A 55,267-nucleotide genomic window follows, 5' to 3' on the forward strand; every position below is an offset into this window, starting at 1 on the left:
TGCGCAACCCGGTGAGTATGCGGCGCTGATCCGGTTTTCCAACGGTACCGAACGGCGCGACGATCCCAAGGGTGGCGATGCCCATGGCATGGCGATCAAGCTTTTCGGCGTGCCGGGCAGTCGCGTCGAAGGGGCGGCGGATGCCAAGGGCACGCTCGATTTCGTGCTGGTGGATAACGAGACCTTTTTCGAGGGCGATCTGAACGAGTATTCCGCCTTCAACGATCTCGTCTCCGAGGTTCTGAATTTCAAGCGTAACGGGGACGAGGCACTTGCCGCAATCGTGAACGGGATCTACCTGAAATTCCTCAAGAAGTATTTCAGTCACGATATCTATGCGGTGGCCCAGAAATTTGGCGATCAGCATCCGACCTCGCCCCTGCGCGCAATCTATTGGAGCACGACACCGTTTCTGCATGGCGATATCGCGGTGAAACATCGCGTGGTGCCCGATCCGGCGCCTGCGCCCGGAGAGTTGCGAGACGGGGTCGAGGGCGCGGATGGGCTGACCGATCAACTGCTTGACGGGTTGAACGGCAAGGCGGCGGCCTTTGATTTCTATATCCAGCCGCAAGAGGACGTGGCAGCGCATCCGATCGAGGATCCAAACGTGAACTGGACCGAGAATGGGGCGGGCTGGGTGAAACTGGCACGGATCGAGATCCCGGCGCTTGATGCGGGGGACGCGGTGGCGCGCGCGGCTCGCATTGCGGCAGGGGATCGGATGGCCTTCAACCCGTGGAACACGCTGCCCGAGCATCGCCCGCTGGGCGCTGTGAACCGGGTGCGCAACAAGGTCTACAAGGAACTTGCCCGCGCCCGCAACGCCGAAGGGGTATAGGCCAGAAAGCAGAAGGTCGCGCCCGTCCTCTGCGTTCGGGCGCGACCCAGCCTTACTCGTCCCCGTAGCCGGTCATCTCCAGATAACCACGTCCTGCGTGGCTGCCGCTGACGCGCACCGGCCCTTCCCAATAGGCAAAAGACGTGCCCATCCAGGCCTGCGGGTATAGCGCCTTGACCGTCACATCCAGCCCCCGTGCCGGGATCGCCAGCCGCCAGCGCACCGGCACCTCGGGGCCTGCTCCGCTGGGCGCGGTGGCCAATGGCTCGGCGTGGATGCTGCCATCGGGCAGGGCGGTCGCGCGCCCATCGGGTCCGATCCATGTTCCAGATGCAAAATCCGTGTCGCCGCGCAGGCGAAAGGCCATCACCCGGCTACCATCGTCCAGCACCAGCGAGAACCAGTCCCAGCCGCTCTGATCCTCGGCCAGCGGTTGCGAGGACCATTCCCGGTCGATCCAGGCCTGGCCGGTCACCGGCATCTCTCCCTCGGGCAGGGTCAGGCTGCCTGAGACCTCCAGAAACGGTTGCGAATAGTAATAGCTGGCCTGACCGGCGGCGGATTTGACCGAATAGCCCCCTTCGCCATGCAGGACCAGCGGCCCTTTGGCGTGCATGGTCAGATGATAGGCGAAATCGCTTCCCCCGGCGCGCAGCACCATGTCGCCCCCCATGTCGCCCGCCATCTCCCATTCGTCGATCCAGGCGCGAAAGGGGGTGGCCTGGGCGCCTGCCTGTCCGATGCCGCCGCGCGACAGTCGCTCGGCAAAGAGGTGGCTGTCGGGCGTGGTTACGGCGGCATGTCCCATCCACAGTTGCGGGCTTTGCCAGCCCTGGGCATCGCCCGGTTTCAGGGCCGAGCGGAACAGGGTCCATTGCAGGCCATAATCGCGCCCGTCGGCCCCGGTCAGCGTGGCAGTCAGATACCACCATTCGATGCGGAAATCGGGATGTGGCCCGTGATCGGCGGGAAAGGCGGGGCTTTGCCCGCGCTCTGGCACCGCAAAGCCATCAGCCTCGGTTCCCAGTCCGGCAAAGCCCTGCGCCAGCGCCGCCCAGGGCCAGAGCAGCAGAAAGACAAGCAGCCTAGCGTTCATTGGCAAAGACCCTCAGCAGGTGGGCAGGCGGCAGGCGGTATAGGCGTAGCGCGGGCAGGGCGGCGGCCAGCGCCCCGGTGGCCAGCGCCAGCCCGATCAGCCGCAGCCAGTCGAGCGGGAACAGATACATCGGCAGCCGCCAGCCAAAGGCCGCCACGTTTATCACCGCCAAGAGCAGCCAGGCCAGCACCAACCCCAGCGGCAGTGCCAGCAGAGCCGTCATCGCCGCCAGCGCCACCGCGCGCGCCAGTTCCAGCCGCGCCAGCCGGGCCCGCGTCAGCCCCAGCGCCCAGACCGGCGCAAGTTGCGGCAATCGTTGTGTCCACAGCGTCAGCAGGCTGGTGAGGATGGCAAACCCCGCTACCCCCAGCGTCAGAATGTTGAGCGCGCCGGTTACCAGGAAGGTCTTTTCAAAGATCGCCCGCGATCGCGCCTTGAGCGTCTCCTGACGGATCACCGAGCCGGCGGGAAGGTCGAAGGTGGCGGTGATCTCATCGGCCAACGCATCGGCTTGCCCAGGCGCCAGATGCACGCCGAACCTTGTGTCGGGCGTGCCGGGATAGCGGTCCAATAACTGCTCCAGCGCCACGATGGCCTGTCCGGTCGGGTTGCCGTAATCGGAATAGACTGCGGCCACCGGCAGGGTCCAGCCAGGGGCCAGTTCGACCCTGTCACCGGGCCAAAGCCCGTCGCGCCGCGCCATCTGTTCGTTGATCAGAGCCGCCTCTCCGCGCATCACCCGATCCCAGTCCTGCGGGCTGCGCGCGATCAGCGGCCAGTGGCTGCGATAGCTGGGGTGATCGACGATGCCATAGACGAACAGCGGCGTGCCTGCGCGGTCGATCTCGACCGAACGGATCGGCAGCACCGCATCGCTGCGCGGTTCCAGCCAGTCCGCCAATGCGGCGCCCTGCGCATCGTCGCGGGCAGTGACGTAAAGGGTCGAGGTCAGCCGCTGGTCAAGCCAGCCGTCGAAGGTGAGGCGAAAGCTCGCTACCATGGTGCCGACGCCGATATTTGCGGCCAGTGCCAGCAGCAGCGCCATCAGCGCAAGTGACAGGCCGGGCAGCTGTGCCCGCATGTCGGACCACAGCCATTCTGCAACCGGGCCGCGCGCCCGCGTAGTGCCGATCGTCAGCAGAACCGAAAGGGTCGGCGGCAGCGCCAGCGCGGCGGCCATCAGCACCGCGCCCAAAAGGACAAACCCGCCGATCAGCCCGCCACTCAGCGCAAATCCCGCCAGTCCGGTAAGCAATAGCGCCAACGCCAGCAGCAGCTGGGTCCGCGCGTTCAGGCGCCCGCTGCCCCAGGCGCGCTGTCCGGGCGCGGCCAGGATCGGCATGCGGGCCAGCCGCCACAGCGCCTGTGCACTGGCCAGCAGGGTGCCCGCCACCGCCATGCCAAGGCCCGACAGCAGCCAGACCGGCCTGAGTTCCAGCACGCCCGAGACCGGCGCCCCGTAAAGCCCGCGCAGGGTTGCGGCCACATCTGGCAGCAAGGCGGCGGCGACCAGATAGCCCAGCACCAGCCCCGCCGCACCGCCCAGCAGCGCCAGCAGGCACAGCTCTGCCAGCAAGAGCCGGGTCAACAGCCGCAGCGGCAGGCCCAACGCCCGCAGGGTGCGAATAAGGCCGCGTCGCTGCTCGAACGCCAGTCCGACCGCGCCATGTACGATGAACAGGCCCACCACGAAGGAGAGCAGCCCAAAGGCGGTGAGGTTGAGGTGAAAGCTGTCCGTCAGCCGCGCGATGTCCTGGGCTCCGGAAGCGGGCTGGCGGATCAGTTCGGGGGCGATCTCGGTCAGAGGGGCACGGCGCAGCGGCTGCTTGGGCAGGACCAGCAGATGCGAGATATGGCCGGGACGGTTCAGCAGCGTCTCGGCGGTGCCGATATCGGTCAGCATCGTGTCGGGGGGCAGGGCGGTGGTTTCGACCACCGGCGGCAGGCCGGGTTCGCCCTGCAAGGCCAGCGCCAATGCGGGCGCGGCAAACAGGCGTCCGGGCGCGGTCAGCGCCTCGACCGGGGCGATTTCGGCAGCGGCGGCGCTTTCGGCGATGGCAGGCAGGTCGGGATAGGCCAAGAGGTCTATGCCGGTCACCGCCACCGTGCGCGGACCCAGCCGCATCTCGCCCTCGAGCACGGCGGCCACCTGCCAGCCCGCCTCGCGCAGGGCAAGATAGTCATCAAGCGTCAGAGCCGCCCCATCCGCGCGGCGCAGGCGGTCCAGCCCGTCGGCGCCGATCTGGCTGGCCGCGCGCGCATAAGAGGCGCGCGCCTCGCCATTGATGGCCTGCACCGCCGACCAGAGGCCGGTGGCCAGCGCCACGCCCAAGAGCAGCGTCACCAGCTGAATCGGATGGCGCCGCCAATGCGACCCCAGCGCCAGAAGCGCGGCGCCGATCACGCCGCCACCCGCCCGCCGGTCAGATGCGCGCGCCAATCCAGCCGGGCGGCGATGGCCTGCGAATGGGTCACCAACAGCAGCGCCGTGCCGCTGTCGCGCACCAGGTCCAGCATCAGGTCCAGCACGGTGCCGGCGGCGGTCTCGTCGAGGTTGCCGGTCGGCTCGTCCGCCAGCAACAGCTTCGGACGACCGGCCATCGCCCGACCGATGGCGACCCTCTGTTGCTGACCACCCGACAGCTGCTCGGGATAGCGTTCGGTCAGATCCTCCAACCCCAGCCGCGCGGTGATCTCATTCAGCCAATCGGCATCCAGCCGCCCGGCCAGCCGCGCCTGGAACGAGAGGTTCTGTGCCACGGTCAGCGCCGGGATCAGGTTGAACTGCTGGAATACCAGCGCCACTTGGTCGCGCCGCAGCGCCGCCCGGCCCGCATCGTCAAGTCGCGACAGCGCCACCCCGTCCAGCGTGATCTCGCCGCTGTCGAACCCGTCCAGCGCACCGGTCAAGTTCAACAGCGTGCTCTTGCCGCTGCCGCTTTCGCCGGTCAGCGCCAAGCTCTGCCCTCGATCCAGCGTGATCGAGGCCCCGCGCAGCACCGGGCGCCCCCCCGGATAGGTCTTGGTCACGGTATCGACGGTCAGAAGCATGGGCGCGCGGCCTCCGGGCAGTTATGGGTCAGAGAATGGTCCGTCCTCTGCCGCTGTCCAGCCCCAAGCCGCGATTGTCCCCATTCGCCGCAGGGCAGCGATTGCAATCGGTCGGGCGCGCTCCCATGTGCAGGGGGATAGGAGCCGCCTTATGTTCAGATTGTCCATTCTTCTTTTTGCCCTTTTCGCCGTGCCCGCGCTGGCGCAGGATCGCGCTGCCCTGTGCCACGAACGGGCGCTGAAACAGGCCGGCATCCGCGACACCGAATGGTCGCAGGGGCGCACCACGCTGCGCCTTGGCGGCTCGGTCGGGGTAGGGGTATCGCGCTCCTCGGGGCCCGCGACCCAGGGAGCACCGGCCTATGCCGGGTCGGCTGCGTCGGAGCGATTCGAGGAAAAGCGGCGGAAGAAAATCTACACCCGAACCTATAATGACTGCATGGCGCAGACACGCTGAGCGTGACCCCGCGGCCCAAGGGCGCGGCGGGGTTGCACCCACCGGCCTGCACCGTCATCCTGCGCCCAGAACGAAAAGGGGCAAAGGCGGGCGACGATGACACTCTTGCAACAGATCATGTGGGGCAGCCTGTATCTGGGCCTGTGTTTCGTGGTCGAGGTGCTGCTGCTGGTCTGGTGCACCCTGGTGATCGTGCACCTGTCGATCCGGCTGCGACATCTGTCGCGCGCCATGCGCACGGCGGCGGTGATCAGTGTTTCGCTGGCCTTCATCGTGCTGGCCCATACTTTGCAGGTCTGGCTCTGGGCCGGGGTCTGGATCTGGAGCGACGTTCTGACCGACTGGAACGAGGCGCTGTATTTCTCGCTCGTCACCTATACCACGCTGGGCTATGGCGACATCGTGCTGGGGCCGGGCCTGCGTATCTTTGCTGCCTTTGCCGCGGTGGCGGGGCTGTTGGCCTTTGGCCTGTCCACGGCCTATCTGGTGGCGCTGATCGGCAGGATTTTCGAAGGCCGCCTGCCGCGCTAAAGGATTTGTCTACAGGATCGGGGCAAACAGCCGTGCCAGCGGCGCGCCGTAGCGGATGAACATGGGCTGCGCGGCCAGGCTGCGTGTCAGCTCGGTGCTGCTGGCAAAATCATGTTCCAGCATTGCCGCCACCTGCGCGGCCACGGTTGCGTCAAAGAACAGCGCCATCGCCTCGAAATTCAGCCGGAACGAGCGGTTGTCCAGGTTGGTTGTGCCAACGGCGGCGATGGTATCATCGACGACGAATACCTTTTGGTGCAGAAAGCCGTCGGTATAGCGCATCACGCGTACCCCGGCCTCGCGCACCTCGTCGAAATAGGCGAAGGCCGCCAGCCAGGGAATGGTGTGATCGGCCTCGTCGGGTACCAGAAGGCGCACATCCACCCCGCGCAGCGCGGCGTGCTTCAGCGCCGCCAGAATGTCGAGATCGGGCACGAAATACGGCGAGGCGATCCAGAACCGGCGCTGTGCCGCTGTAATCGCGGCAAAGAACATCATCGCGCCGCTTTCGGTTCGGTCACCGGGCCCTGTGGCGACGATCAGGGCATTTGCATCCTGCGGGGCCAGTCTGGTCTCCCAAATGAGAAGATCGAGCAGATCCTCGCCCCGCGCCCAATGCCAGTCCTCGGCAAAGACCAGCTGGAGTTGCAGGACCGTGGGACCGGTGATTTCCAAATGAGTATCGCGCCAACGGCCCATCGCCGCGTCCTGGCCCAGATATTCGACGCCCACATTGTGGCCGCCGATATAGCCGGTATGCCCATCCACCACGACCGTCTTGCGATGGTTGCGATAATTGACCTGAAACCGGGTGTTGGGGCCGCGTTGCTTGCGCGGGTCGGCGATGTCGATTCCGGCGGCGCGCAGATCCTCGACATAGCTGTCCGACAAACGGTAGCTGCCGATGGCATCGGTCAGGAACCGCACCTTGACCCCGCGCCGGGACGCTGCGATCAGCCGGTCGCGCAGCTCCAGCCCCAGATCGTCGTCGCGCACGATATAGAACTGGATCAGCACATAGTGGCGTGCGGCATCGATGGCGGCAAAGAGCGCGGCAAATGTGGCCTCGCCATCGACCAGCAGCCGGGCGCCATTGCCCCGGCTGACCGCCATATGGGCGATCTTTTCAAAGGGGCGGGTGTTGACCATCACGCGGTCGGGATCGGGGGCGGTGGCATCAGCATGGGCGCGCAGCCCGGCCACCACCCGCTCACTCTCGCGCCGCGCTATACGGTAGCCGCGAAATCGGTGATGCCCCAGAAACATGTAAAGCGGCACCGAGGCCCAGGGCAGGGTGAGCAGGAACACCACCCAGCCGACCGCGCCCTGCGGCGTGCGCGCGGTGCGCGCCGCCTGCACCGCGCAGACGATCGACGCCCCGTAGAGGCAGAAGACGATCAGCGACAGAAGAGCGGTCCACATGTCAAAGCCTTAGCAGGCGCACGCGCGATGGCATAGCCCCGGATGCCGGTTCAGTCCTCGGCCCGCATCCTCTGTTCCAGCCGGGACAGGTCCGCGCGCAGCTCGGGCCGGATCGGGCCGGGGCGCGGCGTGTCGGCCAGCGTGGTGAACCAGGTCTCGGGGCGGGGCGCGTGGCGCTGTCGCTGCCACGTGAGGTCGCGCAGCACCGCCTCGACCTCGGGGGGCAGGCGGTCGGGGATCTCGGCGCCGCTGAGCGTGGCCCAGACCCCGGTCCAGGCGCGCGCCACGCTCCACGGGTTGTAGCCGCCGCCGCCCAGCACCAGCAGGCGCGGGCAGAGTGCCGCCAGTGCCCGCACCGTGTCCCGGTGCGCGCAGTTGGACAGCGCCAGCCGCGACAGCGGGTCCTCGGCCACCGCATCGGCGCCGCATTGCAACACCACCGCGTCGGGGCGGAAACCGGAGACCGCAGGCAGGATCAGCCGGTCGAGGATCAGCGCGAACTCGCTGTCATTCAGCCCGCGCCCCACCGGCAGGTTCAGCGCCGCGCCGCCGGCGTCCTCCTCGAGCGCGCCGGTAAAGGGCCAGCGCCGCGCCTCGTGGACCGAGACCATGCGCACCGTCTGCGACCCCTGAAAGGCCGAAGCGACCCCGTCGCAATGATGCGCGTCGATATCGACATAGGCGACGCGGGTGCAGCCCAGCCGTTGCAGCGCCAGGATCGCCAGCACCGGGTCATTGAGATAGCAGAAGCCGCCCGCGCGGTCGGCAAAGCCGTGATGGGTGCCGCCGCCGGGGTTGAACACGCGATGGCCCTGCGCCACCAGTTCGGCCCCCAAGAGCGAGCCGCCCGCCGCCGTGGCCGGGCGTCGGAACATCTCGGCAAAGACCGGGTTGGGCAGGGTGCCCAAACCGTGGCGGGTGCGGGTCTCCTCGCTCACCGCCTGTTCGGCCTCGGCCCGTTGCAGCGCGGCGATATAGTCGGGTGTGTGAAACGCGGTGAGCGCGGCCGGACGCGCGCGCGGGCTGGTGCGGTATTGGCCGGGTGCGAACCAGCCCAGCGCCCGGCATAGATCGATCACGGTGGACACGCGCGGGATCGCCAGCGGATGCACCGCGCCATAGGTCGAGCGACGATAGATCTCGGAACCGATGAACAGGGCCTCGGGCAGGGGGGCTGTCACGCGTTTGGGCCCTGCGCCTCGGGGTGGCCGTCCTTGGACATCAGCACCGCCACCGGGCGCAGCGCGGGGACATGGCGGAACACGATCAGCATGCAGACCGTGAGCGGCACGCTGAGAAAGGCACCGATCAGCCCCCAGACCGCCGTCCAGAAGGTCAGCGCCAGGATCACCATGAAGGTGGACATGTTCAGCGACCGCCCCAACAGCGCCGGGTCGAGGAAATTGCCGATCAGGAATTGCACCGTGCCGCAAAAGAAAACGATGACCAGAAAGGGCGTGATGGTGTCGAACTGCACCAGCGAGGCAAGCGCCGGAAAGATCACCGCCACGATGGACCCGATCGAGGGAATGAAGTTCAGCGCGAATGTCAGCACCGCCCAGGTCTCGGCAAACTCCAGCCCCAGCAGAGTGAACACGACATAGCTGATGCCGGCGGTCAGCAGGCTGACGAATGTCTTGACCCCTAGGTAACTTTGCAGATTGTGCGAGATCGCCTCCATCACCTGACTCATGTCCCGGCCCAGTTGAGGGTCACGGGCGGCCAGCAGCAGCTTGATGCCAAGCACCCGCCGCTCGGCCAGTAGGAACGCCACATAAAGCGAGACCAGCAGGAAGGTGTTGAGAAGCGAGGTGGCGCTGCCCAGCGCCGTCCGGGTCAGGGCAGACAGGTCAATGCGGATCAGGTTGTCGCGCACGAAACCGGTAACCTCTTCGCCCAAGAGTGCCGCAACCCGGGTCACCGCCTCGTCAAAGGCATTCTCGTAACTTGCGATGGCACGGGCGAATTGCGTGGCCTGCCCCCCAATCACCGCGATCATGACGAAGAGACCGGCAAGAACCACCGTGATCCCCGCCAGCGTGGTCAGCCAGACCGGCGCGCCGGTCGCGGCATGGACCCGGTCGCTGATCGCGGTGACCAGAACATAGACCAGAAAGGCCAGCGCCAGCGGGATCAGAAATCCCGCTCCGGCATAAAGCGCCAATACGGCGAGCGCCAGCAGGATGGCAATGTCGCGCAACTGGGCCAGCTGCGGGCGCGTCGGGGTGGGGGCGGGATCGGGCTGTGGCATGTCGCAGCCATGTTGCACGGACCTGCTCCCGGCTGCAATCGCGGACACCATTGCGGACAGGCAGGGCCGACTGTGCTGAGCGATGCGTCAGGTGCGCCGCCGGGACCTTCTGTTCCCGCGCGATCGTGGCACGGCTGGAACCCGGTACCACCAGCGGCTAGATTGACCCCATGACGCGTCCGGCGAATCCCTCCCTTCCCCTGCCGCTGCGCGCGGTCTGGCTGGCGTTGAGCCGGTTTCAGGCCAAAAGCGGTTTTGTCATGAGCAGCCATGTTGCGATGTCGATGATGATGGCGCTGTTTCCTTTCATCCTCTTTACCGTGGCGCTGGCGGGCAGTCTCAGCCAAAATCTGGTGACCGACGACCTGATCCAACTGATCTTTGGCACCTGGCCCGAACAGGTTGCCACCCCCATCGTGGCGGAGCTGAATGCGGTGCTGGAGGGAGCGAATTCGCGCGTCATGACGGTGGGCGGCGTGCTGGCGGTCTATTTTGCCTCGAACGGGGTGGATGCGGTGCGCGAGGCGATCTCGCGGGCCTATCACGACGCGGATACGCGGCCCTTCTGGAAGACCCGGCTGCTGTGCATCGGGATCGTGGTGGGGGGCGGTGCCATCGTGCTGGCGGTGGCCGCGTTCGAGGTGGCGATGCCGATCTATACCCGGCTGGTCACCGAGGCCCTGCCGGGAGAGGCGCCCGACTGGTTGTCGGTCGAGCGGCTGAGCTGGATTTTCGTGGTCGCGATGCCGGCGGGCGCGGTGCTGGCCTGCCATGCCCTCTTGCCCGCGCGGCGGCATCCGCTCAGGCGGATCCTTCCGGGGGTGGTGCTGACGCTGGTGCTCTGGGCCGGTTGCGGCTGGGGATTCTCTCTCTACATCGCGAATTTCGCCAGTTATTCAGCGACCTATGCCGGACTGGCTGGGGCGATGGCGGCGCTGATCTTTCTGTATCTGAATGCCGCGATCCTGATTCTGGGCGCCGAGTTCAACGGCGCCTTGATGGACTTGGCGGGCGAATAGGCTGAGAGCCGACTGCCTAGAAGCGGCCTTGATTGTGCCATCGGATCGGCAGAACCGCGTGGCAGGTTGACGGTTCATGGGCCAGAAGGCCCCTGCTGCAGGAGAAATCAGATGCCAGCTCTTTGCGATGGGGGCAGACATGCCCGCCTGTTCATGTTCCTGGATCAGCAAAGCCGGGCCGAGGCGATGGGCGCGCGGCTATTCGCGCAATCGCTGAACGCCGGCGATGCGCTGTGCCTGCTGTCGCGTGCTGCGGCGTCGTTTCAGCCACAACGGCTGAATTCTGGGTATTTGCCTGCGGCAGGAGCCGGAAAACAGATGTTTTCCGGGCCGTTTTCCGCGACGGAAAACGGCGCCCGCCTAGCCGCGAAAGCCGGTGGCCACCACAAACTTTTCGGAACTGTCCGAACGTGAGGCGGGCGGTTTCACGTTGGCGACCTTGGTGAATTTCTGCTTGAGCAGTTTTTGCAGATCACCCTCCGCCCCCCCGGCCAGTACCTTGGCCACGAACGTGCCACCTTCTTCGAGCACGTCAAAGGCCAGATAGGCCGCGGCCTCGCACAGTGCGATGATCCGCAGGTGATCGGTCTGCTTGTGGCCCGAAGACGAGGCCGCCATGTCCGACATCACCACATCCGCCTTGCCGCCCAGCCACTCCTTGATCCGGTCATCGGCACCGTCGTCGAGGAAATCGAGCTGATGGATCTCGGCCCCCGCGATCGGTTCGACCTCTTGCAGGTCGATGCCCAGCACCCGGCCCACGCGCTTGTCGCTGCGCTCGCCCAGCGCGTTGACGCGCTTGACCGCGACCTGGCACCAGCCGCCGGGGGCGCAACCGAGATCGACCACCCGGGCACCGGGCACCAGAAAGCGGAACTTGTCGTCCAGTTCTAGGATCTTGAACGCCGCGCGCCCGCGATAGCCTTCGGCCTGCGCCCGCTTGACATAGGGGTCGTTCAACTGGCGTTGCAGCCAGCGGGTCGAGCTGAGCTTGCGCCCGCGGGCGGTCTTGACCTTGACCTTCAGGTCACGCTGTCCGCGTCCGGATGTGTTCTTTGCCATGTCGTCTGGCCTCTCTTTCGCTCTGGGCGATACGGCGATTGGCCGCCGGATTCAAGCCGGACACGCCTAGAACGGTCCATCCTCCAGTACCCCGTCGGCGCTCATCTGCGCGTAGAGCAAGCCTTCGCGCAGGCCCCGGTCGGCCACCGACAGCCGGTTGGTGGGCCAGCATCGGAGCAGCGCCTGAAGAATGGCCGAACCCGACATGATCAGCGCATGGCGGTCCTCGCCGATACGCGGGTCGCGGCGGCGACCCTGCGGACCCAGGTCCAGATAACCCCGGATCACCTTGTCGATCTGCTCGCTGGTCATGCGAAGCCCGTCGACCTTGGTCCGGTCATACCGCTTCAGCCCCAGATGGCTGGCCGCCACCGTGGTGACGGTGCCGCTGGTGCCGACGATCTGGAACCGGTCACGGCCCAGTTGACTGCTATAGGGCACGAAATCGGCCAGCTGTTCTTCGAAGAACCAGCTCATCAGCGCAAAGCGCGCAGAATCGTCCTCGACATCGTTGAACTGGTCGCGCAGGGTCGCGACCCCCAGCGGCACGCTGATCCAGTCCACCACCTTTGCGGCGGGAAAGGGGCTCTCGGGCGGGTGAAACCCCGCATGCAGCCGCATGATGGCCGAGGGGCGGTCGCGGCGCGGCACCGATGTCAGGTCGATCCAGACAAGCTCGGTCGAGCCACCGCCGATATCCACCACCAGCAGTTGCTCCGAGCGGGTCGAGACCAGTGGCGCGCAGGAGATCACGGCCAGCCGGGCCTCTTCCTCGGGCTGGATGATCTCCAGTGTCAGACCGGTCTCGCGCTTTACATCGCGGATGAATTCACGCGCGTTCTTGGCGCGGCGGCAGGCTTCGGTCGCGACCAGCCTCATCCGGTGCACCTTGTTGCGCTTGATCTTCTGCTGGCAGATACGCAGCGCCTGTATGGTGCGCGCCATCGACGAGCGCGACAGACGACCTGTCCGTTCCAGCCCAGCTCCGAGTTGGACGGATTTAGAGAAGCTGTCCACCACATGGAAACCGCTGCCCTTGGGCTGGGCGATCAGCATGCGGCAACTGTTTGTGCCGAGATCGAGCGCCGCATAGAGGGCGTCCGGATCCGGCCGGTTCGGCGCGGGGCTTTCGACCGCTTTCGGGAACGCGCCCGCACCTTTGGGACGCTTGGGCGCCATGTTTCACGCCCTCCGATTTCGTGTTAGCTTGAACCTAGGATCCGTTCCCGCGCGGCGCAAGAGATTTCCCGGGGGCAGAGGGCAGAACCGTCATACAGGTTTAACAAAGCCGTGCGACTGCATCTGCTATCGCCGGCTGCCGTGCCGGCAGGGATTCTGCTGGCAAGCCATGGAGCACGCTATGAAAAACGACCGCAGCCTGACATTTGACGAGTTTGACGAGGCGATGAACCCGCGCCCCGAGGATTGCGATTTCGACCATGTCGTTGAAGAGGCGCTGTCGCGTCGTGGCTTCCTGGGCGGGGTGCTGGCAATGGGCGGGTTTGCGGCCCTTGGCGGTGCGGTTCTGCCGCGCGGGGCCGAGGCCGCGACCAACCGCTTTGCCTTTGAGGCTGTGGCAGCCTCGACCGCGGACGAGATCGTGGTGCCAAAAGGGTTCAAGGCCGAGGTTCTGGTGCGCTGGGCCGACCCGCTGTGGTCGGATGGGGTGGCCTTCGATCAGGCCACGCGCGGCACCGCCGCCAGCCAGGCGCGCGCCTTTGGCGACAATACCGACGGGATGGAGGTGTTCCATCATCAGGGTCGCACCCTGCTGGTGGTGAACAACGAATACACCAACCGCGAGATCATCTGGGGCAACCGCGCCGAGGGCAAGGCCGAGACCGATGACGACGTGGAAAAGGGTCTACTGGCCCATGGCGTAACCGTGGTCGAACTGGCCCATGACGGCAGCCATTGGCAGGTGGTCACCGACAGCCCCTATAACCGCCGCATCACGCCGCGTACCGAGATGTCCCTGACCGGCCCCGCCGCAGGCCACGACCTGATGAAAACCGCCGCTGATCCGACCGGCACGGTCACCTTCGGCACCTGGAACAACTGCGGCTCGGGCACCACCCCCTGGGGCACCTATCTGGCCTGCGAAGAGAACTTCAACGGCTACTTCTCCGCCGCTGACGAGGCGCATGAGGTTTCGGCGGAATTGGCGCGCTATGGTGTCTCGTCCAAGGACTGGGGCTATGGCTGGGCGCGCGTGGACGACCGCTTTGACGTTGCAAAGAATCCCAACGAACCCAACCGTGCCGGTTACGTGGTCGAGATCGACCCGCGCGACCCGAATTCGACACCCAAGAAGCGCACCGCGCTGGGCCGCTTCAAGCACGAGAATGCCGAATGTGTCGTAAATCGCGACGGGCGTCTGGTGATCTATATGGGCGATGACGAGCGGGGTGAATTCCTCTACCGCTATGTCTCGGACGGGGTCTATGCTGCCGGTGTCGATACCGACGAGCTGATGGAAAATGGCACGCTTTACGCGGCCAAGTTCGACGCGTCGGGCAGGGGTATGTGGCTGGCGCTGACGCCCGAGGCCACCGGCATGAGCCAGGCCGAAATCTGCATCCATACCCGGATCGCGGCCTCGAAAATGGGTGCCACCACCATGGACCGCCCCGAATGGGTCACCGCCAATCCGAACGCGGACGAGGTCTATTGCGCGCTGACCAACAACAAGAACCGCGGCGTCAAGCCAAACAAGGGCGGCGACGAGACCCCGGCCGAAGGGCCCAATCCGCGCGAAAAGAACAACTATGGCCAGATTGTGCGCTGGCGCCCGGAAGGCGGCGACCATACCGCCGAAGGCTTCGACTGGGATCTGTTCGTGCTGGCGGGAAACCCGACGGTGCATTCCGATGCCAATGCGGGGTCACAAAACGTCAACGCGGGCAACATGTTCAACTCGCCCGACGGGCTGGCATTCGACAGCAACGGGCTGCTCTGGATCCAGACCGACGGCAAATACTCGAACGAGGGTGATTTCGCCGGTCAGGGCAACAACCAGATGCTGGCGGGCGATCCGGTGACCGGTGAGATCCGCCGCTTTCTGGTCGGCCCGCGCGAGGCCGAGATCACCGGCCTGTGCTGGTCGGCCGACCGCCGCACTATGTTCGTGGGCGTGCAGCATCCGGGTGAGGATGGCGACAGCCACTGGCCCGATGGTGGTGACAGCGTGCCGCGTTCGGCCATCATCGCCGTTACGCGTGAGGATGGCGGCCTGGTCGGCTGACACACCTCACTGTGCGAACAAGAGCCCCGGGCGCCACAAGGCCCCGGGGATTTTCGTGACATGATCATTGCTCATCATCTTGCTGAAGAATTCGGGAAGGCACGGGCAGGCGATCCGCGCTAAGCCGTGACTCGCGGAAGGTCCGAAAACGACAAAGGTCGCTGCACATCGCGCACGTGTCGAAATCGGACCGACCCCGCCCCATATTGACCGCTAGAACCGGCTCACCGGATCAGGAGGAATCGACTGCATGCCCGAGGTTACCATCGTCTACTGGCGGGACATCCCGGCTCAGGTCATCGTCGGCAAAGGCCGCCGCGGCGCCAAGCGTCAGTTGGGGGAACGGTTCGAGCAGGCCATCGACCGCGCCGCGATGAAAGTGGGCGCGCAGGACACCGATGCCTATCTGGCCGAGTGGCGCAAGGCCGAACCTTACGAGGTTGCCGGTGACCCGGCGGATATCGTCGAGGCCGAGGCCCAGCGTCTGGAACGGGAATACGATCGCGACCGCATCAAGGCGCTGATTGCAAACGACGGTTGGGCATGAGCCCGCAGAGCATATGGGAGGCCGTGATGGCTTTGCTGAACTTCAAGAAACGCGAGACGGTCGAGAACGGCCCCGTGAACCCCACCGTCGAGGCCTTTCTCAAGGATTACTCGATCGAGGTGATGCCGCGCACCGCGGAAAAGGTCGAGGATTTCCGCGCCCTGCTGCCCGATGGCACCCGCGTCTATATCGCCCATATCGAGGGCACGCCGATCGAGGATATGGTGGCAACCGCCAAGCGGCTGGCCGCCGAGGGCTATCCGGTGATGCCGCATTTCCCGGCGCGTATCATCAAGGATGCCAAGACGCTGGAAAACTGGATCGCCATGTATCAGGGCGAGGCCGGGGTCGAGCAGGCGCTGCTGCTGGCAGGTGGCGTGGCAGAGCCGCATGGCGACTTCCACTGCTCGATGCAACTGATGGAAACCGGCCTCTTTGACAAGGCAGGGTTCAAGCGTCTGCACGTCGCAGGCCACCCCGAGGGCAACAAGGACATCGACCCCAAGGGCGGCGATGCCAATGTGATGGACGCGCTGCGCTGGAAGCAGAAATTCAACGAGACCACCGATGCCCAGATGGCACTGGCAACGCAGTTCTGTTTCGAGGCCAAGCCGATCATCGCCTGGGCGAACGGGCTCAAGGATGCCGGCATCGACCTGCCGATCCATATCGGCATCGCGGGCCCGGCCAAGCTGCAGACCCTGATCAAGTTCGCCATCGCCTGCGGCGTCGGCCCTTCTCTGAAAGTGCTGCAAAAGCGCGCGATGGACGTATCCAAGCTGCTGCTGCCCTATGAACCCAATGATGTCGTGACCGAACTGGCCGCCCACAAGGCCGCCAACCCCGATTTCAACATCACCAATGTGCACTTCTTCCCGCTGGGCGGCATCAAGACCAATGCCACCTGGGCGATCAATAACGGCGGTGCCAGCACCCGCCCCGTAAACCCGACCTGAAAGGCCAGACATGACCCGCACCATCGTTGAAAGCAAAACAAAAACCGCGATCATCGGCTTTGACCAGCCGTTCTGCGTGATCGGCGAGCGGATCAACCCCACGGGCCGCAAGAAACTGGCCGCCGAGCTGGAAGCGGGCGATTTCTCGACCGTGGAAAAGGACGCCATCGCCCAGGTTGCCGCCGGGGCCACCGTTCTCGATATCAACGCGGGTGTTGTCTATAACTCCAACCCCAACCCCAACGAGACCGAACCGCCGCTGATGCGCAAGATCGTCGAGCTGGTGCAGGGGCTGGTCGACGTGCCGCTGTGCATCGACAGCTCGGTGCCCGGCGCGCTCGAGGCCGGTCTGGCGGCGGCTGAGGGTCGGCCGCTGCTGAACTCGGTCACGGGTGAAGAGGAACGGCTGGAGCAGATCCTGCCGCTGGTCAAGAAATACAACGTGCCCGTGGTGGCGATCTCGAACGACGATACCGGCATCTCCGAAGACCCCGATGTGCGCTTTGCCGTCGCCAAGAAGATCGTGCAGCGCGCCGCCGATTTCGGCATCCCGGCCCATGACATCGTGGTCGACCCGCTGGTGATGCCGATCGGTGCCATGGCAACCGCCGGTCAGCAGGTCTTCGCCCTGGTGCGCCGCCTGCGCGAGGAACTGGGCGTGAACACCACCTGTGGTGCGTCCAACATCTCGTTCGGCCTGCCCAACCGGCACGGCATCAACAACGCCTTCCTGCCGATGGCGATGGGTGCGGGCATGACCAGCGCGATCATGAACCCGGTGGCGCTGCCGGTGACGCAAAAGGCCATCGCCGAAAAGCGTGAGGCCGTCGCCGCCGCCGGCATCATCCTGCCCGAGGGCATGGATGACGAGACCTTTGTGACCATGTTCGGTCTGGGCTCGACCCTGCCGCGCGCGGGGAAAGAGATGGAGGCCATCCGGGCCGCCAACCTGCTGACCAATAACGACCCCCACGGCGCCGAATGGATCCGCTCCAACAAAGCGCCCGCGGCCGAGGGGGACGAAGGCCGGGGTCGGGGTGGCCGCGCCGGAGGCCGTCGCCGCCGCGCCTGAGCGCCTGCCAGATAACAGTCGAAAGGCCGGGCGGGATGCCCGGCCTTTTGCATTCTGGCCAAGGGGTTGATTTTTGCGACGTCAGGCCAAAGACTGATCCCCGGAACACGCGCGCCGATCCCTGCAAAGGTTGGATATGGCACCTGACAAAACCCTGACTCTCGCCGACGCGGACCTGAGCCTGTCGCTGTCGAAGAGAAAATACCTGTCCCGCTTGCAAGAGCAGCAGTTGCTGCTGTCCCGCATCCAGCAGGCCTATCTGTTTCATGGGCACAAGGCGGTGCTGGTGTTCGAGGGCTGGGATGCGGCTGGCAAGGGTGGTGCCATTCGCCGGATCAGCCAGGCGCTCGACCCGCGCAGTTTCAAGGTCTGGCCGATCGGGGCGCCCCGCAATTATTACCTCAACCGCCACTACCTGTTGCGCTTTTTCGAGCGCCTGCCGCCCGAGGGCGCCATCAGCGCCTTTGACCGCAGCTGGTACGGCCGCGTTCTGGTGGAACGGATCGAGGGGATGACGCCCGAACACCGATGGCGCGCGGCCTATCGTGAGATCAACGAGTTCGAACGAATGCTGATCGACGATGGCACCCGCATCGTCAAACTGTTCTTTCACGTCTCGGCCGACGAGCAGATGCGCCGGTTCGAGGAGCGTCTGCGCAATCCGCTCAAACGCTGGAAACTGACCTACGAGGATTTCCGCAACCGCGCTCGCTGGACCGAGACCGAAGAGGCGGTGAACGAGATGTTCGCCCGTACCTCGACAGCGCGCGCACCCTGGACGCTGATCCCCGCCAACAACAAGAAATATGCCCGTGTCGCAGCGCTCAGGGCGGTGACGGCGACGCTGGCGCAGGGGGTGGACCTGAACCCGCAGCACCTGGACCGCCGCACGATTGAGGCGGCCGATCAGCATCTGAACGTGGAACAGGACCTGATAGACAGCCTGCGCGCCCGGACCGAGTGAGGGCAGGTGCTCAGGGTGCTGTGCGCCCGATTTCGCCGCTGTCGAGCACCGGGGCCGCATCCATGTCCTCGGCATCCAGCATCGCGGCGACCCGTTCCAGCGCCGCCACCAGCATCGCCTGTTCCCAGTCCTGCATCGCCAGGAACCGGCTGACGTAGCGTTGTTGCAGCGGGTCGGGGGCAGTGGCCAGCGTTTGCTGCCCAAGATCGGTGATCAGGATGTCGGTCTGGCGCCGGTCAGATTGCGACTTTTCACGCTGTACCATGCCTCGGGCAACCAGCTTGTCCACCAGCACGGTGACGGTGGCCTGGCTGACGCGCATCCGGTTCGAAATGGCGGTGGCGGTACTCTGGCCGGTTTCGCCCACCACTTGCAGCACCCGCAGTTGCACCGCCGTCAACCCGGCCGATTGCGCCAGCTCGCGCCCGAACATGTCGGTGGCGCGCAGGATGCGGCGCAAGGCGATCAGGCTGCTGTCGATCCGGTTCATGAGGACTCCTCGCGCAATTGATCCAGAATGGCAATTTCACCAAGGGATGACAAGCGGGCGGTATCGAGTATCCAACGATAAACTAAGTTTTTGCCGCAACCGCATTGGTGGAAATTGTGAAATATGCGCACAATAATAGGAGAGATTTGAATTGTGCGGATCTGTATGATACTTAGTCAATCGAAGCTTTTAGAGGAGTCACTGATGAAGCATTCCCTGGACCTGTTCGAGCAACCCATTCCCGTGCTGCGCGCACCCGTGCAGCAGGATGGAGCGGCCGTTGCCGCCCTGGCCCATTGCGACAAGCAGGAACTGGTGGGAACGCTTCTGGGCGATCTGGCAGGGTGCGATGATTTCGTCGAAACCTCGGTCGTGGCCGAGCTTGACGGCGAGGTTGCCGGCGCGGTGCTGGCCTATATCCTGCCTTATGATCCGCAGACGCTGTTTGTCTGGCAGGTCAACGTGGCAGAGAACGAAGAGGGCAAGGGGTTGGCATCGCTGATGCTGGGGCAATTGCTGCGGCGCGAAGCCTGTGTCGGGGTGACCCGTGTGCAGACGGCGATTCCGGCCAGTGACGAGATATCATGGGCGTTGTTCCGCCGCTTTGCCGGTTGGCAGCGGACGCGCATGCGAATCGAGCCTTATGTGACGCAGGCCCTGTCTCCGTTCCGGCGCAACGAAGCCGAAAACCTGATCACCATTGACCTCACCGAACCACTTGGCCAGGCCGCCTGATCGCCTGTGTCTTGTCCGCCATTTTTTGAGGCTGCGTAATACTGCGCGGCGAAAGCCACGGGGCGTTTTGTTGCAGGCGCCCTGAGCCATGCCGGGCACGTAAGAAGGATAGAAATTTTTGAGGTGAGAAATCCCCCATAAGCGTCCGATTTATGAGGATTTTGGCTCCGGCGGTAGGGATCGAACCTACGACCAATTGATTAACAGTCAACTGCTCTACCGCTGAGCTACGCCGGAACGGTGCGGGCCGTATAGCAATCCCGATTCACCGCGTCCAGAGGGGGGAGAGAAAATTCGTCGAATTTTCTCGGGCGTTCAGGATCGACGGTGAAACCGGGCCGACACCGCCAGTTTGCCCTCGGGCGCAACCCGGTCGCGGCCGGTCAGATCGACCAGATGGGCGAACACGTTCCGGGTGGCAGCGGGCAGCAGCGCAGCGGGTGTTTCTGTGTAGATGCGCCGCGCCAGCGCCTCGGCGGTGGCGGGACCGTCGGCCAGCGCCGCGAGGATCGCGTCTTCGCGCCCCAGGCGGTGACTGATCAGCCAGTCGAGGCGCGCCCCTGGCTCGGTCACGGCGGCACCATGGCCCGGATGGAACAGCCTCCAATCGCGGGCGCGCAGGTCGCGGCAGGCGGTCATGAAATCGGTCAGGTCGCCATCGGGGGGCGAGACCAGCGAACTGGCCCAGCCCATCACGTGATCGGCGGTAAAGCACACATCCTGCCAGGCCAGCGCGATATGATTGCCCAGATGGCCCGGCGTATGGATTACCTCCAGCTGCCAGCCGTCGCCTTCGATCCGTTCGCCATCGGCGATCGTCTGGTCGGGGACAAAACTGGTGTCGATACCCTCGCCACCGCCAGCCAGCCCCTGCGCCGCCAGCGCGCGCATCACCGCGCTGCGCCCGGCCTCGGGCCCACCAAAGGCCAGAACCGGCGCGCCGGTGCGCTCGGACAGCGGGCGCGCCAGAGGCGAGTGATCCAGATGCGTATGGGTGACCACAATATGGCTGATGCTCTCGCCGGGTCCTAGCGCGTCCAGAATCGCTTCCAGATGCGCCTCGCTCAGCGGGCCGGGGTCGATCACCGCCAGCTCTCTTGTGCCCACCAGATAGGTATTGGTGCCGCGATAGGTCATCGGCGAGGGGTTTGGCGCCACGATCCGCCTTATCCCGGGCTCCAGCTCGATGGGGGTGCCGATGGGCGGGTCGAATTCGTCGGGCGGCTGGGTCATCTGTCTCTTTTTCTCGCTCTGGCACCGGGGTAGGTTTAGCCATGACATTCCGCTGGCTCAAACACTATATGCCACGCAGCCTCTATGCCCGTGCGGCGATCATCATCGTCGTACCGGTCATCGCGGTCCAGATCGTGGTTTCTGTCGTGTTCCTGCAACGGCATCTGGAGGATGTGACCACCCAGATGACGCTGACCGCCGTGCGCGAGATCGAGCTGATCATGGGGCAGGTCACCGAGACCGAAACCCATGCCCAGGTTCAGGTGCGGCTGCGGCCGGCTCTCGACGCCTTGCAGGTCAGTCTGCGATTCGTGAATGACGGCGACGTGCCCTCAGACGATCTGCGACCCTGGTATGACTATACCGGCCGACAGGTAGAACACGTTCTGCGCAGCAGGGTGCAGGATGTGATCGCGGTGGAACTGCCCGATACCCGGGTGGTGCGGCTCTATCTGGGCAGCGCGCTGGGTCCGGTCGAGCTGATCTTCGACCGCCGCCGCATGTCGCCCGCCGCGCCGCACCAGCTGATCGTGACGATGGTGGCCTTTGGTCTGTTGATGACCGTGATTGCCTTTCTCTACATGCGCAACCAGCTGAGGCCGGTCAAACGGTTGGCGGATGCGGCGCAGGCTTTTGGCCGGGGGCACACGGTTCCCTATTATCCCTCGGGCGCCATCGAGGTACGGGCAGCCGGCAGTGCCTTTCTGGACATGCGGGCCCGGATCGAACGGCAGATCGAACAGCGCACCCTGATGCTCTCGGGGGTCAGCCACGATCTGCGCACGCCGCTGACCAGGTTGAAACTGGGACTGGCGATGATCGACGAAGAGGATGCCGCGCCCATGTTGCAGGACGTGGCCGAAATGCAGCAGATGCTGGACGCGTTCCTCGATTTTTCGCGCGGAGTGTCGGAAAGCGCGCCGGAAAAGGTCGATCCCGTCGCCTTGCTGAAGCAGGTGGTGGAGGATGCCCGTCGCGCCGATCGCAATGTCGCGCTGGTCGCCTGCGAGGTGCCCGAGGGGGATACCGTCACCTTGCGGCCCACGGCCGTCCGCCGCGCGGTCGAGAACCTGATTACCAACGCGGTCCGCTATGGAACCCGAGTCGAAGTCAGTCTGGCGGTGACGCCAAAGTTTCTGCGCATCCGGGTCGAGGATGACGGCCCCGGAATTCCAGCGGACAAGCGCGCCGAGGCCGTGAAACCGTTCCAGCGGCTGGATACGTCGCGCAACCAGAACCAGGGCGGCGGTGTGGGCCTGGGCCTTGCCATCGTTGCCGATATAGCGCGCGCTCATGGCGGCGCACTCCGGCTGGGTGACAGTGAACGGTTGGGAGGGCTCTGCGCCGATATCGTGATCGGACGCTGACCGGACGAATGCGGAGAATGTGGTAGGCCCGGCAGGATTTGAACCCGCAACCAAAGCGTTATGAGCGCTCTGCTCTAACCGTTGAGCTACAGGCCCGCCATGGGCCATGCCTAACACGATCCGCTCCCGCGTCAAGCCTGACCGTTGCATGCGCGGGCACAATCGAATAACCCCCGCGCAAGCAATCGTGAGGATGGACCGATGACAGCGGGCAAGAACGGCATCACCTATGCCGAGGCAGGTGTGGACATTGATGCGGGCAACGCGCTGGTGGACCGGATCAAGCCGGCCGCCAAGCGCACCAACCGCCCCGGCGTGGCCAGCGGACTGGGCGGGTTCGGCGCGCTCTTCGACCTCAAGGCGGCCGGATATCAGGACCCGATCCTGGTCGCGGCCACCGATGGTGTCGGCACCAAGCTGCGCATCGCCATCGACACTGGCCTGGTCGACGGGGTTGGCATTGACCTCGTTGCCATGTGCGTCAACGATCTGGTCTGCCAGGGTGCCGAGCCGCTGTTTTTCCTTGATTATTTCGCGACCGGCAAGCTCGAAACCGATACCGCCGCCCGCATTATTGAAGGTATCGCCGAAGGCTGCGTACAGTCCGGCTGCGCCCTGATCGGCGGCGAAACGGCTGAAATGCCGGGCATGTATCCGGCAGGCGATTTCGATCTGGCGGGCTTTGCCGTCGGCGCGATGGAGCGCGGCGCCGCGCTGCCCGAAGGCGTGGCAGAGGGGGACGTGCTGCTGGGCCTCGCCTCGAACGGGGTGCATTCCAACGGCTATTCGCTGGTGCGCAAATTGGTCGAGATCTCGGGTAACAGCTGGGAATCGGACTGCCCCTTTGGCCCCGGCAAACTGGGCGAGGCGCTGCTGGCGCCGACCCGGCTCTATGTGCGCCAGGTTCTGGCCGCGATCCGCGCCGGTGGCGTGCATGCGCTGGCTCATATCACCGGCGGCGGCCTGACCGAGAACCTGCCGCGGGTCCTGCCCGAGGGCATGGGCGCTACCATCGACCTGAACAGCTGGGATCTGCCGCCGGTGTTTCGCTGGATGGCCGAAACCGGCGGCGTTGCCGAGGCCGAGATGCTCAAGACCTTCAACTGCGGCATCGGCATGATCGTGGTCTGCGCAGCAGACCGGGCCGAGGCGCTGACCGAGCTGCTGATGGCCGAGGGCGAGACCGTTGCCCGCATCGGCACCGTCACCACCACGCCCGGCATCGCCTATGCGGGCAAGCTGCTGTGAGCGCAAAGCGCGTCGCTATCCTGATCTCGGGCGGCGGGTCGAACATGGTCACGCTGGTCGACAGCATGACCGGCGACCATCCGGCGCGGCCCTGTCTGGTGCTGTCCAATGACGCAAACGCGGGCGGGCTGGCCAAGGCCGCCGCGCGCGGCGTGCCGACGGCGGTTGTCGATCATCGCCCCTATGGCAAGGACCGAGCCGCGTTCGAGGTCGAACTGATCAAGCCGATCCTCGACGCGGGGGCCGATATCGTCTGCCTGGCCGGCTTCATGCGGGTACTGACCGCCGGTTTCACCGACCGGTTCCAGGGTAGGATGTTGAACATCCACCCCTCGCTGCTGCCCAAATACAAGGGGCTGCACACCCATGCCCGCGCCCTGGCGGCAGGCGATACCGAACATGGCTGCACCGTGCACGAGGTGACCTCGGAACTTGACGATGGCCCGATCCTGGGTCAGGCCCGCGTTGCCATCGAACCCGGCGACACGCCCGAGACACTGGCCGCAAGAGTGCTGACCTGGGAGCACAAGCTCTATCCGGCGGTCCTGCGCCGCTTTGCCGGTGGTGACCGCAGGCCGGTCTGGCTGCCCTGACGCAGGGACGTGCGCGCCATAGGGGGTTTGCAGAGCAGGGGTGTTGGCCCTAAGGTGAGCGAAACCGACCCGTTCCGGGGGCACGGGCGGAACCAAGGAAAAGAACAAGATAAAAACCGTATGAAGACCCTGACAACCACTCAAGAACTGGCCGCGTTCTGTACGGCGGCCGCCAGCCAACCTTATGTGACCGTCGATACCGAGTTTCTTCGGGAGCGGACCTATTACTCGAAACTCTGCCTGATCCAGCTGGCCTATCCCGGTGACGGCGACGACTGCGCCGTTCTCGTCGATCCGCTGGCCGAGGGGCTGGAGCTGGATCCGCTTTATGCGCTGTTCCGCGATACCTCGGTGGTCAAGGTGTTCCATGCCGCCCGGCAGGATCTTGAAATTTTCTGGGTGGATGCGGGGGTGTTTCCCGAACCGCTGTTCGACACCCAGGTCGCGGCCATGGTCTGTGGCTTTGGCGAGCAGGTCGGATACGAAACGCTGGTACGCAAGATCTGCCGGCAGGGGCTGGACAAGACCTCGCGCTTTACCGACTGGTCGCGCCGTCCGCTGACCGATGCGCAGAAAACCTATGCCCTGGCTGATGTCACACATCTGCGCCAGATCTATGAACACCTTGCCGCCGATCTGGCCAAGACCGGGCGCAGCCATTGGGTTGCCGAGGAATTGCGCACGCTGACCGATCCGGCAACCTATGACATTCGCCCCGAAGAGGCCTGGCGCCGCATCAAGACCCGCACCAACTCGGGCAAGTTCCTGGCGGTGGTGCGCGAACTGGCGCAGTTCCGCGAAAGCTATGCCCAGGACAACAACGTGCCGCGCAACCGGGTGTTCAAGGATGACGCGCTGATCGAGCTGGCCTCGACCAAGCCGCGCACACATGCCGATCTGGGCGGTTCGCGGCTCTTGTTGCGCGAGGCGCGCAAGGGGGCCATTGCCGACGGTATTCTGGCGGCCGTGGGGCGCGGGATCGACTGCCCGCCCGAGCGGATGCCCAAGGTGAAGAACGGGCGCGAGAACCTGCAGGTGAACCCGGCGCTGGCCGATCTGTTGCGGGTGCTGCTGAAGGCCAAGACCGAGAATGTGGGCGTTGCCGCCAAGCTGATCGCCAACAGCGCCGAGCTGGACCTGATCGCGGCCGGCGAACGCGACGTGCCGTCGCTGACCGGTTGGCGGCTGGAAGTGTTCGGCGCCGATGCGCTACGGTTGTGTCAGGGCGAGATCGCGCTGGCCGCCAAGGGTCAGAATGTCGAGGTGGTGTCGCTGTAGCGCCAGCGTCGCCCGCCCGTATCCGAACAATCGCTCTGCCCGAGACGCTGCCGTCGGGCCTTAGCGGCGCCGGGTTTCCAGAGCACCTTCCTTCGCCTCGACCCGGATCACCTTGATCCCGGCCAGATCCTGACGGGACACGCTGACCGCTTCGCGGATGGTGCGGGTCTGGACCGGGCCCTGTGGGGTCGCGTCCTCGGGATAGACCACACGGAACGCATAGGCGAGGATGCCGGCCTCGGTATTCTCGGGCGTCACGATCGGGCGCAGTTCGGTATCAAAGCCGCCCTGCCGGTTGGCAACGCCGACGACCGAAATGATGGCCCCCGTGGTGGTGGGCTCGACTTTCAGTTCGGTCACCTGTGTGATCAGGATGCTGCGGTCCTTGGGGTCGGGGCGCGCAAAAAGCCCCTTGCCGGAACTGTTGGGGATCAGCGGGTTGACGTCTTCGGCCGCAGCGGCCTCGACCGGTGCCGGGGTCGAGGGGCCGAACCAGTTCGACGGATTGACCCGCGAGTCGCGCCAGCCGCCACAGGCCGTCAGCACCGATCCGGCGGTCACGAGAGCAATCAGTGGTTTCAGCATGGGGTGCCCCGCAAGTCCTTGGTGTTTTCCTGTCTATCGGTTAGCGCATCGCGGCACGCTTGAAAAGCCATGGCAGGTCTGGACACCGGGTCGGACGGAGCTTAGGTCACTGCTGACCCGCATATGACCTGAGCAGGAGCGAGACATGGCCAGCCCCGCCTTCGAGGAGATTGTCGAGGATTTCGAGTTTCTCGACGATTGGGAAGACCGCTATCGCCATGTGATTGAGCAGGGCAAGGCGATGGACCCGCTGGACGAAGCGCTGAAGGTACCTGCCACACGTGTACATGGTTGCGCCAGCCAGGTCTGGCTGCATCCGGTGATCGAAGATGGCGTGTTCCGCTTTGACGGGGACAGCGATGCGATGATCGTACGCGGTCTGATCGCGGTCTTGCGCGCGCTCTATAACGGGGTGCCGGTGGCCGAGGTGGCGCGGATCGACGCGCGCACCGAGCTGGCGCGGCTGGGGTTGAACGACCATCTGTCGGCGCAGCGCTCGAACGGGTTGCGATCCATGATCGAGCGGATTCGCGAAACGGCTGCCGCCGCCGCGTAATCCGCGTCACGCAAGGTCGGCCAGACAGGCTTGATCCCGTAGGCGGAGTTTTTCAAGGAAATCCCGCAACAGCGTCACCCGGCGCGGGCGAAAGCTTTCGCCAGTCCTTTCATAACCCTCGATGCGCGTAACGTGAAAGCTGCGAAAATCCTGTCGCTTGCAGCACCAGGCCAGCAGCATCACGCTGCGGTCATGATAGGACAGCGCCAGCGGATAGATACGGCGCCGGGTCCGGTCCTGTTTCAGGTCGCGATAACCGATGTCCAGCGCCTCTTCGGCCCACATCGCCTCGCGCAGCAGGGTCATGTCGATGGTGGGTGTCGCGGGGGTGATCAGGCGTTGCACCAAGTTGACTGCGTGCATGGCCTGACGTTGCTGGCGTTCGGGCAGGGTGGCCAGAATCTTGACCAGCGCGTCGCTGGCCGCCTGGGCCAGGTCGGCATCGCCGCGCTGCGTCACATCAGCAAGCCCCAGTGTCAGGGCCTCGATCTCGATCTGGGTAAAGGTCTGCGGGGGAAGGGCCGGGTCCTCGACCATGGTATAGCCAAGCCCCGCCGCGCCCTCGATCCGGGCGCCCGCTGCCCGCAAACTGTCAATGTCGCGATAGATCGTGCGCTCGGACACCTCCATCGCGGCGGCAAGTCGCGCGGCGGTCACCGGCGGGCGCAACCCCCGGATCAGGTGCAGCAGTCGGAACAGGCGGTCGGTTTTGGGCATGGCAGAGTATGGCCGGAAACATCCTGACAGGAACTGGCAAGAGGGTACGGGCACATAGGGGCATCATCAACCCGACATGTCAAAGGTCAAAAACATGCCAACGCTCTACTACTCGCCAAATACCCGTGCCTCGCGCGTGATCGCACAGCTGATGCTGATGGGAAAACTGGATCAGGTCGAGGTGGTCACTGTCGAGGTTCCGCGCTTTGACGGCAGCGGGCGGCGCGACCCGCGCAATCCCCACCCCGAAGGCAAGGTTCCCTTTCTGGTCACCGATGAAGGTGAAGAGGTGCGCGAAAGCGCGGCCATCATGATGTATCTGGACGAACTGTTCGACCAACCCCTGAGCCCCGCCATCGGCGCGCCCGCGCGTGGCGCTTACCTCAGCTGGATGGCCTATTCGGGCGGGGTGCTCGAACCGGTTCTGGTGGCCGCCTTTTCCGGGCTGGATCACCCGGCGCTGACCGAGACCTTTCGCGGCATGGGTGAGGTCTGCGCCGTGCTGGAGAGGGGGGTGAAAGATCAGCCGTACCTGCTGGGCGACACGGTGAGTGTCGCGGATATCCTGCTGGCCTCGCCCTTTCAGTGGGCGCCGCACCTGATGCCCGACACCCCGGCGATCAAGGCCTGGGTCGAGCGCGTCGGCAACAGCCTGGATGGTGGGGCAATCGCCGCTTACGAGGCCCGCGCCATGGCAGCACTAGGTACGCGGAAAGAGGCCTGAGCAAGGAGCGCGCGGCGTTAGTCGCCGCGCGCGACACTGCCTGCCCAGTCGGCCAGCGTGGTTTCCAGGTCGCCATAGCCGGTGAAACGACGTTCGAATGCAAGGCCCAGCCGCTCGGCACAGGCACGCGCCTTTTCTGTCAAGGCCGCATCGTCGGTCTGGGCCTGGTAAACCAGCTTGGTGTAATTGCCGAACATCATCGGGATCAACTCGGGGTGGCGGTCGAACCCCATCGGTTTCCAGACAAAGGCATCGAATTGCCGGACCAGGAAATCTGTCAGGTAAAAGGCGGTGATCTCGTCCTGAGAGACCTCGGCGAAGCGCGCGTTGCCCTCGAAGAAGGAATAGCAATGCGGACCCTTGACCATCTCGACCCCCATACGCGCGCAGGCGGCCTCGAGCAGGCCGCCGGTGCCGCAATCGGCATAGACGACGAAGATATGCTGATATGTGCCGCGGTGGCGGGCGACCGCCTCTTCGACGGCGGCGGTGATCCGTTCGGGATAGACATGCAGGATGGCGGGCAGACAGGTCAGGTCCATATGGGTCCAGCCGTTACGGTCCCGCAGGTCCAGAATCTCGCGCGCCAGGGCGCCGCAGGCAATGAGCAGCACCCGCGCCCCGCCGGTGGTCAGGCTCAGGCCGCTGCGGGTCAGCTGGGCGTCATCTGGGGCGGTGTTCATATCGGGCGCCTTTACTGGTTGCAGTGGCGGCAGAATGCCCGGCGCCGTTGCGGAAAGGCAAGTGCGGCTGCGACAGGTCGTGTCAGGCCACCGACAACAGCGCCTCGTGCTGGCGGATGGCGGGCCGCGCCAGCGGGCCATAGCTGGCAAGGCCAATCGCCGCCAGTTCCGGGAACAAAATCAGGATTTCATCGCGCGCGGCCTGTTCCAGACCGGACCAGCCCATCTGGCCGGGATGAAAGCTCTCGGTTGCGCAGCCTTCGGCCCAGATGATTTCATGTCGGTCGAACAGCAGATGGATATAGGTGACCTCGCCACCCGGCGCGACAAGGATGTCGCGCGCATTGACCAGATGCTTGGCGGTGACCAGCGCCTGGGCATGGCCGGTGATCAGTTCGGCCCGCCAGCCTTCGATCAGCATCCTGTGCTGAGGTGACACGATCAGGTCGCGGCGGTTGTCCAGCGCCCCGGCGCGGATCAGGATCGGGGCCAGCGCACCGGTGGCGCGCACGGTCGTATGCCCGACCCAGCGCAGCGGCTGATCGCCATGGTCGAGTGTGCGGATCAGGTCACCGGGCTTTAGCTCTTCGATCAGGCGCGGACCCTGGGCGGTGTCAATGATGGTGCCGGGAGTGAAGCAGGTCACCAACTGCCAGTCCTGCCGATTTGCGGTCAGGCCGGAATAATTGGCGCCTCCGCCGGTGACGGCGTCAAGCGTGATCGACTCGATGATTCCGGCCTCGAGCGCGGCCTGGTCGGCATTGGCGTTGAATTCGGGCACCAGATAGGTGTTGCCGCTCACGTCCTGTGCCAGCACGGCAGTGATGATCGCGGTGCTGCCATCGGTATAGGTGATGGTGGCATCGTAAATCGCGGTGCCATCAAAGGTTTGCGCCGGGCCACCGTCGATCGAGAACTGCTCGGACGGGGTGTTGTCCATATCGTATAAGCTGCCGGGATCTCCCACCGCGCTCCATGTCACGGCGCTGTCGACCAGCGGATTGGCGACGCTGCCAAAGGTCATGCCTGCAAGCGCCCCGGCGTTTTCGGCAGAGTTGTTGCCTTCAAACGTGTCGATATCGGCCAGATTGCCGAGAAACAGCGCGGTAAAGGTCGTTGGCATTGGGCACCTGTCAGCAGCTTTGGGGCACTGACGAAAATTAGGTTGTGATGGTGGCCAAAGTCAGGGGGAATGTTGGCGGTTTCGTGTCGTCGGCGGAAACGGGCCAAGCGAGCCCGTGACCCCAAACGCAAAGGGCCGCCCCAAAGGGCGGCCCTGACTGTACCCGCTGGCGCGCTCAGCCGGCCATGCGGTTATGCTTGCGGCCGACGAAATCCTTGGCGGTTTCCACGGCAACGGCGGCATCGCGGCAATAGGCGTCGGCACCGATCGCCTTGCCGAATTCCTCGTTCAGCGGTGCGCCGCCGACCAGAACGATGTAGTCGTCGCGCTTGCCCTGTTCGACCAGCGTGTCGATCACAACCTTCATGTAGGGCATGGTGGTGGTCAGTAGGGCGGACATGCCCAGAATGTCGGGCTGCTCGTTTTCAAGCGCTTCCAGATAGTTCTCGACCGGGTTGTTGATACCCAGATCGACCACCTCGAAACCGGCGCCTTCCATCATCATCGACACGAGGTTCTTGCCGATGTCGTGAATGTCGCCCTTGACGGTGCCGATCACCATCTTGCCGACGCGCGGCGCGCCGGTTTCGGCCAGCAGCGGCTTCAGGATGGCCATGCCGCCCTTCATCGCGTTGGCGGCCAGCAGCACTTCGGGAACGAAGAGGATACCGTCGCGGAAGTCGGCGCCGACGATGGTCATGCCGCCCACCAGAGCCTTGGTCAGAACGTCATAGGGCGCCCAGCCGCGTTCGATCAGGATGTTGACGCTTTCCTCGATCTCTTCCTTGAGACCGTCGTAAAGGTCGTCGAACATTTGCTGGACAAGTTCTTCGTCGTCGAGTTCCGACAGGATGATGTCTTCTTCTTCCGACATGGCGCAATTCCTCAATCTTGGGCGGGGCGGGCCCCGGGGGTGCCGTTTTTTTCCTTTTTGCCCGAAGGTCACTTTTCGACTGCGTTGATTGCGACATGGGCGGTGTTGCAACCGACCTATAGGATGAAAAATGCCCGAATGATAATGAGTATTCCGTGGTTAGATCATCGATACGCTGCATATTCCTGCTCTCGGACAGGTCGCTTGCGACCAGATTGGTGGCACTTTTTGCCTTGCTGAATGTTCGCCTAATGTTCTATTTTTGAGCATGCAGACTCACCCCGTACCCCCCTTGATTTCGGCCCGGCCCGTCGGGCGTGGCGCGCGCAGCAACGATGCGGGCCGGTTCGAACCGCTGGATCGGGTGGCCGAACCTGACGGTTGGGATCGGGAGGAGGAGTTGCCACCGCTCAGGACCCAGGTTTCGCTGGAAACCGCGCGCAGCCTGATCAGCTATAACCGCTCGCCCGATCTGCCCTTTGATCGCTCAATCAACCCCTATCGGGGCTGCGAACACGGGTGTTCCTATTGCTTTGCCCGGCCCAGCCACGCCTATCTGGGCCTTTCGCCGGGGCTGGACTTCGAAACCCGGCTGGTGGCGCGGCCCAACGCGGCCGAGGTGCTTCGGGCCGAGCTGAGCGCGCGCCGCTACAAGGTGGCGCCGATTGCCATCGGCACCAATACCGATCCCTATCAGCCGCTGGAAAAGACCCATGCGATCACCCGTGGCTGTTTGCAGGTGCTGGATGCGTTCAACCATCCGGTTGCCATCGTAACGCGCGGTGCGCTGATCGAACGCGACCTGGACATTCTGGCGCCGATGGCGGCGCGTGGGCTGGTGCGGGTCGGGATCTCGCTCACGACGCTGGATGCGGGGCTGGCCCGCCGGATGGAACCGCGCGCGCCATCGCCGGCGCGGCGTCTGGCGATGATCCGGGCGCTCAGCGGGGCTGGGGTGCCGGTGCGGGTGATGACCTCGCCGCTGATTCCCGGCCTGACCGATCACGAGCTTGAGGCGCTGCTCGCTGCCGGGGCCGAGGCGGGCGCCGACACCGCCAGCTGGATCATGCTGCGGCTGCCGCGCGAAGTGTCGCTGCTGTGGCAGGAGTGGTTGGCCGAACATGCGCCCACCCGCGCGGCCAAGGTGATGGCCCGTCTGCGCGAGATGCATGGCGGGCGCGATTACGACCCGCGCTGGGGTCACCGGATGCGGGGTGAGGGCGAATATGCCCAGATGATCGCGAAACGGTTCCGCGCCGCCTGCAAACGCATCGGGCTGGCGCAAGAAGCGCCAGCCCTGAGATGCGATCTGTTCCGAGTGCCCCCGCAGCCCGGCGATCAGCTGAGCCTGTTCTGAGCGGGCAGGGTGCTCAGTAGGTCTCGACCAGTTCCGTGTCCTCGACCGGGTCGCTCGCCATCATCTCATAGGCCAGTTCGTCATGCATGGGCTGGGTCATCAGCGCCATGACATCGTTCAGGTAATACTGGTCGTCGCAGATCGGCGGCTGCGGATCGTCCTCGCATTGGCCGATCAGCTTCAGCGACCCGTCGCGGTCATCGCTGTCCTCGTCCCCGACCGAGGTCAGGCGCAACCCGAAATACTCGCCGCTGAAATCCTCCAGGCTCAGCCCGTCGGGATGCGACAGGGTAAAGCTGGTGGCGCGGATATCGTCGTCATGCCCGATCCCGTTCTTGCCAATCGCGATGCCGGCATCGAACCCGTTTGCGGTTTCGCCGGTCTCGCCTTCCTGGGCGCCTTCCATATTGGCGCCGTTGCCCAGATCGTTGACCGAACCGGCGGCAAATTGCGATCCGGTGACATCCTCGCCGCTCACGGTCATGCCGTCCAGCAGGCTGTCATCGCCGACGTTGAAGAACAGCCCGGTGATATCGCCGATCTGGCCGGTCGCGTCCGGGTCGTCGCCCTCGAGCACCTCGAGGTCGACGCGAATATCGCCATTCTCGAGCTGGGTCAGCACCACCTCGGTGTTGACCGGACCCTCGATGACAAAGGCGCATTCGTCCTCGTCATGGTCGTCTTCGTCATCGCCAGTGTCGCCGGTGCTGTCGCTCACGGTCTTGACGATGCCATTGCCGGTGTCGGAATCCACTACCGCCGCCAGGCTGTCGAGGTCGATATCCTCGATGCTGAGAGGCCCGTTCTCGGACCACATGGTAAAATTGGCGGCGCTGACATGGCCTTGGGTCGAATCCGGGGTTGTCCCGAACTGGATACCCGCATCATAGCCTTCAGCCAGCTGGGCTCCGTTGCTCAGGCTGTCGACGGCATCTGGGTTCAGCTGAACATCGGTGACTGGCGACCATTGTGTGCCTTCGTTTTCGGCGGGCCAGATATGCAATCCGTCCAGCGTCGCATCGTCGTTGAAATTGAAGAAGAAACCGTCGAGATCACCCACCTCGACCGAAGGGTCCTCTGACTTGATGTCGATGAACAGCCCGCCGTCAGGCTTTTCCACGATGGTGACCAGCAGGCGCGGTTCGCAGCCCAGTGTCACGGTGATTTCTGTTTTTTCGCCAATGGTTCCGGTCATGAAAACCCCCTACTAACCCGCGTCACTAACCGCGTTCAATTGCCGGAGCCGACGCTACCGTTCACGCCATATTCACGCCATGAAATTGACGCATTTGCCGCTGGATGGCGGGTTTTGCGGGGTGCGGCGTTTACCAGTCGTCAACGATGTTGCGGGGCGAAACGGATAGCCGGGATTTCCGAAACAGCAACCTGGCGTCGCTGTGGCAGGGCAGGCCGGGGATTCGCATCTGTCCCAAGTCCTCCCGTCTTCGCAAGACCGGGCCGAGCGGAACCGGCTGGCACAGAAAAACCCCGGCGGAGGGCTCCGCCGGGGTTTGAAACCGGATCGACCGCGGATCAGCGGTCTTCGATATCCACATAGTCGCGCGCGGTCGAGCCGAGGTACAGCTGACGCGGACGGCCGATCTTGTGCTGCGGGTCGGCCAGCTGCTCTTTCCACTGGCTGACCCAGCCCACGGTCCGCGACACGGCGAAGATGGGCGTGAACATCGAGGTGGGGAAGCCCATCGCCTCGAGGATGATACCCGAATAGAAATCGACATTCGGGAACAGCTTTTTCTCGGCGAAATAGTCGTCGGCCAGCGCCGCGCGTTCCAGTTCCTTGGCGGTGGCCAGGATCGGGTTGTTTTCCACGCCCAGCAGATCCAGCACCTCGTCGGCGGACTGTTTCATCACCGTCGCGCGCGGGTCGAAGTTCTTGTAGACCCGGTGGCCAAAGCCCATGAGGCGGAACGGGTCGTTCTTGTCCTTGGCGCGGGCGATGTATTCGGGGATCCGGTCCGGAGAGCCGATTTCCTTGAGCATCTCCAGGCAAGCCTGGTTGGCGCCGCCATGGGCGGGACCCCAGAGACAGGCGATACCGGCGGCGATACAGGCAAACGGGTTCGCGCCCGAGGACGACGCCAGACGCACGGTCGAGGTCGAGGCGTTCTGCTCGTGATCGGCATGCAGGGTGAAAATCCGGTCCATCGCGCGGGCCAGGATCGGGTCCACATGATAATGCTCGGCCGGCACGGCAAAGCACATCTGCAGGAAGTTGGCCGCATAATCCAGATCGTTGCGCGGATACATGAACGGTTGACCGATCGAGTACTTATACGCCATCGCCGCGATGGTCGGCATCTTGGCGATCAGGCGGTGGCTGGCGATCTCGCGCTGATGGGAGTCGGCTATATCGGTCGAGTCGTGGTAGAAGGCCGACATCGCGCCGACCACACCCACCATGGTCGCCATCGGATGCGCATCCCGGCGGAAGCCGCGGAAGAAATAGTGCATCTGCTCGTGGATCATGGTGTGGCGGGTGATTGTGCTCTCGAACTTTTCCAGATCAGCCGCGGTCGGAAGCTCTCCGTACAGCAGGAGATAGCAGACTTCGAGATAATGAGATTTCGCCGCCAGCTGGTCGATCGGATAGCCCCGGTGCAACAGCTCTCCGAGCTCGCCATCGATATAGGTGATGGTGCTGTCGCAGCTTGCGGTCGAGGTGAAACCGGGATCATAGGTGAACACGCCCGCCTGGCCATAGAGTTTGCGGATGTCGATCACATCCGGGCCTGTCGAGGGCGAAAGGATTGGCAAATCGTAGGATTGGCCGTTCAGGCTGAGCGTGGCGGTTTTCTTGTCTTCAGTCATCGATTTCCCTTCCTCATGGCAGGCACGGACGCGGGCGGAGTCCCACGCATCGCATGCGTCAAGGCCTGCGCACAGCCGCGCAAGCCCAGGTCTTAACCGCGCAACATTGCCTGATCGTGAATGTCAGGCTGCGTTCGCCGCGTCCCGGAGACGGGCCAGACTTTCGTCCCGGCCCAGCACCAGCATCATGTCGAATACCGAAGGCGTCACGGCCCGTCCGGCAAGCGCGGCCCGAAGGGGCGCGGCAAGCTTGCCGAACTTGGTTCCATGCGCCTTGGCAAAAGCGTTCAACGCTTCTTCCAGACACTCTCTCGTCCAGCTAGCATTTTGCAACTGCGGCGTCAATTCTGTCAGTATACCATCGGATACACTGGCCAGGGCCGCCGCCGCCTTCTCATCTGGCTGGATAGGCCGAGTGGAGAGGATAAATGAAGCTTTTTCAAGAAGTTCAGGGAAGGTGCGCGCCCGGTCCTTGAGGCAATACATCGCACGTTCCAGATCACTGGATTGTGTGTCGGTAAGAGCTGGACGATCTGCAGCCGCAAGATAGGCCTGAATCTCTTGCTGCAACGCAGCGTCATCTGAGGCGGCAATGTGCTGACCGCTCAGATTTTCCAGCTTTTTCAGGTCGAACCGGGCAGGGGATTTGCCGATTCCATCCAGATCGAACCACTCGCGCGCCTGCGCGTCGGTAAAGAACTCGTCGTCGCCATGGCTCCAGCCCAGCCGCGCCAGATAGTTGCGCATGCCCGCGGCGGGATAGCCCATCGCCTGGTATTCCTGCGCCCCCAGCGCGCCGTGACGTTTGGAAAGTTTCTTGCCGTCGGGTCCGTGGATCAGCGGGATATGAGCCCAGACCGGCACCTCCCAGCCCATCGCCTGATAGATCATCATCTGGCGGGCGGCGTTGTTCAGATGGTCGTCGCCCCGGATCACATGGGTCACGCCCATGTCGTGGTCATCCACTACCACCGCCAGCATATAGACCGGTGTCCCGTCCGAGCGCAGCAGCACCATGTCGTCGAGCTGGTCGTTGCGGATGGTCACATCGCCCTGCACCCGGTCGCGGATCACGGTTTCGCCGCTTTGCGGCGCCTTGATCCGGATCACATAGGGCCGGTTGGGATGGGTCGCCGGATTGGCGTCGCGCCAAGGGCTGCGGAACAGGGTCGAGCGTTTCTCGGCCTGGGCGGCCTCGCGAAAGGCCTGGATTTCGTCCTGCGTCGAGAAGCACTTATAGGCCTTGCCCTGGGCCAGCAGCTCCAGCGCCACCTCGGCATGGCGCGGTGCGCGCTCGAACTGGCTGATCACCTCGCCGTCATGGTCCAGTCCCAGCCAGGCCATGCCCTGCAGGATCGCCGCTGTCGCCTCGGGGGTTGAGCGCGCCCGGTCGGTATCCTCGATCCGGAGCAGGAACTTGCCCCCGCGCCCCCGCGCGTAAAGCCAGTTGAACAGCGCCGTGCGGGCACCGCCGATATGCAGGAAACCGGTGGGAGAAGGGGCAAAGCGGGTGACGACCTGATCCGGCATAAGGGCAATTTACCTTTTGGTAACCGTGAAGGGGCTAGGGTTCTGCGGTCTGTCTAACGAGCCGGACGAGTGGGAGCAAGCATGCGCGTTCTGCCACGGATCGAGGCCGCGCTGCTGGCGCAGCGAGGGTACCTGTTCCCCTGGGTGCCGGTTTTCCTGGCGCTGGGGATCGGTGGCTATTTCCTGTTGCGTGTAGAGCCGGGGTTGACCCTTTACGCGGTGGTCGCGGGAATTGGCATCTCGACTGGCATCTGGGCATGGAGGCGGCCTGGCGCCTTTTCGCCGCTGGGCTGGGCGCTGGCGCTGATCGCGGCGGGGTTTGTTCTTGCGGGTGCGCGCGCGCATCAGGTCGCCGCCCCGGTGATCGAGGGGCGCTATTACGGCCCGGTCGAGGGGCGGGTGGTCGCGATGGACCGGTCCGCCTCGGACAAGCTGAGGGTGACCTTGGATCAGGTGCGGCTGGATCGCTGGATGCCGACGGGACCGCCGCGCCATGTGCGGATCTCGCTGCATGGTGACGAACGTGTGCCCGAGCCGGGCAGCCGGATCATGACCACCGCCTATCTGTCGCCGCCACAGGGGCCGGTCGAGCCGGGCGGCTTCGATTTCCGTCGCCATGCCTGGTTTCAGGGTCTGGGCGCTATCGGATATACCCGCGTTCCGGTGCTGCTGGCGCGTCCGCCTGACCGGGCCGAGCGCGACATGAGCGTGTTTGCTCTGCGCATGGCGGCCTCGGTTCGTATCCGCCAGCAACTGCCGGGCGATGTGGGCGGCTTTGCTGCCGCTGTCACCACCGGCGACCGTAGCGGCGTGAGCCAGGGCACGCTTGATGCGTTGAGGGCCAGCAATCTGGCGCATCTTCTGGCGATCTCGGGCCTGCATATGGGGCTGCTTGCGGGGTTTGTCTTTACTGCGCTGCGGGTGGCACTGTCGCTGATCCCGCCTTTGGCGCTGCGCCTGCCGGTGCGCAAGCTGGCCGCGCTTGGCGCTTTGACAGTGGCAGCGGGCTATCTGGCGCTGTCGGGCGGCAATGTAGCGACCCAGCGTGCCTTTGTGATGGTGGCGGTGATGCTCTGCGCCATTCTGGTCGACCGCCGGGCGCTGTCGATGCGGGCGGTGGCAATGGCCGCGCTGATCGTCCTCGTGCTGCGGCCCGAGGCGCTGCTGGGGCCGGGGTTCCAGATGAGCTTTGCCGCCACCGTGGCGCTGGTTGCGGTGTTCGGCTGGCTGCGCGAGGCTGAGATCGGGTTGGGGCCGCGCTGGCTGAATCCGGTCGTGGGGGTGATGATCTCATCGGCGGTGGCGGGGCTGGCGACGGCGCCGATCGGGGCCGCGCATTTCAACACGCTGGCCCATTACGGGCTGGTGGCCAATCTGATGTCGGTACCGCTGATGGGGCTGGTGGTGATCCCGGCGGCGGTGCTGGCGTTGGTGCTGGCGCCGCTGGGGCTCGACTGGATCGGGCTCGAGGTGATGGGGCTGGGCCTGCGTTGGATCCTGAGCGTCGCCGATTGGGTTGCGGGGCTGGAGAGTGCGCGTGGCTACGTGATGCGCCCCGATTGGGCGGTGTTGCCGATATTGTCGCTGGGCGCGCTGTGGCTGGTGCTGTGGCGCGGTCGGGCGCGGCTGGCGGGCTTGCCGGTGATGGTGGCGGCCTTCTGGCTCTGGTCCGGGGCCGAGCGGCCCGGCGTGCTGATCGCCGATACCGGTGGGCTGGTGGGGGTGATGACCGACACGGGCCGCGCGCTGAGCAAGCCGCGCGGGGCGGGCTTCATCGCCGGGGTCTGGCTGGAAAACGATGGCGACGGCGCCGACCAGATGGCGGCGGCGGCGCGTTGGCCCGGAGAAGACATGTTGCGCAAGATGCAGGTGGGTGGCGTCGAGATCGTGCATGTGACCGGCAAGCGCGCGGCGCAGAGGCTCAGCGGCTGCGTCGAGGCGCAGGTGATCGTCTCGGCCGTCCCGCTTGCGATTAAAGGGCCATGCAAGGTCTATGACCCCAAGCGGCTGGCCCTGACCGGCGCGCTCAGCATTGGACCAAAGGGAATGGAAAGCGCCGCGCGGCTAGCTGGGCGGCGCCTGTGGAACGGCGCCGCGCTTCGGACCGCAAACATCGATCAGTAGGTGCGGATCAAGCCGACCAGCCGACCCTGTACCCGCACACGCTCCGAAGGCAACACGCGGGTCTCGTAAGCCGGGTTCGCGGCCTCGAGAGCGATACTGGCGCCACGGCGATAGAAGCGTTTCAGCGTCGCCTCGCTATCATCGACCAGCGCCACCACGATATCGCCATTGTCGGCGGTCGAGGTCTCGCGGATCACCACGACGTCGCCATCGTTGATGCCGGCCTCGATCATCGAATCGCCTTTGACCTCGAGCGCGTAATGTTCGCCCTGGCCGACCATACTTCCGGGCACGGCCACCTGATGCGAGACCTGGCTGATCGCTTCGATCGGTACACCGGCGGCGATGCGGCCCATCACCGGCAGTTCCAGCGCGTGGATCGTCACCGGTTCGGCATTGGCGGGGCGGGGCCGGTCGGGCCGGTCGCCGTCAATCACCCGGGGCTGAAAGCCCACGGTGGGCTCTCCGCCAAGGCTCTCGGGTAGTTTGACGATCTCGATAGCGCGGGCACGATGGGCGAGACGGCGGATGAAGCCACGCTCCTCCAGTGCGGTGATCAGCCGGTGAATCCCCGATTTCGAGCGCAAATCCAGCGCCAGTTTCATTTCATCAAAACTGGGCGGCACACCATCCGCTTGCAGTCTTTTGTGAATGAATTCCAGCAGATCGAGTTGCTTCTTTGTCAGCATTCCCCATACCCCTCCGGTCACGCGTTTACATTTGTTCTACGCATGTTCCTGTTTTGTGTCAACAATTCAGGTCAAGGGGTCAGATCGGGACGTATAGAACCCTCTCGCCGACGGCGCGGGCCGGGTCCTCGGGCGGGCGCATCAGCAGCGCGTTGGCCTGGGCCAGGATCGACAACAAGGAGCTGTCCTGATCGCCAAAGGCGGCAATCTGGCCATTCTCGACCTCGGCGCGCATGTAGTGTTCGCGCGGGCCATTGGGGCCGAGCGGCGCGCTCAGCACTGCCTCGCGCAGGGCAACGTCCGGATCAAGGCCCAGCATCCGGCGCAGCATCGGAAGGATGAAGATATAGCCACAAACCATTGCAGAAACGGGATTACCAGGAAGTCCGACCATCGGCATGTCGCCGATCCGGCCCGCCATCAGCGGTTTGCCCGGGCGCATCCGTACCTTGTAGAAGGATTGTTCCATCCCAAGTTCAGCCGCCACCTGTGCGACCAGATCGTGATCACCCACCGAGGCACCGCCGATGGTGATAACCAGATCGGCGCCGCGGGCCAGTTCAAAGGCTGTGGTCAGCGACGCGCGGGTATCGCGCGCAATGGGCAATACCCGGACCTGCGCGCGATTTGCCTCGAACAGGGCCTTGAGACCGAACGTGTTGGAGGCGATGATCTGATCGGGGCCGGGCGTCTCGCCCGGCATCACCAACTCATCCCCGGTCGAGATCAGGGCCAACACCGGGCGCCGCCGTACTGGCACGCGCGGGGTATTCATCGAGGCCAGCAGGGCCACATCCTCGGGCCGCAGTATGCGTGGCGCGGCAAGGGCCTGTCCGACCCGGAAATCGACGCCAGCGGGGCGGATATTGGTCTTGTCACCGGGCATGTCGGTGATGGTGATCAGATCGCCGCTGCGGCTGACATCCTCCTGGATCACAACGAAATCCGCACCATCCGGCACCGGTGCCCCGGTAAAGATCCGCACCGCCTGACCCGGACCCACTTGGCCATCGAACCGGTGCCCCGCTGCCGCTTCGCCGATCACCTTGAACATGGCGTGGCGTTCGACCTCGGCGGATTTCACCGCGTACCCGTCCATCGAGGCGGCGGCAAAGGGTGGCTGATCGCGCGTCGCGGCGACATCGCGAGCCAGAACCCGGCCTGCGCACTCGGCCAGCGGCGCCTCTTCGGCGCCAAGCGGTTCCACCAGGTCGAGCAGCAGTGCGCGGGCCTCTTCGACGGTGATCATGTCGCCTCGTAACGTCCTGACTTGCCGCCGTCTTTCAGCGTCACCCGGATGCCGCCAATCTGCATCGCCTTGTCGACCGCCTTGACCATGTCATAAACGGTGAGCGCAGCGGTCGAGACCGCGGTCAGCGCCTCCATTTCGACACCGGTCTGGCCGGTGGTCCGCACCGTGGCGGCGATACGCACGCCGGGCAGCTCGGGGTCCAGGGTCAATTCGACCGCAACCTTGGTCAGCGGCAGCGGATGGCAAAGCGGGATCAGGTCGGGGGTCTTCTTGGCCCCCATTATGCCTGCAAGCCGGGCGACACCCAGTACGTCGCCCTTCTTGGCTCGGCCTTCTGACACGATATCAAAGGTTTGCGACGCCATGCTGATGTAACCTTCGGCCACGGCCACCCGGTCGGTGATCGCCTTGTCGGTGACATCGACCATATGGGCATCGCCTTTGGCGTCGAAATGGGTCAGGCTCATCACATCGCTCCGGGCATCAGCGGATCGGCGAGCAGGGTCCGGGTTGCCTCGGCCACATCGTCCTGGCGCATCAGGCTTTCGCCGATCAGGAAACAGCGGGCGCCATAGCGCGCCATGTCGGACAGGTCGGCGGGCGTGTTCAGCCCGCTTTCACAGACGATGATCCGCTCTGGCGGCACCAGTTTCGACAGTTTGCGGGTGGTATCCAGCGTCGTCTCGAATGTCTTGAGATTGCGGTTGTTGATGCCGATCAGCGGGCTTTTCAGCCGCTCGGCGCGTTCCAGCTCCTCGGCGTCATGCACCTCGATCAGGACATCCATGTTCCAGTCGAACGCGGTCTGTTCCAATTCCTCGGCCTGGGTATCATCGACCGAGGCCATGATGATCAGGATACAATCGGCCCCCAGCGCCCGCGCCTCGACCACCTGATAGGGGTCATACATGAAATCCTTGCGCAGCGCGGGCAGGTTGCAGGCGGCGCGCGCGGCGGACAGATAGGATTTGGCGCCCTGGAAACTGGGCGTGTCGGTCAGCACCGAGAGGCAAGTCGCACCGCCCTCGGCATAGGCGCGCGCCAGCGCGGGCGGGTCGAAATCGGGGCGGATGAGGCCCTTGGACGGGCTCGCCTTCTTGATCTCGGCAATCAAGCCATAGCCCTGGCGTGTAGCGGCGATCAGCGCATCGGCAAAGCCGCGCACCGGACTTGCCTCGCGCGCCTCGGCCTCGACCACCTCCAAGGGTTTGGCAGCCTTGTCGGCAGCGACCTCTTCCAGCTTGTAGGCCTTGATCTTGTCGAGAATCGTATCGGTCATCTTGCGTCCTGTGTGATGCGGGAAAGAGCCTCGACCTTGGCGCGGGCCTGGCCGCTGTCGATGCTCTGGGCGGCGAGGGCGACACCCTCGCGCAGGTCGGCGGCGCGGTCGGCCACCACCAGCGCTGCGGCCGCGTTCAGCAGAACCGCGTCGCGATAGGCCGAGGGCGCGCCATCCAGCAGCGCGCGAAATGCGGTTGCGTTTTCCTCGGGGGTGCCGCCGACGATCGTCTCGAACGGATGGACGGGCAGGCCCGCATCCTCGGGATGCAGCTCGACTTCCTTGACGGTGCCATCCTCGAGCGCGGCAACCCAGCTGACCCCGGTAATGGTCAGCTCGTCGGTGCCGTCCGAGCCATGCACCAGCCAGGCGCGCTCTGAGCCCAAGAGGCCCAGCGTCTCGGCCATGGGCCGGATCAGCGCGCGCGTAAAGGCGCCGGTCAGTTGCCGCTTGACCCCTGCCGGGTTGGTGAGCGGCCCGAGAATGTTGAAGATGGTTCGGGTGCCCAGCTCGGCCCGGGTGGGCATCACATGGGCGGTGGCCGGGTGATGCATGGGCGCCATCATGAAGCCGATCCCGGCCTCGTTCAGCGCCTTTTCAACCACTTGCGGGCCAACCATCACGTTGATGCCCATCTGGCTCTGCAAATCGGCGGTACCCGATTTCGAGCTCAGGTTGCGGTTGCCGTGCTTGGCCACCACCACGCCTGCACCCGCCACGACAAAGGCTGTGGCGGTCGAGATATTGAGCGTGTTCTTGCCATCGCCGCCGGTGCCGACGATATCCATCGCGCCCTCGGGCGCGCGCACTGCGTTGCATTTGGCGCGCATCACGGCGGCCGCGGCGGCGTATTCGTCAACCGTCTCGCCACGTGTGCGCAGTGCCATCAGCAACCCACCGATCTGGCTGGGCGTCGCCTCGCCATCGAACAGGATGGTAAAGGCCTGCTCGGCCTCAGCGCGGGTCAGCGACCGATCGGCGGCGGCGCCGATCAGCGGTTTCAGCGCATCACTCATGCCGGCACCTTCATGACATCAAGAAAATTGCGCAGCAGCGCATGCCCATGTTCCGAAGCGATGGATTCGGGATGGAACTGCACCCCATGGATCGGCAATTCCTTGTGTTGCAGCCCCATGATGGTGCCATCTTCCAGCCAGGCGGTGACCTCGAGACAGTCGGGCAAGCTGTCGCGCTCGACCACCAGCGAGTGATAGCGCGTCGCCTCGAAGGGCGAGGGCAGGCCCGCAAACAGCCCTTTTGCGCTGTGATGCATCTGCCCCATCTTGCCATGCACGATCTCGTGGCAGCGCACCACCTTGCCACCAAAGGCCTGCCCGATGGTCTGGTGCCCGAGGCATACACCCAGCAATGGTGTGCGGGTCTCGGCGGCGGCCTCGGTCAGCGCCAGGCAGATGCCTGCCTGATCTGGGTCGCAGGGGCCGGGGCTGAGCAGGATGCCCGCCGGGTTCAGCGCCATTGCCTCTTGCACATCCAACGCATCGTTGCGGCGCACCTCGATCTCGGCGCCAAGCTCGCCAAGATAGTGCACGAGGTTGTAGGTGAAACTGTCGTAATTGTCGATCAAGAGCAGCATCTTGAGCCTTGTCCCGTCGGGTATTAGGGGCTGGTGGCACGGGGGCCAGCCAAGGTATAGTAATCGCGCCCCTACATGTTCAGTCTTGCGCGGCAGCGTCAAGGGCAGACGGGGTGAACGGGCAAAAAGTCGAAGCAGGACCAACAAGAGGCGACAGGATATGGGCGGATTCATCGGAGGACTATTGGCCGGGGCGGTGCTGGTCTTGGCGGCAGCGGCCTGGCTTTCGCTGACGACACCTTTGCCGCAGCGTCCCGAGGTGGCGGCAACACCCGCGGCGGCGGAACCGGCGGCGGAACCTGCCGGGGACGGGGGAATCGCGGCCCCCGGCCGTGACGCCGATCTGGTGGAATTGGCGCCGCGCCAACCCGAGGCGGCCACGGGTGCCGAAACGCTTGGCGCCCTGGACGAGGCCGACCGCCAGCCTGCCGACAAACCGCAGGTGGGGGGCGCGACCGATGCCATCGACCGGCCCGAGGGCAGCGAAACCGCCGCCGTGCAGGTGCCGGGGACGGGTACCGGGGTAACGCAACCGCAATTGGGCAGCCCCGCCGCACCGCAGGATCGCGCCGAACCCGAGGTGAATACCGAAGCACCCGCGCAACCCAACGTGCCCTCGACCAGCGTGACCGCCGAGGTGACGGAGCCCAACCTGCCCGAGGCGGCGCCGGAACAGCCCGCGATCACCGCCGACCCCCAAGTGGCGCAGGAGGAGGCCAGCGTGACCGAGGCCCCTGCAGCCGACAGCGCCCCGGCACCGGATACTGCAATGGCTGAACCAGAGGACCCGAAGGAAGAAGAGAAACCGCGCATCGCCGCCCTGCCTCAGATCGGTGGGGCCGAAGAGGGCGCGGCGCCGCGCGTCGGCACCCCGGTTGTTCCGCTGACCGAGCGCGATACCCCCGTCGAAGCTCCGGCCGAGGACGGCCCGCGCCCGATCGAGGCCTATGCGGCGACATTCGACAACCCCGAGGACAAGCCGCTGATGTCGATTGTCCTGATCGACGATGCCGAGGGGCTGGGCAGCGAGGCGCTGCGCGACTTTCCTTATCCGCTGACATTTGCGCTGGACCCGGCTGACCCGCAGGCCGCCGAAAAAATGGCGCGCCACCGCGCCGCCGGGGTCGAGGTGATGCTGATCGCCGATCTGCCCACCGCCGCCAGTGCGCAGGATGCCGAAGTTTCGATGGCAGTCTGGCTGAAGGCGCTGCCCGAGACTGTCGGCGTCCTGGAAGGCACCGGCACCGGCATCCAGGGCAACCGGGAGCTGTCCGATCAGGTCACCGCCATTGTCGGTGGCAGCGGGCGTGGTTTGCTGACCCAGGATAACGGGCTGAACACGGTGCAGAAACTGGCCGCGCGCGACGGTGTGCCCTCGGCGGTGGTGTTCCGCGATTTCGATGGGGCCGGACAAAGCCCGACGGTGATGCGCCGGTTCCTTGACCAGGCGGCCTTCCGCGCCGGGCAGGAGGGCGCGGTGGTGATGCTGGGCCGGCTGCGGCCCGACACGATCTCGGCGCTGCTGCTGTGGGGGTTGCAGGATCGCGCCAGCCGGGTGGCGCTGGCGCCGGTCTCGGCAGTGCTGACGCGTGATCCGCGCTGAGCCGGGGGGTGGTGTTGCCAAAAGGAGCGCCTGCGGCGCGCTCTTTTTCTTGTGCGCCTCCGGCGGGAGTATTTGCGGCGGAATGAAGGATCAGGTTTGGCGTGAGATCGAAATGCAGAGCGCCAAGGCGTCAAGGCCGAGCTTCAAGGGAGATCCTCGGGCGAGCAGGCACTGGCCAGCGGATATGACAGTGTTCTGACAGCTTGCCGTGCCGCTGAGGAGATAGAGCGCAACCTCTTCGGGGACGGCGGCAAGGTTGCTTGTTCCGGTATGAACGCTGACAGAGCCGGTCACCCGGTTGGGATCGTAGATCAGGTTCAGGTTGCGCACTGGACCGTCAGGCAATCTTCCGGTGACCGTGAGATCGCCTGAGAAATGCAGAGGGGTGCCAGATCTCGCATGCAGGACGCACCCGTCGGTGTGCAGTTCCATTCCGCTGCCGTGGACCACGGTCAGAATACGGGCCTGTCCGGGAAACAGGGAAAACGGACCCTCGGCGGCAACCTCGGCTAGGCTGAGCCTCCAGAGGTCAGCCTCTCCGGCCATCTCGCGCGTCACGCCGCCGCCGTTTTTCCAGGGAACCGGGGGCAGGGTGCGCGGATCGAGCAGGTGCATCAGCTGTTGCGCGATCCGGTGAACCGGGCCGCATCCGCCGCCGCGCGGCGGATGGCGTTGGATTTATGCACGGTTTCCATGAATTCCGCCTCGGGGTCGCTGTCATAGACCACGCCGCCGCCGGCCTGGATATAAAGCTTGCGGTCCTTGACGATGGCCGTGCGCAGGGCGATGCACATGTCCATGTCGCCACCGGCGCTGAAATAGCCGACACCGCCGCCATAGATACCGCGTTTTTCCGGCTCCAGCTCGTCGATGATCTCCATCGCGCGCACCTTGGGGGCGCCGCTGACCGTACCGGCGGGCATGCCGGCAAAGAAGGCATCGAGTGCGTCCTTGTCCGGGGCCAGCTCTCCGACCACGTTCGACACGATATGCATCACGTGGGAATAGCGTTCGATGATGAATTTCTCGGTCGGGCGCACGGTGCCGATCTTGCTGACGCGGCCCGCATCGTTGCGGCCGAGATCGAGCAGCATCAGATGTTCGGCAAGTTCCTTCTTGTCGGCGAGCAGATCGGCCTCGTTGGCGCGGTCCTCTTCCGGGGTGGCGCCGCGCGGGCGGGTGCCCGCGATGGGGCGGATCGTCACCTCTTGCCCAAAGACGCGCACCAGGATCTCGGGGCTGGCGCCGACCACCTGAAAGCCGCCGAAGTTGAAATAGAACATGAAGGGCGACGGGTTGGTGCGCCGCAGCGAGCGGTAGAGCGCAAAGGGTGGCAGCGGAAACTCCTGCGTCCAGCGCTGCGCCGGCACCACCTGAAAGATGTCGCCCGCGCGGATGTAATCCTTGGCCTTCTCGACCGCCGCCTTATAGCCCTCGCGGGTGAAGTTCGACACCGGCGGCGCAACCTCATGTGCCTCGCCCAGATCGCGGGTCTCGGCGGGCATGGCGCGTTCGAGATCGCGCACCGCATCCATCACCCGCTCAGCCGCCTGGGCATAGGCGGCGCGCGCCGATTGCCCGTCGCTGACCCAGGCGGGCGAGACCACGGTGACCTCGCCCTTGACCCCGTCGAGCACCGCCACGACCGAGGGGCGCATCATCACCGCATCGGGCAGGCCCAGCGGATCGGGGTTCACATCGGGCAGATGTTCGACAAGCCGCACCATGTCATAGCCGAGATAGCCGAACAGCCCGGCCGAGGCCTGCGGCAGATCCTCGGGCAGCGCGATGCGGCTTTCGGCCAGAAGCGCGCGCAGGTTGTCGAGCGGATTGCCCTCTTGCGGCTGGAACCCGTCCGGGTCGAACCGCGCCTGCCGGTTCAGCGCAGATTGTTCGCCATGGCAGCGCCAGATCAGGTCCGGCTTCATCCCGATGATCGAATAGCGCCCGCGCACTTCGCCACCGGTCACCGATTCGAGCATGAAGGCGTCTTTCTGCGCGCCCGTCAGCTTGAGCATCAGCGACACCGGCGTGTCGAGATCGGCGGCCAGGCGGGTGTGGACGACCTGGTTCTCGCCCGCCTCATAGGCGCGGGCGAAGGTTTCGAAATCGGGTGTCAGCGCCATGGGGACCCCTTACTGAAAGCTGGCCTGCACCGCGTTCAGCGCGCGCTGGTCCAGGGTCGGCTGTGCCCGTGTCTGGGCGTCGCGGACATAGATGTCGAACAGGTTCTGCGCCAAGGCCTGGCTCATCTGTGCATTCAGCGCCCGCTTCATCTGGGTCAGCTCGTCAGTATCTGCGGGCGGCAGTTCCTCTTCCAGCCGCACGATGAACGCGGCATCGTCGCCCGCGATCACCTTGAGGTCGCCGGGCTGCATGGCAAAGACCTGCTCCATGAAGTCAAACGGCGTGCCGTCGATGAAGGCGGTGCGGGTCAACCCGTTTTCCACCCGATGCGACAGGCCGGTGGCGGTGAAATCGCCATCCGTCGCCAGGCTTGTCACCACGCTGGCGGCCTTGTCCTGAAGCGCGCGGCGGGTGGCGTCGGCGGTCCAGGCGGCGACCACGCGCTCGCGGGCGCTGTCGAGCGGTTCGGGGCGTGGCTCCAGCTCTTCGTCCAGGCGCAGGGCAAAGACGGCGCCGTCTTCGAGAAAGCCGATTTCGGGGAAATCGCCCTCGGCCACCTCGGTCGCGGCCTCGCGGAACCCGGCATAAGCGGCGACCCCGTCCGAGCTGTCCTCGGTCCAGTCGATCTGGCCCAGTTCCATGTCGGTATCCTGCGCCAGCTCTTCCAGCGTGGCGCCACCGGCCAGCATGTCGTTGAGGGATTCGGCCTGTGCCTCGATCAGGCGGCGGGCGCGTTCGCCGGCAAGCTCGTCGCGCAGTTCGGCCTCGACGCTTTCAAAGGCGATGATGCGGGCATCGAGCGTGCCGTTCACCCGGAACAGCGCGGGGCCCAGATCCGAGGGCAGGGGGCCGACCACATCACCGACCTCGGCGGCGAATACCGCCTCGGCGGCAGCGCCCAGATCCTCCGCGGTCAGGTCTCCCATGTCGACGTCGGTCAGCGAGAGACCGCGCCCCTCGACCAGCTGTTCGAAGGTGGCGCCGCCAACCTCGACCTGGGCCATGGCGCTTTCGGCGCTTGCCTGATCGGCAAAGACCAGACGTTCGACCAGGCGACGCTCGGGCTGCTGGTAGTTGCTTTCGCGTTCCTCGAAGAGACGGCGCACCGCGCCCTCGTCCAGCTCGACCCGGTCGAGCAGCATTTCAGGCGTCAGCAGCGCATAGGTCAGCCGCTTGCTGCGCGGCAGCATGAACTGGTCCTGATTTTCGGCGTAATAGGCCTCGACCTCGGCCGCATCGGGGATGGCAACCGGGGCATCCAGTGCGCCGATATCGACGGTCGCCATGGTAAAGCTGCGGCGTGCGCCCACGAATTGCGCCAGCGTGTCGGCATAGGTGTCGGGCATGACCAGCCCTTCCATGATCGCGCCCTGCACCAGGGTACGCGCCGATTCGCGGCGCAGATCGGCCTCGAACTCGGCCTCGCTCAGCCCGGCATTGTCCAGCGCATAGCGATAGCCCTCGGGGTCGAACTTGCCGTCGACGCCCTGAAAGGCGGGGATCTGCACGATCTCGCGGCTCAGGTTCTCGTCACCGATCGAGATACCCAGTCCGGCCACCTCGTTATCGAGCGCTGCAATCGCCACCAACCGCGCCAGCACGGCCTGGTCGATACCCAGATCGCGCACCTGGCTCATTTGCAGGGGGTGACCGGTCTGCGCCTCGATGGCGCGGATCTCGCGTTGCAGCTCGCGGGCGTAGGCGTCGACGCTGACCGTCTGCTCGCCCACCTGCGCCACGGTGCGCACCGTGCCGCTGAGGTTGACGGCGCCGAAACCGGCAAGCCCCGCTATCAGCAGACCCATCAGGATCCAGACAAAGGTCTTCGATAAGCTTTTGACACCTGCGGACATGTCGCCCCCTTGTTTCGGCTGGATTGCGGCGATTTCGCCTTGCCCGTTCGTTTGCCGCCCTGTCTACGCCGGGCGCCCGGGCTGGGCAAGGTCAGAAGCGGAGCCCTTTGAGCCTGTCGAACAGCTGGCCGATCCCGGCGCGGTCGAGATTGGCAAAGGCCACGCGCAGCTGGCGGGCCCCGGCGGGGTCGCCCTCGGGCATGAACATGGTACCGGGCAGCACCAGCACCCCGGCATCGCGCACCAGCCGCCTCGCCAACTCGTCCGAGGGGATGTCGAAGGGATGTTCGAGATAGGCGAAATAGGCACCCAGCCCCAAGAGTTTCCAGCCCTCGGTCCCGAGCGCGGGCATGCCCTCGGCAATGGCGGCGCGGCGGTCGAGGATCTCGTCCCGTTCGCCCGCCACCCACTGGCCCAGATTGCGCATGCCCCAAAGCGCGGCATGCTGGCCGATCTGGCCTGGGCAGATGGCAACGGTGTCGAGAAATTTCTCGATCTCGGCCAGAAGTCCGGTATCGCTGGCCAGCGCGCCGACCCGGTGCCCGGTCAGCCGGTAGGCCTTGGAGAAGGAGTAGAGATGCACCAGCGTCTGGTCCCAGTCGGGCCGGGTGAACAGGTCATGCGGGGCACCGCTGCGGCTGTCGAAATCGCGATAGGTCTCGTCCAGCAGCAGGCGCAGCCCGTGTTCGGCCGCCAGATCGTAAAAGGCGCTGACCAGCTCGGCGGGGTATTCCACGCCGCCCGGATTGTTCGGCGTCACCAGCGCGATGGCGCGGGTGCGCGGTGTGATCAGGGCGCGCGCGGCCTCGACATCGGGCAGCAGATCGGGGCCGGTGGCCAGCGGCACCGCCGTGACCCCCTCCATGTCGAGCCACATTTTATGGTTGAAATACCAAGGCGTTGGCAGGATAACCTCATCCCCTTCGCCGGTAATGGCCGAGATGGTGGCGGCAAAGGCCTGATTGCAGCCCGATGTGATCGCCACCTGTTCCGGCCTGACCGCGCCGCCGTAATGGTGGCTGATCTGCGCGGTCAGTTCGGCGCGCAGATCGGCGTTGCCCAGCACCGGGCCATAGAGATGCGCGCTGTCCTCGGTCAGGGCGAAATCGGCCATCGCCTGACGCAGCGCCTGCGGTGGCGGCTCGACCGGGGCGGCCTGGCTGACATTGATCAGCGGCCGCTCGGGCGAAAACGTGACGCCCTCCAGCCAGCGCCGCGCCTCCATCACCGGCGGTGCGAAAGTGGTGGCGGTGCGGGTCGGGGCCATCTTGGATACTCTGTTCAGGAGGTGGGGCTTGGTGCAAAAAGCGCGCCCTTTTGGGCGCGCTGGCGGTTGGATCAGTCGGTGCCCCGATAGGGTTCGACATATTGCAATGCCATGTCCCAGGGGAAGAAGATCCAGGTGTCCTGGCTAACCTCGGTTATAAAGGTATCGACCATGGGCCTGCCCTTGGGTTTGGCATAGACGGTGGCGAAATGGGCGTTGGGATACATCTCGCGCACCAGTTCCAGCGTCTTGCCGCTGTCGACCAGGTCGTCGATGACCAGAATACCGGTTCCGTCGCCCATCAGACCGGCGTCGGGCGCTTTCAGAACCTGCGCCTGTCCCTGGGCCTGATGGTGATAGGATTTCACGCTGATCGTGTCGACGGTGCGAATATCCAGCTCGCGGCTGACGATCATCGCCGGGGCCATGCCGCCACGGGTGATTGCCACCACCGCGCGCCAGGCGCCCTCGTCGGGGCCCTGACCGTCCAGTCGCCAGGCCAGCGCCCGGCTGTCGCGATGAATCTGGTCCCAGCTGATGTGAAAGCCCTTTTCATGGGGCAAGCGATGCGGATCCTTGGTGCTCATGCCGTCTTACCCCCCGTTATCCCTTGTCGATGTCGGGGGCGTCGACCGCCTTCATCCCGACAATGTGATAGCCGCTGTCCACATGCAGGTTCTCGCCCGTGACACCCGAGCTGAGATCCGAGAGCAGGTAGAGCGCCGACTTGCCCACATCGTCGATCGTGACATTGCGGCGCAGCGGCGAGTTATATTCGTTCCACTTCATGATATAACGGAAATCGCCGATGCCGCTGGCGGCCAGCGTCTTGATAGGACCGGCGCTGACGGAGTTGACGCGGATACCGTCCTTGCCAAGATCCTCGGCCATGTATTTCACCGACGCCTCCAGCGCCGCCTTGGCCACGCCCATCACATTATAGTGCGGCATCACCTGTTCGGCGCCGTAATAGGTGAGGGTGATGGCGCTGCCGCCTTCGGTCATCAGCTTTTCGGCCCGCTTCATCACCGCGGTGAAGGAAAAGACCGAGATATCCATGGTCAGCTTGAAATTGGCCCGGCTGGTGTCGACATAACGGCCGCGCAGCTCGTTCTTGTCGGAAAAGCCGATGGCGTGCACGACAAAGTCGAGCTTGCCCCATTTCTGTTCGAGCGCGTCGAACAGCGCGTCGATCGAGTCCTCGTCACCCACGTCACAAGGCAGCACGATCTCGCTACCCAGTTGCGCGGCCAGCGGGTCGACCCGCTTCTTCAGCGCATCGCCCTGATAGGAAAAGGCCAGCTCTGCGCCCGCATCCGCAAGCGCTCGGGCAATGCCCCAGGCGATGGATTTGTCATTGGCCAGTCCCATGATGAGGCCGCGTTTTCCGGCCATCAACTGATTTGACATGTTCGGTTCTCCGCCTGTCGTCGCGTCATGAGCTTGTGGTTTATGCTATAGAACATGTCCCTTCAAGGGCGCGCGCTCTTGCCCGTGTCGGTAAGAGGGCCTAGGATCCAGTGCAGTTGTTCAAGGGGATGGACATGAGTGACAGGACTGGCATCTTTGCCGGTGATGACCCGTTTGCTATTGCGCGGGAGTGGTTGGCCGAGGCCGAACAGTCGGAACCCAACGATCCGAACGCCATTGCGCTGGCGACGGTTGACGCTTCGGGCCTGCCGAATGTGCGGATGGTGCTGCTGAAAGAGATCGAACCGGCGGCCTTCGTTTTCTACACCAATTACGAAAGTGCCAAGGCGATCGAGCTGGAGCAGGCCGGCAAGGCGGCTTTTGTTATGCATTGGAAATCGCTGCGCCGACAGCTTCGGGTGCGCGGCACGATCACCCGCGAAGCGGGGCCGCAGGCGGATGCCTATTATGCCTCGCGCTCACTCAAGAGCAGGCTGGGCGCCTGGGCCTCACGCCAGTCGCGGCCATTGTCTAGTCGCGCCGCGCTAATGGCCGAGGTTGCCAAGATTACCGCTGCCAAGGGACCGAACCCACCGCGACCGCCGTTCTGGGGCGGGTTCCGCCTGACACCGGTCGAGATCGAGTTCTGGGCGGATGGAGCGTTCCGTCTTCATGATCGCTTTGTCTGGCGTCGCGATGCGGCGTCGGAAAGCTGGAATATTCAACGCCTTAACCCATGACATTCGCGGAACGTGAAATGCAAGTGTCAGAAATAGAAGAACTTTTTTTCCTTGTGTTTCCGGTGTAAAATCCGGCAAACCAAGGGGCTTACAGCAACGTCAAATCACGATGGATAGCAAGTGTCCGAAGAATTGAGCAGTGCATACAAGGTCCGGGGCCGGGTAAAATGGTTTGACCCGGCCAAGGGATATGGTTTCGTGGTCGCCGACGAGGGCGGGCCGGACATCCTCTTGCACGTCAATGTGCTCAGGAATTTTGGTCAGAGTTCGGTTGCCGACGGGGCCGCCATCGAGATCATGACCCACCGCACCGATCGCGGCGTGCAGGCGGTCGAGGTGGTCGGCATCGTTCCCCCCGAGCGACCCGAGACGGTGCTGTTGTCGGATTTTGCCGAGATGGATCCGGATGTGATCCGCGCCGCGCCGTTGGAACCGGCCCGCGTCAAGTGGTTCGACAAGGGCAAGGGGTTCGGCTTTGCCAATGTCTTTGGCCGCAACGAGGACGTTTTTCTGCATATCGAGGTTCTGCGCCAGTCGGGCCTGTCTGACCTGCAACCCGGCGAGGCGCTGGCAATGCGTGTCGTCGACGGTAAACGCGGGCGGATGGCGGCCGAGGTGCTGGCCTGGGAAGCGGCGCTGAACCCGTGAGGGCGGGCCGGTGATCCGCGCGGCGCTTTGCCTGCTGGTCTGGCTGACCAGTGCGGTGACGCTTTGGGCAGATGAATGCCGGGATGACGAACTGCGCCTGCGCGGTGATGGCAGCGAGTCGCGGTTCACCATTGAACTGGCCCAGACACCCGAAGAGCGCTCGCAGGGGCTTATGTTCCGCGAGAGCCTGCCACGCGGGGCTGGCATGCTCTTTGTTTTCGAGCACCCCCAGCGGGTTGCGTTCTGGATGAAGAACACGCTGATCCCGCTCGACCTGATCTTTGTTGATCGAAGTGGCACCGTGACCCGCGTACACCCCAACGCGATTCCACATGACGAGACCCCGATACCGGGCGGAGATGCGGTATTTGCGGTGCTCGAAATCAATGGCGGGCTGGCCGCGCGGTATGGCATCGCGCCGGGCACCCAGTTGCGGCACCGTGTTTTTTCGGACGGACCCGCCATATGGCCCTGTTAGGCCTTTTCAAATCGGATTGCGGCAGATAGGAAGGCGCACGGTCCGGGGCGTGGCGCAGTCTGGTAGCGCACCTGTTTTGGGTACAGGGGGTCGTGAGTTCGAATCTCGCCGCCCCGACCACTTTCCTCTCTTACTCGCCGATGATCTGGCCACCCATGTCGCGCAACAGGCCGATGCGCGCCTCTTGGGCGCCCGGTCCATCCGAGGCGATCCGCCGCGCGGACCCAGAAGCCTGCGGAACATTCAGGTAATCTTCGAGCGTGGCCAGATAGCGGCCATCGGTCGTTTGGGCGACCTGCAACTGAACCACCAGTTGCGGCAGCGCCTTGAGCGTGCCGTCATGGTCCACGACTGCCGCTGCGGTCAGGTCGGCGGGCAGGTCGACCCAGCATTGCCAGGTTCCCGGATCGGGACGTCGCAGGGTTTCGCTCGGTTCGGAACAGGCCCCAGCGAATCCCTCGATCAGGGCTTTGGGGCGGGACGGGAACAGGGCTGACGCAGAGTTAACCGCAATATCTTGTGTGCACGAAGCCACAGTCAGCAGGGCGGCCAGCAGGCCAAACAGGGGTTTCACCTTACGGAACTTTCCGAGTCGCGGCGTATTTCAGACCCACCATATCGGATCGTGGAAGCGGGCGCGAGGGGGGCTTGTGCGTTGCTGCAATGCAGAAATCCAAGCGACTTCGACTTTCAGTTCCGGATGAAAGCCACCGTGAAAAAACGGAAATTTTCATGCTGTGCCCAACTGCATCGCAGCAAGGGCTGGGGATGGTCCTGTGGAGGAATCGCGCCGTTGGAACGGGGGGCGCCGACGGGCTCGCGGGTCAACAGAAAAGAATCCTGCCGGGGTGCAAAAATGCCGTTGACCTTCTATGCCTGCATACGTCAGATTGTATTGGCCGGTTGCACAGCCACAAAATCTGGTATCAAAGCCAGAGCGGCGGAACGGGCGGGACGAAGAAACCACAGATCACCATGTTCTTAGAACGCCGCGCCACTCATCGCGGCGACGGGCGAATTCGTTCCGGTTCCGGCAACGGGCCGAATGACGGCAATGCGGAGAGCGCCAGCGGGGTGGGCCTGCGGGCGGCAAGACCCAAAAAACGACCAGGGGCTGGGGACATGAAGATCGAAAGAAAGTTCACGACGGCGGGACAGGATGCTTATGCGGATCTGGAGTTCCGATCCGCGACCTCCGAGATTCGCAATCCGGATGGCACCATCGTGTTCCGCCTCGACGATATCGAGGTTCCAACCAGCTGGAGCCAGGTCGCCAGCGACGTGATCGCTCAGAAATACTTCCGCAAGGCGGGCGTGCCCAGCCGTCTCCAGAAGGTGCGCGAAAAGGGCGTGCCGGAATTCCTGTGGCGTTCGGTCCCCGACAGCGACGCCGAAATGGGCGGTGAGATCTCTTCCAAGCAGGTGTTTGACCGCCTGGCGGGCGCTTGGGCCTATTGGGGCTGGAAGGGTGGCTATTTCACTACCGAAGAGGACGCGCGCGCCTATTTCGACGAGATGCGCTATATGCTGGCCACCCAGCGCGCCGCGCCGAACAGCCCGCAGTGGTTCAATACCGGCCTGCACTGGGCCTATGGGATCGACGGCCCGGCGCAGGGGCATCACTATGTCGACTACAAGACTGGCAAGCTGACCAAGTCGGACAGCGCCTATGAACATCCCCAGCCGCATGCCTGTTTCATCCAGTCGGTCAGCGACGATCTGGTGAACGAGGGCGGCATCATGGATCTGTGGGTGCGCGAGGCGCGCC

At 64.7% G+C, this 55,267-nt stretch carries 55 protein-coding genes and 3 tRNA genes (1 of these 58 cut by a window edge); 25 read left to right on the forward strand and 33 right to left on the reverse strand.

The features are described from left to right. A partial coding sequence (locus AC2FL1_RS06075) for a catalase family protein (RefSeq protein ID WP_496876303.1) occupies positions 1–841 on the forward strand: 841 nt, incomplete at its 5' end. Between the two features lie 52 nt (positions 842–893). Here AC2FL1_RS06075 and AC2FL1_RS06080 read toward each other — a convergent pair. From AC2FL1_RS06080 to AC2FL1_RS06090, 3 genes are read right to left on the reverse strand one after another with little or no spacing between them, the layout of a single operon-like run. Further along, a complete protein-coding gene (locus AC2FL1_RS06080; protein ID WP_496876304.1) occupies positions 894–1,937 on the reverse strand; it encodes a lipocalin-like domain-containing protein in 1,044 nt (347 codons plus the stop codon). Continuing rightward, on the reverse strand, positions 1,927–4,341 hold the full coding sequence (locus tag AC2FL1_RS06085) for an FtsX-like permease family protein (RefSeq protein WP_496876384.1): 2,415 nt from the start codon (positions 4,339–4,341) through the stop codon (positions 1,927–1,929). Before AC2FL1_RS06085 ends, AC2FL1_RS06080 begins: the two co-directional genes overlap by 11 nt. Continuing rightward, positions 4,338–4,988 (reverse strand): ABC transporter ATP-binding protein, encoded by a 651-nt coding sequence (locus tag AC2FL1_RS06090; RefSeq protein WP_496876305.1) that lies wholly within the window; start codon positions 4,986–4,988, stop codon positions 4,338–4,340. The genes AC2FL1_RS06085 and AC2FL1_RS06090 overlap by 4 nt, the downstream gene beginning before the upstream one ends. Before the next feature lie 151 nt (positions 4,989–5,139). Between AC2FL1_RS06090 and AC2FL1_RS06095 the strand changes: the two genes are divergently transcribed. Together AC2FL1_RS06095 and AC2FL1_RS06100 are read left to right on the forward strand one after the other, a co-directional pair. After that, a complete protein-coding gene (locus tag AC2FL1_RS06095; RefSeq protein WP_496823868.1) occupies positions 5,140–5,445 on the forward strand; it encodes a hypothetical protein in 306 nt (101 codons plus the stop codon). A 96-nt stretch (positions 5,446–5,541) separates the two neighbouring features. Then, positions 5,542–5,976 carry an ion channel gene (locus AC2FL1_RS06100; RefSeq protein WP_496823866.1) on the forward strand — a complete coding sequence of 145 codons (435 nt, stop codon included), beginning with the start codon at positions 5,542–5,544 and terminating at the stop codon, positions 5,974–5,976. A 9-nt stretch (positions 5,977–5,985) separates the two neighbouring features. Here the strand turns inward: AC2FL1_RS06100 and cls are convergent, their stop codons facing one another. The 3 genes from cls to AC2FL1_RS06115 are packed head-to-tail and all read right to left on the reverse strand — an operon-like array spanning position 5,986 to position 9,649. Beyond that, a complete protein-coding gene (gene cls / locus AC2FL1_RS06105; RefSeq protein ID WP_496876306.1) occupies positions 5,986–7,398 on the reverse strand; it encodes a cardiolipin synthase in 1,413 nt (470 codons plus the stop codon). 50 nt (positions 7,399–7,448) lie between these two features. Next, positions 7,449–8,579 carry an acetoin utilization protein AcuC gene (locus AC2FL1_RS06110; RefSeq protein ID WP_496876307.1) on the reverse strand — a complete coding sequence of 377 codons (1,131 nt, stop codon included), beginning with the start codon at positions 8,577–8,579 and terminating at the stop codon, positions 7,449–7,451. Beyond that, complete coding sequence (locus tag AC2FL1_RS06115) at positions 8,576–9,649, reverse strand: AI-2E family transporter (RefSeq protein WP_496876308.1); 1,074 nt, start codon at positions 9,647–9,649, stop codon at positions 8,576–8,578. Before AC2FL1_RS06115 ends, AC2FL1_RS06110 begins: the two co-directional genes overlap by 4 nt. Positions 9,650–9,819: 170 nt before the next feature. On the opposite strand from AC2FL1_RS06115, the gene AC2FL1_RS06120 reads away from it, so the two are divergent. Next, complete coding sequence (locus AC2FL1_RS06120) at positions 9,820–10,668, forward strand: YihY/virulence factor BrkB family protein (protein ID WP_496823860.1); 849 nt, start codon at positions 9,820–9,822, stop codon at positions 10,666–10,668. 153 nt (positions 10,669–10,821) lie between these two features. Continuing rightward, positions 10,822–11,082, forward strand: a complete 261-nt coding sequence (locus tag AC2FL1_RS06125; RefSeq protein WP_496876309.1) for a hypothetical protein — start codon at positions 10,822–10,824, stop codon at positions 11,080–11,082. Here the strand turns inward: AC2FL1_RS06125 and AC2FL1_RS06130 are convergent. Continuing rightward, the gene (locus tag AC2FL1_RS06130; protein ID WP_234145165.1) at positions 11,029–11,730 is read right to left on the reverse strand and encodes an RlmE family RNA methyltransferase; all 702 of its coding nucleotides are present in this window, start codon (positions 11,728–11,730) and stop codon (positions 11,029–11,031) included. The genes AC2FL1_RS06125 and AC2FL1_RS06130 overlap by 54 nt on opposite strands. A 66-nt stretch (positions 11,731–11,796) precedes the next feature. Continuing rightward, positions 11,797–12,909, reverse strand: a complete 1,113-nt coding sequence (locus tag AC2FL1_RS06135; RefSeq protein ID WP_234136766.1) for a Ppx/GppA phosphatase family protein — start codon at positions 12,907–12,909, stop codon at positions 11,797–11,799. Positions 12,910–13,090: 181 nt separating this feature from the next. On the opposite strand from AC2FL1_RS06135, the gene AC2FL1_RS06140 reads away from it, so the two are divergent. The 5 genes from AC2FL1_RS06140 to AC2FL1_RS06160 all read left to right on the forward strand — a co-directional run bounded on the left by AC2FL1_RS06140 (position 13,091) and on the right by AC2FL1_RS06160 (position 18,513). Beyond that, the gene (locus AC2FL1_RS06140; RefSeq protein WP_496876310.1) at positions 13,091–14,974 is read left to right on the forward strand and encodes a PhoX family protein; all 1,884 of its coding nucleotides are present in this window, start codon (positions 13,091–13,093) and stop codon (positions 14,972–14,974) included. A 250-nt stretch (positions 14,975–15,224) separates the two neighbouring features. After that, complete coding sequence (locus AC2FL1_RS06145; RefSeq protein ID WP_496876311.1) at positions 15,225–15,521, forward strand: virulence factor; 297 nt, start codon at positions 15,225–15,227, stop codon at positions 15,519–15,521. Between the two features lie 26 nt (positions 15,522–15,547). Further along, a complete protein-coding gene (locus AC2FL1_RS06150; RefSeq protein WP_496824303.1) occupies positions 15,548–16,477 on the forward strand; it encodes a methylenetetrahydrofolate reductase in 930 nt (309 codons plus the stop codon). Between the two features lie 10 nt (positions 16,478–16,487). Then, positions 16,488–17,549 (forward strand): methyltetrahydrofolate cobalamin methyltransferase, encoded by a 1,062-nt coding sequence (locus AC2FL1_RS06155; RefSeq protein ID WP_234136763.1) that lies wholly within the window; start codon positions 16,488–16,490, stop codon positions 17,547–17,549. Positions 17,550–17,685: 136 nt separating this feature from the next. Continuing rightward, positions 17,686–18,513, forward strand: coding sequence for a polyphosphate kinase 2 family protein (locus AC2FL1_RS06160; protein WP_496876312.1), 828 nt, complete (start codon positions 17,686–17,688; stop codon positions 18,511–18,513). Positions 18,514–18,523: 10 nt separating this feature from the next. Here the strand turns inward: AC2FL1_RS06160 and AC2FL1_RS06165 are convergent, their stop codons facing one another. Continuing rightward, positions 18,524–19,003 carry a MarR family winged helix-turn-helix transcriptional regulator gene (locus tag AC2FL1_RS06165; RefSeq protein ID WP_496823854.1) on the reverse strand — a complete coding sequence of 160 codons (480 nt, stop codon included), beginning with the start codon at positions 19,001–19,003 and terminating at the stop codon, positions 18,524–18,526. Positions 19,004–19,207: 204 nt separating this feature from the next. On the opposite strand from AC2FL1_RS06165, the gene AC2FL1_RS06170 reads away from it, so the two are divergent. After that, positions 19,208–19,738, forward strand: coding sequence for a GNAT family N-acetyltransferase (locus tag AC2FL1_RS06170; RefSeq protein ID WP_234145171.1), 531 nt, complete (start codon positions 19,208–19,210; stop codon positions 19,736–19,738). Between the two features lie 162 nt (positions 19,739–19,900). Here AC2FL1_RS06170 and AC2FL1_RS06175 read toward each other — a convergent pair. Together AC2FL1_RS06175 and AC2FL1_RS06180 are read right to left on the reverse strand one after the other, a co-directional pair. Further along, positions 19,901–19,975: transfer RNA gene (locus AC2FL1_RS06175), tRNA-Asn, on the reverse strand. Between the two features lie 78 nt (positions 19,976–20,053). After that, positions 20,054–20,971 carry an MBL fold metallo-hydrolase gene (locus AC2FL1_RS06180; RefSeq protein WP_496823850.1) on the reverse strand — a complete coding sequence of 306 codons (918 nt, stop codon included), beginning with the start codon at positions 20,969–20,971 and terminating at the stop codon, positions 20,054–20,056. A gap of 41 nt (positions 20,972–21,012) precedes the next feature. Between AC2FL1_RS06180 and AC2FL1_RS06185 the strand changes: the two genes are divergently transcribed. Continuing rightward, positions 21,013–22,338, forward strand: a complete 1,326-nt coding sequence (locus AC2FL1_RS06185; protein ID WP_496823849.1) for an ATP-binding protein — start codon at positions 21,013–21,015, stop codon at positions 22,336–22,338. Between the two features lie 20 nt (positions 22,339–22,358). On the opposite strand, the gene AC2FL1_RS06190 is transcribed toward AC2FL1_RS06185, so the two are convergent. After that, a tRNA-Ile gene (locus AC2FL1_RS06190) sits at positions 22,359–22,434 on the reverse strand. Between the two features lie 105 nt (positions 22,435–22,539). On the opposite strand from AC2FL1_RS06190, the gene purM reads away from it, so the two are divergent. The 3 genes from purM to rnd all read left to right on the forward strand — a co-directional run bounded on the left by purM (position 22,540) and on the right by rnd (position 25,457). After that, positions 22,540–23,586: a phosphoribosylformylglycinamidine cyclo-ligase gene (purM, locus tag AC2FL1_RS06195; protein WP_496876313.1), complete on the forward strand. Its 1,047-nt coding sequence runs from the start codon at positions 22,540–22,542 to the stop codon at positions 23,584–23,586. Beyond that, the gene (gene purN / locus AC2FL1_RS06200; protein ID WP_496823846.1) at positions 23,583–24,179 is read left to right on the forward strand and encodes a phosphoribosylglycinamide formyltransferase; all 597 of its coding nucleotides are present in this window, start codon (positions 23,583–23,585) and stop codon (positions 24,177–24,179) included. The genes purM and purN overlap by 4 nt, the downstream gene beginning before the upstream one ends. A 120-nt stretch (positions 24,180–24,299) precedes the next feature. Continuing rightward, entirely contained in the window at positions 24,300–25,457 is a 1,158-nt protein-coding gene (gene rnd / locus AC2FL1_RS06205) for a ribonuclease D (RefSeq protein WP_496823844.1), read from the forward strand. 60 nt (positions 25,458–25,517) lie between these two features. Here the strand turns inward: rnd and AC2FL1_RS06210 are convergent, their stop codons facing one another. After that, the gene (locus tag AC2FL1_RS06210; RefSeq protein ID WP_496823842.1) at positions 25,518–26,042 is read right to left on the reverse strand and encodes a hypothetical protein; all 525 of its coding nucleotides are present in this window, start codon (positions 26,040–26,042) and stop codon (positions 25,518–25,520) included. Between the two features lie 145 nt (positions 26,043–26,187). Here AC2FL1_RS06210 and AC2FL1_RS06215 point away from each other — a divergent pair, with 145 nt between their 5' ends. After that, a complete protein-coding gene (locus tag AC2FL1_RS06215; protein WP_496823841.1) occupies positions 26,188–26,598 on the forward strand; it encodes a SufE family protein in 411 nt (136 codons plus the stop codon). A gap of 6 nt (positions 26,599–26,604) precedes the next feature. Here the strand turns inward: AC2FL1_RS06215 and AC2FL1_RS06220 are convergent, their stop codons facing one another. Beyond that, entirely contained in the window at positions 26,605–27,315 is a 711-nt protein-coding gene (locus tag AC2FL1_RS06220) for a helix-turn-helix transcriptional regulator (protein WP_496876314.1), read from the reverse strand. A 94-nt stretch (positions 27,316–27,409) separates the two neighbouring features. Here AC2FL1_RS06220 and AC2FL1_RS06225 point away from each other — a divergent pair, with 94 nt between their 5' ends. Then, positions 27,410–28,039, forward strand: coding sequence for a glutathione S-transferase family protein (locus tag AC2FL1_RS06225; RefSeq protein WP_496876385.1), 630 nt, complete (start codon positions 27,410–27,412; stop codon positions 28,037–28,039). Between the two features lie 17 nt (positions 28,040–28,056). Here the strand turns inward: AC2FL1_RS06225 and AC2FL1_RS06230 are convergent, their stop codons facing one another. The 3 genes from AC2FL1_RS06230 to AC2FL1_RS06240 form a co-directional block, all read right to left on the reverse strand. Beyond that, positions 28,057–28,722: a DUF1638 domain-containing protein gene (locus tag AC2FL1_RS06230; protein ID WP_496876315.1), complete on the reverse strand. Its 666-nt coding sequence runs from the start codon at positions 28,720–28,722 to the stop codon at positions 28,057–28,059. An 82-nt stretch (positions 28,723–28,804) separates the two neighbouring features. Continuing rightward, the gene (locus tag AC2FL1_RS06235) at positions 28,805–29,845 is read right to left on the reverse strand and encodes a Hint domain-containing protein (protein WP_496876316.1); all 1,041 of its coding nucleotides are present in this window, start codon (positions 29,843–29,845) and stop codon (positions 28,805–28,807) included. Positions 29,846–30,020: 175 nt separating this feature from the next. Beyond that, a complete protein-coding gene (locus AC2FL1_RS06240; RefSeq protein WP_234145181.1) occupies positions 30,021–30,719 on the reverse strand; it encodes a corrinoid protein in 699 nt (232 codons plus the stop codon). Positions 30,720–30,987: 268 nt separating this feature from the next. Between AC2FL1_RS06240 and AC2FL1_RS06245 the strand changes: the two genes are divergently transcribed. Then, positions 30,988–32,076, forward strand: a complete 1,089-nt coding sequence (locus AC2FL1_RS06245) for a PA0069 family radical SAM protein (protein WP_496876317.1) — start codon at positions 30,988–30,990, stop codon at positions 32,074–32,076. A gap of 13 nt (positions 32,077–32,089) precedes the next feature. Here AC2FL1_RS06245 and AC2FL1_RS06250 read toward each other — a convergent pair whose 3' ends face one another. The 3 genes from AC2FL1_RS06250 to gltX all read right to left on the reverse strand — a co-directional run bounded on the left by AC2FL1_RS06250 (position 32,090) and on the right by gltX (position 36,435). After that, on the reverse strand, positions 32,090–33,271 hold the full coding sequence (locus tag AC2FL1_RS06250; protein ID WP_496876318.1) for a hypothetical protein: 1,182 nt from the start codon (positions 33,269–33,271) through the stop codon (positions 32,090–32,092). A 338-nt stretch (positions 33,272–33,609) separates the two neighbouring features. After that, positions 33,610–34,905, reverse strand: coding sequence for a citrate synthase (locus AC2FL1_RS06255; RefSeq protein WP_234217940.1), 1,296 nt, complete (start codon positions 34,903–34,905; stop codon positions 33,610–33,612). Positions 34,906–35,028: 123 nt separating this feature from the next. Then, entirely contained in the window at positions 35,029–36,435 is a 1,407-nt protein-coding gene (gene gltX, locus AC2FL1_RS06260) for a glutamate--tRNA ligase (protein ID WP_496876319.1), read from the reverse strand. A gap of 81 nt (positions 36,436–36,516) precedes the next feature. On the opposite strand from gltX, the gene AC2FL1_RS06265 reads away from it, so the two are divergent. Beyond that, entirely contained in the window at positions 36,517–38,559 is a 2,043-nt protein-coding gene (locus tag AC2FL1_RS06265; protein ID WP_496876320.1) for a ComEC/Rec2 family competence protein, read from the forward strand. Here the strand turns inward: AC2FL1_RS06265 and lexA are convergent. The 6 genes from lexA to AC2FL1_RS06295 form a co-directional block, all read right to left on the reverse strand. After that, positions 38,553–39,248 carry a transcriptional repressor LexA gene (lexA, locus tag AC2FL1_RS06270; RefSeq protein WP_234136817.1) on the reverse strand — a complete coding sequence of 232 codons (696 nt, stop codon included), beginning with the start codon at positions 39,246–39,248 and terminating at the stop codon, positions 38,553–38,555. The genes AC2FL1_RS06265 and lexA overlap by 7 nt on opposite strands. Positions 39,249–39,327: 79 nt before the next feature. Further along, the gene (locus tag AC2FL1_RS06275) at positions 39,328–40,497 is read right to left on the reverse strand and encodes a molybdopterin molybdotransferase MoeA (RefSeq protein ID WP_496876321.1); all 1,170 of its coding nucleotides are present in this window, start codon (positions 40,495–40,497) and stop codon (positions 39,328–39,330) included. Continuing rightward, entirely contained in the window at positions 40,494–40,967 is a 474-nt protein-coding gene (gene moaC / locus AC2FL1_RS06280; RefSeq protein ID WP_496823821.1) for a cyclic pyranopterin monophosphate synthase MoaC, read from the reverse strand. The genes AC2FL1_RS06275 and moaC overlap by 4 nt, the downstream gene beginning before the upstream one ends. Beyond that, entirely contained in the window at positions 40,967–41,779 is an 813-nt protein-coding gene (gene trpC / locus AC2FL1_RS06285; protein WP_496876322.1) for an indole-3-glycerol phosphate synthase TrpC, read from the reverse strand. Before trpC ends, moaC begins: the two co-directional genes overlap by 1 nt. Next, complete coding sequence (gene trpD, locus AC2FL1_RS06290; RefSeq protein WP_496823818.1) at positions 41,776–42,795, reverse strand: anthranilate phosphoribosyltransferase; 1,020 nt, start codon at positions 42,793–42,795, stop codon at positions 41,776–41,778. The genes trpC and trpD overlap by 4 nt, the downstream gene beginning before the upstream one ends. Next, complete coding sequence (locus AC2FL1_RS06295; RefSeq protein WP_496823816.1) at positions 42,792–43,373, reverse strand: anthranilate synthase component II; 582 nt, start codon at positions 43,371–43,373, stop codon at positions 42,792–42,794. Before AC2FL1_RS06295 ends, trpD begins: the two co-directional genes overlap by 4 nt. Before the next feature lie 160 nt (positions 43,374–43,533). On the opposite strand from AC2FL1_RS06295, the gene AC2FL1_RS06300 reads away from it, so the two are divergent. After that, on the forward strand, positions 43,534–44,976 hold the full coding sequence (locus tag AC2FL1_RS06300; RefSeq protein ID WP_496876323.1) for a divergent polysaccharide deacetylase family protein: 1,443 nt from the start codon (positions 43,534–43,536) through the stop codon (positions 44,974–44,976). Positions 44,977–45,066: 90 nt separating this feature from the next. Here the strand turns inward: AC2FL1_RS06300 and AC2FL1_RS06305 are convergent, their stop codons facing one another. From AC2FL1_RS06305 to fabI, 6 genes are all read right to left on the reverse strand, one after another. Beyond that, a complete protein-coding gene (locus AC2FL1_RS06305) occupies positions 45,067–45,591 on the reverse strand; it encodes a HutD/Ves family protein (RefSeq protein ID WP_496823813.1) in 525 nt (174 codons plus the stop codon). Next, on the reverse strand, positions 45,591–47,102 hold the full coding sequence (gene trpE, locus AC2FL1_RS06310) for an anthranilate synthase component I (protein ID WP_234136809.1): 1,512 nt from the start codon (positions 47,100–47,102) through the stop codon (positions 45,591–45,593). Before trpE ends, AC2FL1_RS06305 begins: the two co-directional genes overlap by 1 nt. Positions 47,103–47,111: 9 nt before the next feature. Further along, positions 47,112–48,956, reverse strand: a complete 1,845-nt coding sequence (locus AC2FL1_RS06315; protein ID WP_496876324.1) for a peptidyl-prolyl cis-trans isomerase — start codon at positions 48,954–48,956, stop codon at positions 47,112–47,114. A gap of 91 nt (positions 48,957–49,047) precedes the next feature. Next, on the reverse strand, positions 49,048–50,223 hold the full coding sequence (locus AC2FL1_RS06320; RefSeq protein WP_496876325.1) for an aminotransferase: 1,176 nt from the start codon (positions 50,221–50,223) through the stop codon (positions 49,048–49,050). 71 nt (positions 50,224–50,294) lie between these two features. Further along, the gene (gpt, locus tag AC2FL1_RS06325) at positions 50,295–50,810 is read right to left on the reverse strand and encodes a xanthine phosphoribosyltransferase (protein ID WP_011047866.1); all 516 of its coding nucleotides are present in this window, start codon (positions 50,808–50,810) and stop codon (positions 50,295–50,297) included. Positions 50,811–50,826: 16 nt separating this feature from the next. Beyond that, positions 50,827–51,633, reverse strand: coding sequence for an enoyl-ACP reductase FabI (gene fabI / locus AC2FL1_RS06330; RefSeq protein WP_234145196.1), 807 nt, complete (start codon positions 51,631–51,633; stop codon positions 50,827–50,829). A gap of 134 nt (positions 51,634–51,767) precedes the next feature. Here fabI and pdxH point away from each other — a divergent pair, with 134 nt between their 5' ends. From pdxH to AC2FL1_RS06350, 4 genes are all read left to right on the forward strand, one after another. Beyond that, positions 51,768–52,373, forward strand: a complete 606-nt coding sequence (gene pdxH / locus AC2FL1_RS06335) for a pyridoxamine 5'-phosphate oxidase (protein WP_496823805.1) — start codon at positions 51,768–51,770, stop codon at positions 52,371–52,373. A 120-nt stretch (positions 52,374–52,493) separates the two neighbouring features. Beyond that, positions 52,494–53,021 carry a cold-shock protein gene (locus AC2FL1_RS06340; RefSeq protein WP_496823804.1) on the forward strand — a complete coding sequence of 176 codons (528 nt, stop codon included), beginning with the start codon at positions 52,494–52,496 and terminating at the stop codon, positions 53,019–53,021. Between the two features lie 10 nt (positions 53,022–53,031). Further along, a complete protein-coding gene (locus AC2FL1_RS06345) occupies positions 53,032–53,499 on the forward strand; it encodes a DUF192 domain-containing protein (RefSeq protein ID WP_496823802.1) in 468 nt (155 codons plus the stop codon). A gap of 43 nt (positions 53,500–53,542) precedes the next feature. Beyond that, positions 53,543–53,619, forward strand: a tRNA-Pro gene (locus AC2FL1_RS06350). A 10-nt stretch (positions 53,620–53,629) separates the two neighbouring features. On the opposite strand, the gene AC2FL1_RS06355 is transcribed toward AC2FL1_RS06350, so the two are convergent. Next, positions 53,630–54,073 (reverse strand): hypothetical protein, encoded by a 444-nt coding sequence (locus AC2FL1_RS06355; protein WP_496876326.1) that lies wholly within the window; start codon positions 54,071–54,073, stop codon positions 53,630–53,632. 548 nt (positions 54,074–54,621) lie between these two features. Between AC2FL1_RS06355 and AC2FL1_RS06360 the strand changes: the two genes are divergently transcribed. Then, positions 54,622–55,267: the start of a vitamin B12-dependent ribonucleotide reductase gene (locus tag AC2FL1_RS06360; RefSeq protein ID WP_496876327.1), read on the forward strand. 2,999 nt of this gene lie beyond the right edge of the window; only the first 646 of its 3,645 coding nucleotides appear in the window; its start codon is at positions 54,622–54,624; its stop codon lies off the right edge, out of view.

This window comes from Ruegeria sp. YKSF070 (assembly GCF_059612725.1).

Excerpts from the sequence above, each read along its gene's own strand:
- AC2FL1_RS06235 (WP_496876316.1), bottom strand. The coding sequence starts at position 29,845 with ATGCCAACGACCTTTACCGCGCTGTTTCTCGGCAATCTGGCCGATATC.
- AC2FL1_RS06230 (WP_496876315.1), bottom strand. The coding sequence starts at position 28,722 with ATGAACACCGCCCCAGATGACGCCCAGCTGACCCGCAGCGGCCTGAGC.
- AC2FL1_RS06225 (WP_496876385.1), top strand. The coding sequence starts at position 27,410 with ATGCCAACGCTCTACTACTCGCCAAATACCCGTGCCTCGCGCGTGATC.
- AC2FL1_RS06165 (WP_496823854.1), bottom strand. The coding sequence starts at position 19,003 with ATGAACCGGATCGACAGCAGCCTGATCGCCTTGCGCCGCATCCTGCGC.
- rnd (WP_496823844.1), top strand. The coding sequence starts at position 24,300 with ATGAAGACCCTGACAACCACTCAAGAACTGGCCGCGTTCTGTACGGCG.
- AC2FL1_RS06140 (WP_496876310.1), top strand. The coding sequence starts at position 13,091 with ATGAAAAACGACCGCAGCCTGACATTTGACGAGTTTGACGAGGCGATG.
- AC2FL1_RS06255 (WP_234217940.1), bottom strand. The coding sequence starts at position 34,905 with ATGACTGAAGACAAGAAAACCGCCACGCTCAGCCTGAACGGCCAATCC.
- trpC (WP_496876322.1), bottom strand. The coding sequence starts at position 41,779 with ATGACCGATACGATTCTCGACAAGATCAAGGCCTACAAGCTGGAAGAG.
- AC2FL1_RS06180 (WP_496823850.1), bottom strand. The coding sequence starts at position 20,971 with ATGACCCAGCCGCCCGACGAATTCGACCCGCCCATCGGCACCCCCATC.
- pdxH (WP_496823805.1), top strand. The coding sequence starts at position 51,768 with ATGAGTGACAGGACTGGCATCTTTGCCGGTGATGACCCGTTTGCTATT.
- AC2FL1_RS06185 (WP_496823849.1), top strand. The coding sequence starts at position 21,013 with ATGACATTCCGCTGGCTCAAACACTATATGCCACGCAGCCTCTATGCC.
- gltX (WP_496876319.1), bottom strand. The coding sequence starts at position 36,435 with ATGCCGGATCAGGTCGTCACCCGCTTTGCCCCTTCTCCCACCGGTTTC.
- AC2FL1_RS06080 (WP_496876304.1), bottom strand. The coding sequence starts at position 1,937 with ATGAACGCTAGGCTGCTTGTCTTTCTGCTGCTCTGGCCCTGGGCGGCG.
- AC2FL1_RS06130 (WP_234145165.1), bottom strand. The coding sequence starts at position 11,730 with ATGGCAAAGAACACATCCGGACGCGGACAGCGTGACCTGAAGGTCAAG.
- AC2FL1_RS06120 (WP_496823860.1), top strand. The coding sequence starts at position 9,820 with ATGACGCGTCCGGCGAATCCCTCCCTTCCCCTGCCGCTGCGCGCGGTC.
- AC2FL1_RS06215 (WP_496823841.1), top strand. The coding sequence starts at position 26,188 with ATGGCCAGCCCCGCCTTCGAGGAGATTGTCGAGGATTTCGAGTTTCTC.
- AC2FL1_RS06095 (WP_496823868.1), top strand. The coding sequence starts at position 5,140 with ATGTTCAGATTGTCCATTCTTCTTTTTGCCCTTTTCGCCGTGCCCGCG.
- AC2FL1_RS06170 (WP_234145171.1), top strand. The coding sequence starts at position 19,208 with ATGAAGCATTCCCTGGACCTGTTCGAGCAACCCATTCCCGTGCTGCGC.
- AC2FL1_RS06295 (WP_496823816.1), bottom strand. The coding sequence starts at position 43,373 with ATGCTGCTCTTGATCGACAATTACGACAGTTTCACCTACAACCTCGTG.
- AC2FL1_RS06100 (WP_496823866.1), top strand. The coding sequence starts at position 5,542 with ATGACACTCTTGCAACAGATCATGTGGGGCAGCCTGTATCTGGGCCTG.
- AC2FL1_RS06160 (WP_496876312.1), top strand. The coding sequence starts at position 17,686 with ATGGCACCTGACAAAACCCTGACTCTCGCCGACGCGGACCTGAGCCTG.
- cls (WP_496876306.1), bottom strand. The coding sequence starts at position 7,398 with ATGTGGACCGCTCTTCTGTCGCTGATCGTCTTCTGCCTCTACGGGGCG.
- AC2FL1_RS06250 (WP_496876318.1), bottom strand. The coding sequence starts at position 33,271 with ATGACCGGAACCATTGGCGAAAAAACAGAAATCACCGTGACACTGGGC.
- trpE (WP_234136809.1), bottom strand. The coding sequence starts at position 47,102 with ATGGCGCTGACACCCGATTTCGAAACCTTCGCCCGCGCCTATGAGGCG.
- fabI (WP_234145196.1), bottom strand. The coding sequence starts at position 51,633 with ATGTCAAATCAGTTGATGGCCGGAAAACGCGGCCTCATCATGGGACTG.
- AC2FL1_RS06145 (WP_496876311.1), top strand. The coding sequence starts at position 15,225 with ATGCCCGAGGTTACCATCGTCTACTGGCGGGACATCCCGGCTCAGGTC.
- AC2FL1_RS06265 (WP_496876320.1), top strand. The coding sequence starts at position 36,517 with ATGCGCGTTCTGCCACGGATCGAGGCCGCGCTGCTGGCGCAGCGAGGG.
- gpt (WP_011047866.1), bottom strand. The coding sequence starts at position 50,810 with ATGAGCACCAAGGATCCGCATCGCTTGCCCCATGAAAAGGGCTTTCAC.
- AC2FL1_RS06125 (WP_496876309.1), top strand. The coding sequence starts at position 10,822 with ATGTTCCTGGATCAGCAAAGCCGGGCCGAGGCGATGGGCGCGCGGCTA.
- AC2FL1_RS06300 (WP_496876323.1), top strand. The coding sequence starts at position 43,534 with ATGGGCGGATTCATCGGAGGACTATTGGCCGGGGCGGTGCTGGTCTTG.
- AC2FL1_RS06220 (WP_496876314.1), bottom strand. The coding sequence starts at position 27,315 with ATGCCCAAAACCGACCGCCTGTTCCGACTGCTGCACCTGATCCGGGGG.
- AC2FL1_RS06210 (WP_496823842.1), bottom strand. The coding sequence starts at position 26,042 with ATGCTGAAACCACTGATTGCTCTCGTGACCGCCGGATCGGTGCTGACG.
- AC2FL1_RS06135 (WP_234136766.1), bottom strand. The coding sequence starts at position 12,909 with ATGGCGCCCAAGCGTCCCAAAGGTGCGGGCGCGTTCCCGAAAGCGGTC.
- moaC (WP_496823821.1), bottom strand. The coding sequence starts at position 40,967 with ATGAGCCTGACCCATTTCGACGCCAAAGGCGATGCCCATATGGTCGAT.
- AC2FL1_RS06305 (WP_496823813.1), bottom strand. The coding sequence starts at position 45,591 with ATGCACCTGCTCGATCCGCGCACCCTGCCCCCGGTTCCCTGGAAAAAC.
- lexA (WP_234136817.1), bottom strand. The coding sequence starts at position 39,248 with ATGCTGACAAAGAAGCAACTCGATCTGCTGGAATTCATTCACAAAAGA.
- AC2FL1_RS06150 (WP_496824303.1), top strand. The coding sequence starts at position 15,548 with ATGGCTTTGCTGAACTTCAAGAAACGCGAGACGGTCGAGAACGGCCCC.
- AC2FL1_RS06275 (WP_496876321.1), bottom strand. The coding sequence starts at position 40,497 with ATGATCACCGTCGAAGAGGCCCGCGCACTGCTGCTCGACCTGGTGGAA.
- AC2FL1_RS06245 (WP_496876317.1), top strand. The coding sequence starts at position 30,988 with ATGCAGACTCACCCCGTACCCCCCTTGATTTCGGCCCGGCCCGTCGGG.
- AC2FL1_RS06115 (WP_496876308.1), bottom strand. The coding sequence starts at position 9,649 with ATGCCACAGCCCGATCCCGCCCCCACCCCGACGCGCCCGCAGCTGGCC.
- AC2FL1_RS06320 (WP_496876325.1), bottom strand. The coding sequence starts at position 50,223 with ATGGCCCCGACCCGCACCGCCACCACTTTCGCACCGCCGGTGATGGAG.
- trpD (WP_496823818.1), bottom strand. The coding sequence starts at position 42,795 with ATGAGTGATGCGCTGAAACCGCTGATCGGCGCCGCCGCCGATCGGTCG.
- AC2FL1_RS06090 (WP_496876305.1), bottom strand. The coding sequence starts at position 4,988 with ATGCTTCTGACCGTCGATACCGTGACCAAGACCTATCCGGGGGGGCGC.
- AC2FL1_RS06315 (WP_496876324.1), bottom strand. The coding sequence starts at position 48,956 with ATGTCCGCAGGTGTCAAAAGCTTATCGAAGACCTTTGTCTGGATCCTG.
- purM (WP_496876313.1), top strand. The coding sequence starts at position 22,540 with ATGACAGCGGGCAAGAACGGCATCACCTATGCCGAGGCAGGTGTGGAC.
- AC2FL1_RS06240 (WP_234145181.1), bottom strand. The coding sequence starts at position 30,719 with ATGTCGGAAGAAGAAGACATCATCCTGTCGGAACTCGACGACGAAGAA.
- AC2FL1_RS06155 (WP_234136763.1), top strand. The coding sequence starts at position 16,488 with ATGACCCGCACCATCGTTGAAAGCAAAACAAAAACCGCGATCATCGGC.